Here is a 57,671-nt window from a genome sequence, read left to right as displayed (position 1 = left end):
GCGCTCACCGTAGCCCTTGGTGACGTTGTGCAGCTCGATGACCTTGTCACCCAGGCGCGGACCGGCCGGGATGTAGATCTCGTTGGTCTCGCTGCGCTTCTGGAATTCCTGCGATTGCAGCTCCTCGAAGCGCTGCAGGCGCGCCTTGGACTTGGACTGACGAGCTTTGGCGCCCTGGCGCACCCACTCCAGTTCGGCCTTCATGGCCTTGGCGTGGGAGGCTTCCTGCTTGGCTTCCTGGGCCAGGCGGTTGGCCTTGGATTCCAGCCAGCCGGAGTAGTTGCCTTCGAACGGGATGCCGTGGCCACGGTCCAGTTCGAGGATCCAGCCGGCGACGTTATCGAGGAAGTAACGGTCGTGGGTGATCGCTACCACGGTGCCCGGGAAGTCGTGGAGGAAGTGTTCCAGCCAGGCGACGGAGTCGGCGTCCAGGTGGTTGGTCGGTTCGTCGAGCAGCAGCATGTCCGGAGCGGACAGCAGCAGGCGACAGAGAGCGACGCGGCGTTTTTCACCACCGGAGAGGTGTTCGATCTTCGCGTCCCACGGCGGCAGGCGCAGCGCGTCGGCGGCGACTTCCAGCTGGCGCTCCAGGTTGTGGCCGTCGGATGCCTGGAGGATGGCTTCCAGCTTGGCCTGCTCGGCGGCCAGGGCGTCGAAGTCGGCGTCCGGCTCGGCGTAGGCGGCGTAGACTTCATCCAGGCGGGCCTGGGCCTGCTTGATCTGGCCAACGGCTTCTTCGACGATGTCGCGCACGGTGGCCTGCGGGTCGAGCTTGGGCTCCTGCGGCAGGTAGCCGACATTGATGCCCGGCATCGGGCGGGCTTCGCCTTCGATCTCGGTGTCGACGCCGGCCATGATGCGCAGCAGGGTGGATTTACCCGCGCCGTTCAGGCCGAGAACGCCGATCTTGGCGCCGGGGAAGAACGACAGGGAGATGTCCTTGAGGATTTCACGCTTGGGCGGCACGACCTTGCCGACCCGGTGCATGGTGTAGACGTATTGAGCCATGGATACCTGACTTCTGGGATGAATTGATGATCGGGATGGCCGGAACGGACGACGGCAGGTTCCGGGACGCCGGCACTTGGGGCCGGAACGGCGGCACTGCGGGCCACCGAAGGGCGCGAACGGCCGATGGACGGCCCTTCGCGCGAGACTCTGCGGGGATGTACTTTATGCCCCGAACTTTGGCCGTACATCACGCGCGCGTGCGGCAAAGCTACCGGAATGAGGCGGGAAGGGCAAACGACGCTCGTCGGCCATACTGGCACTTCGCCGCCTTTCCGGGCATCCTAGCCTGCGCCGAATTCAGCCGTATCGCCCCAGGTCCCTAAGTCCTTGTCTATTTTCCCCCGTCCCCCTACGGACGCCCTGGCCAGGCCTGGCCGCGTGGCGACCCGGACCGCCCTGGTGCTGCTGGTGCTGTTCATGCTCGGCCTGCTGGGCTGGCAGCTGCACCAGGAGTTCCGCAACCAGGAACGCTTCGAGCGCGAGCGGGTAGTGCTGCACGGCGAACAGATGGCCCAGCGAATCTCCCTGACCCTGGAGCTCAAGGCAGTGGCGGCCCAGGCCCTGCTGCAGCAGGAGCAGGGCCGCGACAACGGGGACATCCAGCCGCCGCTGATCGCCGGCCTGACCCACATCTATCCCTCTTTCCACAGCCTGGTCCGGCTCGACGTCAACGGCGCGCCGCTGCGCGACTCCGCCAGCAACTTCAAGGACGCGGCGTTCATCGAGGCCCTGCGCCAGCGCAGCCGGCAGCAGAGCTATCACTACGCCTTCAGCGAGGAAAATGGCGGCCACTTCTATGTCTGGCTGAAGGCCACCGAACCTGGCGAAGGCGACAGCGTCATCCGCCTCGACGAGAAGATTGCCCGGCGCGGCTGGGCGGCGCAGATACGCCCCGAGTCGCCGGACTGGATCCTGGTCGACGACGTCCAGCAGAAGGTCCTCGGCCGCTCCAGCGGTTTCCGTCCCGGCCCACTGTCCGCCGCCTCGCCGCTGGAGCAGGCGCAGAGCCTGGACGGCCTGGAGATCCAGAACACCGACTGGCAGCTGCGCCCGCAATTCGACGACCGGCAGATCCGCGCCACCCTGCTGCCGCGCCTGGGCGGCGAGCTGGCCCTGCTACTGGTGCTGGCCGGCATCGCCGGCGCCGCCCTGCTACGCCTGCAACGGGAACAGCAGAACCTGCGGGCGCTGACCGTGGAGTCGCAGCAGAGCCTGCGCCAGGCCGCCCAAGCCCTGGGCGCCATCGACGAACGCGTCCTGGTGACCCGCGCCGACGGTCGCCTCGCCTACCTCAACCCACAGGCCGAGCAGCTGTTCGGCATCGCCGCCGACAAGGCCGGCGAGCATCACCTGCTGGAGCTGCTGCCTGGCCTGGGCGGCCTGCTGAATGGCGCCGATACCTCGTCCGACAACGGCTCCGAACTGGTCCGCGTCAACGATACCGGCCAGGCACGCCTGTTCGCCGTCAGCCATCACTCGCTGGACGACAGCCCGCTAGCCGCGGAGCAGATCTGGGTCCTGCGCGGCAACCTGCCCCAGGGCGGGCAGGTCTGGGTGCTGCGCGACGTCACCGAGGAGCAGCAGGCGCTGCACATCCTCGAGGAGACTCGCCGGCGCTATCAGGACATCTTCGACGGCGTCGGCGTAGCGCTCTGCGTGCTTGACCTTTCGGCCCTGCGCCAGAGCCTGGTGGACCTCAACCTGCGCCGGCAGAGCGACCTGCGCGACTGGATCGCCTCGCAACCCGAACGCCTGCCCTGGCTGTTGCGCCAGGCGAAGATCACCGAGATCAACAACGTCGCCAAGCGCCTGATGCGCGTAAGCAACACCGAGCAGGCCTGGCAGGTACTGATCGGCAGTGCCGGCATGCGCCCGGACGGCGTGCGCAGCAAGGTGCTCGAAGCCGTGCTGCATGGCCAGGGCATGGTCGAACTGGAAGCCTGCATCAATACCCGGCAGGGCGAGCAGCGCCACCTGTGGCTGCAATTGCGCGTGCCGGAGATGATCCAGGACTTCCACGCGGTCACCCTGAGCCTGTCGGACATCACCAGCCGCAAGCAGGTCGAACTGTCGCTGATCGAGCGCGAGAAGTTCTGGTCCGACGCGGTGCGCGCGGTGCCCGATACCCTTTACATCCACGACATTGCCGCGCGCCGGGTGATCTTCACCAACCACAATCTCGGCTACCAGCTGGGCTACACCGGCGACGAACTTCGCGACATGGGCGAGCGCTTCTGGGAAAAGGTGCTGCACCCGGATGACGTCGAGTACTACTGGCGCGTGCGCAACCTGCAGCAGGTAGTAGGCGATGGCCTGCTGCTGGACAGCCAGCTGCGCTGGCGCCACCGCGACGGCTCCTGGCACTGGTTCGATATCCGCGAGCAGGCCCTGACTCGCGACGATGCCGGTCGCGTGGCCCGCCTGATCGGCGTGGCCAAGGACATCACCGACACCGTCGAGGCGCACAACTCCCTGCGCGAGAGCGGCCGCCGCTACCGCATGCTCGCCGAGAGCATCAGCGACGTGATCCTCTCCACCGACGCCCAGGTCCAGCTCAACTACATCAGCCCGTCGATCCAGCAGGTGTTCGGCTACAGTCCCGAATGGGTGCTGGCCAACGGCTTCCAGCAGGTCGCCGCCAACCCGGCGCAGCTGGAGCGCCTGGACGAACTACTGAACCGGGTGCAAGGTGCCATCGGCGAACCCAAGCGCCTGGCCGAGCTGCGCGAGAACGCCGAGCCGCAGCTGTTCAGCCTCGACTGCCTGCACGCCGACGGCCACAAGATTCCGGTGGAGCTGCGCATCGCCCTGATGTGGGACGACCACGGCCGCTTCGAGGGGCTGCTCGGCGTCGCCCGCGATGTCAGCCAGCAGCGCCGCGCCGAGCGCGAGATGCGCATGGCGGCGACGGTGTTCGAGCACTCCACTGCGGCGATCATGGTTACCGATCCGGCCGGCTACATCGTGCAGATCAACGACTCCTTCAGCCGCCTTACCGGCTACTCCGCCGAGGAAGTGCTGGATCAGCTGCCGCGCCTGCTCACCGCCGACCGCCAGGAAGCCAACCAGCTCAAGCATGTGCTGGAAAGCCTGCGCAAGAGCGGCAGCTGGGAAGGCGAAATCCTGCAGAAGCGCAAGAGCGGCGAGCTCTATCCGAGCTGGGTCGGCATCACCGCGGTGCATGACGAGGAAGGCGACCTGGTCAGCTTCGTCTGCTTCTTCAGCGACATCAGCGAACGCAAGGCCAGCGAGCGGCGCATCCACCGCCTGGCGTACTACGACGCCCTGACCCACCTGCCCAACCGCACGCTGTTCCAGGACCGCCTGCACACCGCCCTGCTGCAGGCCGAGCGGCACCAGCAGTGGGTCGTGCTGATGTTCCTCGACCTCGACCGCTTCAAGCCGATCAACGACTCCCTCGGCCACGCCGCGGGCGACCGCATGCTCAAGGAAGTGGCCGAGCGCCTGAGCCATTGCGTCAGCGACGACGACACCGTAGCGCGCATGGGCGGCGACGAGTTCACCCTGCTGCTGCCCGGCCAGAAGGACCGCGAGAAGGCGCTCCGGCAGGCGATCCAGGTGGCCGAGCAGATTCTGTCCAGTCTCGCCCGCCCCTTCACCCTGGAAGGCCGCGAGTTCTTCGTCACCGCCAGCATCGGCGTGGCGCTCTCGCCGCAGGACGGCGCCGAGCTCAGCCAATTGATGAAGAACGCCGACACGGCGATGTACCACGCCAAGGAAATGGGCAAGAACAACTTCCAGTTCTACCAGGCCGAGATGAACGCCCGGGCGCTGGAGCGACTGGAACTGGAAAGCGACCTGCGCCGGGCCATCGAGCAGGAAGAGTTCGTCCTCCACTACCAGCCGCAGTTCACCGGCGACGGCCGCCGCCTGACCGGCGCCGAGGCGCTGCTGCGCTGGCAGCATCCCAAGCGCGGGCTGATCCCGCCGGCGGAGTTCATCCCGGTACTGGAAGAACTCGGCCTGGTCGCCCAGGTGGGCGACTGGCTGCTGGAGCAGGCCTGCCTGCAGCTGCGCGCCTGGCACCGCGACAAGGTGCGGGTGCCGAAGATTTCCGTGAACCTCTCGGCCCGGCAGTTCGCCGACGGGCAACTGGGCGAGCGCATCGCCGGCATCCTCGAGGACACCGGTATCGCTCCGGCGTGCCTGGAGCTGGAACTGACCGAAAGCATCCTGATGAGCGACGTTTCCCAGGCGATGCAGATACTTCAGGGCCTGAAACGTCTGGGCCTGGCGATTGCGGTCGACGATTTCGGCACCGGTTACTCCTCGCTCAATTACCTCAAGCAGTTCCCCATCGACGTGCTGAAGATCGACCGCAGCTTCGTCGACGGCCTGCCCCACGGCGAACAGGACGCACAGATCGCCCGCGCCATCATCGCCATGGCCCACAGCCTGAACCTGATGGTGATCGCCGAAGGCGTGGAGAGCCACGAGCAGCTGGAGTTCCTGCGCGAGCACGGTTGCGACGAGGTGCAGGGCTTCCTCTTCGGCCGCCCGGTGCCGGCCGACCAGTTCGCCGCGCTGTTCGCCAGCAATGCGTTGTTCCTGTTGGGCTGACCGCACAACGGCGCAGCAGGCGAGCGCCCTTGCAGGATGGGTGGAGCGCAGCGATACCCATCCTGCAACGTGTTCATCCTGCACCTTCGACACGCGGCTATCCACGCCACGCGGCCGCTCGTCTCTCCCGCGACCCTGGCCTTGAACCCCGCTTGTCAGCCACATGACCGCCTTTCATGTGCCAGCACCGGCGCCTTGGGTTAGAATGCGCGCCTTTCCCCAGCACCCGATCCTTAAGAGGACCGCCATGTTCAGCCGTGATTTGACCCTCGCCCGCTACGATGCCGAACTCTTCGCCGCGATGGAGCAGGAAGCCCAGCGCCAGGAAGAGCACATCGAGCTCATCGCCTCCGAGAACTACACCAGCCCGGCGGTGATGGAAGCCCAGGGTTCGGTGCTGACCAACAAGTACGCCGAAGGCTACCCGGGCAAGCGCTACTACGGTGGTTGCGAGTACGTCGACGTCGTCGAGCAGCTGGCCATCGACCGCGCCAAGGAGCTGTTCGGCGCCGACTACGCCAACGTCCAGCCGCACGCCGGCTCCCAGGCCAACGCCGCCGTCTACCTGGCCCTGCTGTCGGCTGGTGACACCATCCTGGGCATGAGCCTGGCCCACGGTGGTCACCTGACCCACGGCGCCAGCGTTTCCTCCTCCGGCAAGCTGTACAACGCCGTGCAGTACGGCATCACCGACGCCGGCCTGATCGACTACGACGAAGTCGAGCGCCTGGCCGTCGAGCACAAGCCGAAGATGATCGTCGCCGGCTTCTCCGCCTATTCCCAGGTGCTGGACTTTGCCCGCTTCCGCGCCATCGCCGACAAGGTCGGTGCCTACCTGTTCGTCGACATGGCCCACGTGGCCGGTCTGGTCGCCGCTGGCGTCTACCCGAACCCGGTACCGTTCGCCGACGTGGTCACCACCACCACCCACAAGACCCTGCGCGGCCCGCGCGGCGGCCTGATCCTCGCTCGCAAGAACGAAGAGATCGAGAAGAAGCTGAACTCCGCCGTCTTCCCGGGCGCCCAGGGTGGCCCGCTGGAGCACGTGATCGCTGCCAAGGCCGTGTGCTTCAAGGAAGCCCTGCAGCCCGAGTTCAAGGCTTACCAGCAGCAGGTCCTGAAGAACGCCCAGACCATGGCCAGCGTGTTCATCGAACGCGGCTTCGACGTGGTTTCCGGCGGTACCCAGAACCACCTGTTCCTGTTGTCCCTGATCAAGCAGGACATCACCGGTAAGGATGCCGACGCTGCCCTGGGTCGCGCCTTCATCACCGTGAACAAGAACAGCGTGCCGAACGACCCGCGTTCCCCGTTCGTCACCTCCGGCCTGCGTATCGGCACCCCGGCCGTCACCACCCGCGGCTTCAAGGAAGCCGAGTGCCGCGAGCTGGCCGGCTGGATCTGCGACATCCTGACCAACATGGGCGACGAGTCCGTGGTGGACGGCGTGCGCGAGAAGGTCAAGGCCATCTGCGCCAAGTTCCCGGTTTACGGCGCCTAAGCCCACACCGCGAACCGCGATAAAAAAGCCCGGCAGATGCCGGGCTTTTTCATGTCTGTCGCTCACAGGACTCAGGCTGATCCTGTAGGAGCGAGCTTGCTCGCGAACAAGCTCCAGCCTGGCACCCGTGTTGTGCGCTTCGCGAGCAAGGTCGCTCCTACGAAAAACCCACTGCGCACCGGTAGCAGTAATAAAGCTTCGTAGGGCGCATAACGCGCCAGCGTTATCCGCCTCCACGCAGCCGGCGGATAACCTGTTCCAGGTTATTCGCCCTACTCAGGGATACGCCCCATAAAGGACGGGCTAGGGCTGCCCGCCCGACTTCTGCTCCGGCTGCACCGGCACATCCCGCAAGTCGTTGAGTCGCCGCACCAGCGTTTCCGCCTCCGCCTGGCTGGCAAACCCCTTGAGCATCACCTGGCCATCCGTCACCACCCGCGTCACCTTGGGTAGCAGTCGCAGCTGCCCGTCGATCACCACCGCCAGGGCCTTGCCCTGCTCTTCCTCGGTCAGCCTGGCCAGGCGCTGGCTGGCTTCGGGGGTGAAGCGCACGCGCACTGCCGGCTTGCCGTCGGCCACGCTGGCCAGTTCGGCCCGCTGCACGTCGCGCTGGGTAAGGACGGGATGGGTCTCCAGCAGCACCGCCTTGCCCTGCGGGTCAGCCAGGGTACGGGTAGTGGCCGTGGGCTTCTCGGCCAGGGCGTGGACATCAAAGGTGTGCTGCGGCGCCGACGGCGGTGCACCGGCGCAGGCGCCCAACAATGAGGCGAGGAGGATCGGAATAGAGCGTTTCATCGACTGCGAATCGGACAGAGCGGCCCGGTCGGGCCAGGGTTATGAAGGATCAGACCACCGTCAGCGCACAAGTTGCACTCCCTTGGTCGGCACCCGCGACTAAGCTTGCAGACGAACGGATGCTGGCGGTCCGGTCAGAAATTCTCCGGCTCAGGGCAAGCTGGTATTATGCGCGCCTTTTGCCGGCCACAAGAAAAGGCGCAGGGCCCACTTGGGCATGTACCTTGCTTTTCCCGGCCAGAACGATAACGGCGCGAGAGCGTCACGGGGAGCCAAACATGCTGGAAAAGCTGTTCCAACTCAAGGCGCACAACACCAATGTGCGCACCGAGATCCTGGCGGGTATCACTACCTTCCTGACCATGGCCTACATCCTTTTCGTCAACCCGAGCATCCTCGGCGAGACGGGCATGGACAAGGGCGCGATCTTCGTCGCCACCTGCCTCGCCGCCGCCATCGGCTCGGCGGTGATGGGCCTGATCGCCAACTACCCGATCGCCCTGGCTCCCGGCATGGGCCTGAACGCCTTCTTCACCTACACCGTGGTCCTGCACATGGGCCACACCTGGCAAGTGGCGCTCGGTGCGGTGTTCCTCTCCGCGTGCATGTTCTTCATTATTTCGATCTTCCGCATCCGCGAGTGGATCATCAACAGCATCCCGCTGGCCCTACGCTCGGCCATCGCCGCGGGCATCGGCCTGTTCCTCGCGCTGATCGCGCTGAAGGAGTCGGGCATCGTCGTCGCCAACCAGGCCACCCTGGTGGGCATGGGTGACCTGGCCAAGCCCGCACCGCTGCTGGCGATCCTCGGCTTCATCCTGATCGTCGCCCTGGAAGCCCGCCGCGTGACCGGCGCGGTGATGATCGGCATCCTGGTCGTCACCTTCATCTCCATCGCCATCGGCGTCTCCCAGTTCGGTGGTGTGGTATCGATGCCGCCGTCCCTGGCACCGACCTTCCTGCAACTGGACATCAAGGGCGCGCTGGATATCGGCCTGTTCAGCGTGATCTTCGCCTTCCTCTTCGTCGACCTGTTCGACAACTCCGGCACCCTGATCGGCGTAGCCAAACGCGCCGGCCTGATGGGCAAGGACGGGCACATGCCGAAGATGGGCCGCGCACTGATCGCCGACAGCTCCGCCGCCATGGTCGGCTCGCTGCTGGGTACCTCCACCACCACCAGCTACATCGAGTCGGCAGCGGGCGTTTCCGCCGGTGGTCGCACCGGCCTGACCGCCATCGTGGTCGCCGTGCTGTTCCTGCTGGCCCTGTTCTTCGCTCCGCTGGCGGGCAACGTGCCGGCCTTCGCCACCGCGCCTGCGCTGTTCTTCGTCGCCGTGCTGATGGCCTCGGGCCTGGCCGAGATCGACTGGGACGACCTGACCGTCGCCGCCCCCGTGGTAGTGACCGCCCTGGCAATGCCGCTGACCTTCTCCATCGCCAACGGCATTGCCTTCGGCTTCATCACCTGGACCGCCTGCAAGCTGCTGTCCGGCCGCTTCCGCGAACTGAACCCGGCGCTGGTGATCCTGTCCGTGCTGTTCGTGATCAAGCTGGGCTGGTTCAACGCCTGATTTTACTTTTGCGGCAGGGGTATCGCTGCGCTCCACCCATCCTACAAATGGCATCAACGTAGGATGGTGTGGAGCGCAGCGATACCCATCAAATGCCGCCGACTACACGAGTTACCCGTCCCATGAGCAGTCCGCGTTTCGATCCCTCCCACTACGACAGCCAACTGGCCGACAAGGCCGCGCGCCTGCGCGAGCTGCTGGCGCCTTTCGCTGCGCCTGAGCCGGAGGTGTTCGATTCGCCCCGCGAGCATTACCGCCTGCGCGCCGAGTTCCGCCTGTGGCGCGAAGGTGAGGCACGCCACTACGCGATGTTCGAGCAGGGCGACAAGCACACGCCGATCCTGATCGAAGCCTTCCCTATCGCCAGCCAGCGCATCAATGAGCTGATGCCGCGCCTGAAGGCCGCCTGGGCCGAGCCGACGCTGGGCTACAAGCTGTTCCAGGTGGAATTCCTTACCACCCTGGCGGGCGATGCGCTGATCACCCTCTGCTACCACCGCCCGGTGGATGCAGCCTGGCAGGTCGCTGCCGAGAAGCTGGCCGCCGAACTGGGCGTGAGCATCGTCGGCCGCTCCCGCGGCAAGCGTCTGGTGGTGGGCCGTGACTACGTGAGTGAAGAGCTGACCGTTGCCGGCCGCACCTTCCGCTACCGCCAACCGGAGGGCGCCTTCACCCAGCCTAACGGCGAGGTCTGCCAGAAGATGCTCAACTGGGCTTACGAAGCCCTGGGCCAGCGCGAGGACGACCTGCTGGAGCTGTACTGTGGCAACGGCAACTTCACCCTGCCGCTGGCCACTCGCGTGCGCAAGGTGCTGGCCACCGAGATCAGCAAGACCTCGGTGAACGCCGCCCTGGCCAACCTGGCCGACAACGCGGTGGACAATGTCACCCTGGTGCGACTCTCCGCCGAGGAGCTGACCCAGGCGCTCAACGAGGTGCGTCCGTTCCGACGCCTGGCTGACGTCGACCTGAAGTCCTACGAGTTCGGCAGCGTGTTCGTCGACCCGCCGCGTGCCGGCATGGACCCGGACACCTGCGAGCTGACCCGCCGCTTCGACAACATCCTCTATATTTCCTGCAACCCGGAGACCCTGGCACAGAACATCGCCCAGCTGCACGACACCCACCAGGTCAGCCGCTGCGCCCTGTTCGACCAGTTCCCCTACACGCACCACATGGAAGCCGGCGTGCTGCTGACCCGCCGCTGAGCCCCCGCGACCACGACGGGCCGCCCAACCTAGGGTTGGGCGGCGCCTCCGGGTTCTGCAGCTAGGCTTGCGGAACAACGACAAGAGGCACGCCCATGTCCCGCCTGATCCTTCCCCTGCTGTTCCTGCTGCTGAGTGCCTGCGCCGGCAGCGACCCCGCCGATATCAGCGTCTCACCCGCCGCCAATGGCCGGCAAAGCACCTTCTTCATCCAGGCCGTGCGCGCGCAAGGCCACCGCGAGGATCTGGAGGATCGCTTCGATCTCGCCGTACGCCGCGCGCTGGAAGCCAAGGGCTATGAATTCAAGGAAAGCTCGGGAGAGCTACGGGTGATCTATGCCGTCGGCCTGGACAGCCAGACCGGTATCGTCCAGCGACCGGTGGCGACCAGCGCGGGCGTGATGACCCAGACCCAGTTCACCGATCAGGAACAGGCGCGCCTGGCGCTGAGGATTCTCGACGAGGCTACCGGGCAGGTGCTGTACCAGGCACAAGTGGCGCGCCAGCTGCACGACCCGAAGATCACCCAGCAGGCCGTGGACGAAGGCATCGCCCGCCTGCTGAAGGATTTCCCCGCACACGTGGGGAACTGAGGATCAGCTGAAGTTCGACGGCGACTTGCGCACGAACTTGATGCTGTACTTGAAGTCGGCCTTGCGCGTGACGCTGATGGCACGGCGGGTGACGGTGTCGATGGTGATGTTCCAGTTGCCGGTGCTGGGCACCTTGATCTTGGCCGGGAACCGGTCGAAGGCGCCGCCGTGGTACGAATGGCGGCCACCGTTCTTGAAGCTGCGGAAGTTCGCATCAGTCATCAGGCGGATGTTGCAGGTCATGGAACACTCGATGACGACCAGATCGCCTTCGTTGAGGTGTTCACGTTGATGGACGAACTTCATGCTGGCTCCGCTGCTACTACCGCAAAATCAATACGATAGCACGGAGCGGGGTCGGCCCGGCAGCGCCGCTGCTTGCTGGCGACGCCACTCATCCGAACTCACAACCCCTCGAAGTCAGCCTTGCGCTCCTCGGGCTCCTGTTCTTCGCGCACCACCACCTGGCGATTGCGCGACTGCCGCTCCAGCCAATAGAGGGCGAAGATCGCCAACGCCGAGATCAGGCTGCGGTAAACCACGCCGACCAGCTGCGCGTCCCACTCCATGCCGCCTTCGGTCCAGGCGATGAGCAGGCGCGACAGGGTCAGGGTGAGCTGTACGAGGATTACCAGGATCAGCGCCGGGCGCACCAACAGGCGACGACGCAGGGCGAAGACGAGGAACAGCGCGAGAGCGAACTGGTGGCCGCCGTAGAACACGCGGGCGTCACTCACAGAAGACGGCTCCATCAGCAGCATGCCGCTGAGGTTGGCCATTTCGTAGGGGCGAATCCAGTAGAGCAGTCCCAGGCCACCCCAGACCAGAGCCTGGACCAGCAGGACGAGACGGGCGAAGAGCATCCGATTTCTCCTTGGCCATGCAGCCATTGCCGAGCGTCCATACCTGCGACCGGGAGTCGCGGACGCACCACCGATCAGCTAAAGACCCCGCGTGCCGCGGCAAGTTCGGCGGCCGCGTCATATGGGGAAACAAACGGCGGGTGGGGCCGCGGCACCCGCGGGAGTATGCTCGGTCGCGTTCGAATTTCGAGGTTCCAACCATGCGCACCCTGCTTCTGCTCACTGCCCTTGTCGCCGGCGCCGCCCAGGCCGCCGAGCCGCTGAGCATCGACGTGCACCGCGATGCCAATTGCGGCTGCTGCAAGGACTGGATCAAGCATCTGGAAAGCAACGGCTTCACCGTCAACGACCACGTCGAGGCGGACATGAGTGCAGTGAAGACCAAACTCGGCGTCCCGCACAGCATGGGCTCGTGCCACACCGGCGTGATCGACGGCAAATTCGTCGAGGGGCACGTGCCAGCGGCCGATGTGCTGAAGCTGCGTGAGCGGGCCGACCTGATCGGCGCCGCCGTACCGGGCATGCCGATGGGCTCGCCGGGCATGGAAATGGGCGACCGGCACGACGCTTACCAGGTGGTCGGGCTGACCAGGAGTGGTCAGCGCGAAGTGATCGCCGACTACCCGGCACACTGACGCCAGGGCTATCCCTCACCCCTGAGCGCTGGCGGAGGTGGGATGGGGCTTCCGGCGCGCGGGGCACTCTCCAGGTTCCCGCGCGGCAATGCTCCGCGAGCAGGATGGGGTGGGGGACTCCAAACAAAAAGGGCGACCGTTGGGTCGCCCTTTTTCATTCACGCACGCGTCATTCGGCTTTGGCCGGCAACAGCCCGTCGGCGCGGAACATCGCCTTGATACCCCGCACTGCCTGACGCAGGCGATCACGGTTCTCGATCAGGGCGAAGCGCACATGGTCATCGCCGTAGTCGCCGAAGCCGATGCCGGGCGATACGGAGACCTTGGCGTCCTTGAGCAGCTTCTTGGCGAACTCCAGCGAGCCCAGGTGCGCATAGGGCTCGGGGATCTTCGCCCAGATGTACATCGACGCCTTGGGGTTCTCCACCATCCAGCCCGCCTCATGCAATCCCTTGACCAGCACATCGCGGCGCTTCTGGTACTGGTCGGCGATGTCGCGCACGCACTGCTGGTCGCCTTCCAGCGCGGCGATGGCCGCCACCTGGAGCGGCGTGAAGGTGCCGTAGTCGTGGTAGCTCTTGATCCGCGCCAGGGCCGAGACCAGCTCCGGGTTGCCGACCATGAAGCCGATGCGCCAGCCGGCCATGTTGTAGCTCTTGGACAGGGTGAAGAACTCCACCGCGATGTCCTTGGCGCCCGGAACCTGCATGATCGACGGCGCCTTCCAGCCATCGAAAGTGATATCCGCGTAGGCCAGGTCATGCACCACCAGCACGTCGTAGCGCTTGGCGAGGTCAACCACGCGCTCGAAGAAATCCAGCTCCACGCACTGCCCGGTGGGGTTGGAGGGGAAACCGAGGATCATCATCTTCGGCTTGGGAATCGATTCGCGGATCGCCCGCTCCAGCTCGTTGAAGAAGTCGATCCCCGGCACCAGCGGCACCGAGCGCACCTGCGCGCCAGCGATTACTGCACCATAGATGTGGATCGGGTAGCTGGGGTTGGGCACGAGAATGGTGTCGCCGTGGTCCAGGGTCGCCAGCATCAGGTGCGCCAGGCCTTCCTTGGAACCGATGGTGACGATGGCCTCGGATTCCGGGTCGATCTCGACCTCGTAGCGGTCGCGGTACCAGTGCGAGATGGCGCGGCGCAGGCGCGGAATGCCACGGGAGGTGGAATAGCCGTGAGTATCTTCGCGCTGGGCGACCTGGCAGAGTTTCTCGACGATGTGCGGCGGCGTGGCCCCGTCCGGGTTGCCCATGGACAGGTCGATGATGTCCTCGCCACGGCGGCGGGCGGCCATCTTCAGTTCGGCAGTGATGTTGAAGACGTAGGGGGGCAGGCGATCGATGCGCGCAAAGCGGCGAGCTGAACGGGGTTCAGTCATGGTGTCCTCTGATGAACGTAGGCGCCCGGAACCGTCCGAGCGACGCCGGCCACTGCGGTGGCCTGGAAAGCGCGGCGCTGTGACCTGCGCTTTCTTGTCGGCGAACATATAGCTCGCTAGGCTGGCTGTCGAGTTTTTCTTTGCGCCGCTCAAGGGCGGCATCTGGAGGCCCATGTCCGCGCAACAGTACTGGCAGCTCGACGTCTTCGCCGACCAACCGCTCACCGGCAACGGCCTGGCGGTGTTCCCCGACGCCCGCGGCATACCCGCCCAGACCCTGCTGGCGCTGACCCAGGAACTGCGTCAGTTCGAGTCGATATTCCTGTTCCCCTCGGCCACGCTGGACACCTATTCGGCGCGCATCTTCACCGTCGACGAGGAACTGCCGTTTGCTGGCCACCCGGTCCTGGGAGCCGCTGCCCTGCTTCACCACCTGCACCAGCGCGGTGAGGAAGAACACTGGACGCTGGAGCTGCCGGCGAAAGCCGTGAAGGTTGCCACCCGGCGCCGGGGCACAGGGTTCCACGCAGAGATGAACCAAGGCGCCGCTGATTTCGGCACTGTGCTGGATGACGAGGCGCGCCGCTGGTTCGCCGAAGCCTTCTCGCTGAACGCCGCGGACCTGGCCGACTACCCGGCGGCCGTGGTCAGTACCGGCCTGCCCTATCTGCTGCTGCCGGTTCGCAGCGAAGCTCTGGACCGCGCGCGCCAGCGCACGGACCTGTCTGCCGAGCTGGCCAAGCTCAACGCCGCCTTCGTCTTCCTACTGGATGTGGATAATCGCGAAGGCCGCACCTGGGACGGCGCCGGAATCATCGAGGACGTCGCCACCGGCAGCGCCGCCGGCCCGGGCGCCGCCTACCTAGTGGAGCTGGGCAAGGCCCGTCGCGGCGAGCTGTTCCACCTGTCCCAGGGCCGTTTCGTCGGCCGCCCCAGCCAGCTCGACGTGCAGGTCGGGCAGGACGACGAAGTCCGCGTCGGCGGTGATGTCCAGTTGCTCGCGCGCGCCGAGCTGCTTCACCGATTCGCCTGACCACTGGATAGCTCGGCAGTACAGAGCGCAAACAGAAAACATAATCCCAGGAAGCGTCTGATCAACATTGAGGAATCGCCTTCCTCTGAAAGCGCAATCAGGTCCGGATAATCACGCTGACTATTTCGAAGCGCCCCGCGGCGCCCCTTACAGCAGATTTTCAGGATGCCCTTCATGTTGAATCTATCCAATTACCGCCGCGTCGCCGTTGTCGGCGGAGGGAGCGCCGGGTGGTTTGCCGCGCTCGAGCTCAGGAAACTCTTTCTCGATCAGGTCGAGGTTGTCCTGGTCGAGTCCGAGGCACTGGGCATCATCGGTGCAGGCGAGGGCAGCCTGCCCAATTTCAATCGCGCACTCGATCGCTATGAGATCGACCGTGCCGAGTTCATGCGCGAGACCCGTTCGACCTACAAGCTGGGGCTGACGCTGGAAGGCTGGCGTACCGGGAAAAAGGACGACATCTTCTTCCACCCTTTCTCGTTCCACAGCGATGGCGTGGACCTGAATGCCTGGATCGAGCCAAACGGCAGTTATCCACTGGCCTCCATCCTCCTCAACCAGGACCTGCAGCTTCATCACTTCCCCGATGCGTGGCGCCTCTACCGTGATGGGGCCAGCCAGCAGCAGGCCGAAGCCTATCTGCAGGAGCAGCTGAAGTTCTATGCCGTACCACCGATGGCCTTCCATTTCGACGCGCGGAAACTGGCGGAATACCTGCGTGAAGTTGCCCTCAAGCGCGGGGTGAAGAGGGTTAACGCGCGGGTAGAGTCAGTGCGCCTGAACGAGCGTCGGCATGTAACCCACCTGATTCTGGAGAATGGGGAGCTCGAGGTCGACTTCGTCATCGACGCCTCCGGCCTGCACCGCTTGATCATCGACAAGGCCCTGCACTCGCCCTGGGAGTCCTACTCCGATCACCTGCTGCTGAACCAGGCATTGCCTTTCTTCATCCCCGCACAAGGCGCGCACCCATCGCTGGTCACCCGCGCAATCGCGATGAAGAATGGCTGGATGTGGTGCATCCCGACCCAAGACCGACTTGGCGTCGGCTACGTCTACAGCAATCAGCACACCGACAAGGAAGGCGCCCTGCGCGAAGCCCAGGCGTACTGGGGGACGGAGATCGAGCCAGTCAACCACTTCGCCTTCTCAGCGGGCCACTTCAAGGAGGTATGGATCGGCAACGTCATGGCCGTCGGACTATCCTCCGGCTTTGTCGAGCCCCTGGAAGCCACGTCCATCGGCCAGACACTCGTCCAGCTTGCCCGGTTCAACCAAGTGGTCAGCGCCTGCGATGGCCTCATTCCGCAGCAGCTGATTGATCAATTCAACCGTGACATCACCCGCCACTGGGACGGCATTCGCGATTTCCTTTTCCTCCATTACGACACGCCACGCCAGGATACCGAGTTCTGGAAGGCGGCAAGCAGTGCGACGCCCCCTTCCACCTACGCAGAGCTCAAGCGGACGTTCGCTCTTCGTCCACCTCGCGACGTGGATCTCGAGCCCTATCGCGGCGGTACCTTCAGCCTTTTCGGACCTACCAGCTGGATGTCTGTGGCTGCGCCACTAGGCGTTCTGACCCGAAAGGCAACAGCTGCGGACCTGGTACCACTGTCGAAGGAGCAACGATGGAACATCGGTGAGTTCCTCGCCAAGGTAGAGCCGCTCATGACCGCGGAAGCTGCCATGTCTACCTAAGGACCAGCCCCGCGATACCGGCTCCTCCAGAACTTGCATGGAGCCGCCGAGCCACTCTGCTGTGCCGTCGCAGAGTGGCAGCGGGAATTGTCTTTGTACTTCTTGCGGCGCTCTTATCAGAAATCCACGCCCCACGCTGATTCACGCCGGAACTACCGAGCCGCGCGCGCAGAATCCCACGCCACTCAATATCGACAAGGAAACTGCTTCCAGAAGCGCACCGGAGCACATCTTGATCCGGCTGCCAGATCGGAGCCCATACCACGGCCAATGTGTATCTCTCCCAGGCAGCTCTTGAGGGTAACGCGGCACCTTGCCAAACGACTGGAGACGGCACGCAACCGCTTCGGAACGCCGAACCGGAGCGTCGCACTCCCCGCCGACGAACTTCCCTAAACCGGACAAGTTCTCCGTCCACTCGCAAGCAACTTCGGGCAGCACGACACGTACACATTGTCCCGAATTAATTCCTATAAATATCAAGAGCTTTTCATCACTTAAATTCCGGAAAGTCTTACACGCACTGTAAGCCCCCTGCTCTCTTCATTTCCGCGTCGAATACGGATGATTGCGGGATACCCGGAGTGCCGCACCGCACTCCATCCAGTAGCACTCCAGGAAGCCAATGATGTTGAATTTATCCAACTGCCGCCGAGTCGCCGTAGTGGGCGGAGGAAGCGCCGGGTGGTTCGCCGCACTCGAACTAAGGAAGCTCTTTCTCGACAAAGTGGAAGTCGTCCTGGTTGAGGCAGAATCGCTGGGCATCATTGGTGCCGGCGAAGGCAGCCTGCCTAATTTCAACCGCGCGCTGGAACATTACGGGCTCGACCGTACCGAATTCATGCGCGAAACCCACTCCACGCACAAGTTGGGACTGGCCTTGGAAGGCTGGCGCAGTGGCGCTCCAGATGACATTTTCCTGCATCAGTTTTCCTACAGCCATGACGGTGTCGACCTGACGTCATGGGTCGAGCCCAATGGCAGCTACCCCCTGGCCTCGATACTGATCAACCAGGGCTACCAGCTACAGCACTACCCGGCCACCTGGAAGATGTGGCAAGAAGGAGCCAGTCAGGCCACCGCGGAGGCCTTTCTCCAGAGTCTCCCGGCCAAGACGCCCATGGCCTACCACTTCGACGCCCGCAAGCTGGCCTCCTATCTGCGAGATATCGCGATCAAGCGAGGGGTACAGCACATCAACGCAACCGTCGAAAGTGTGCGCCTTGACGAACAAAGGCATGTCACCGCACTGGTATTGCCTGATCGCGAGATCGAAGTCGATTTCGTCATCGATGCCTCTGGTCTGCATCGACTGATCATCGGCAAGACGCTGAATGCGTCCTGGCAGTCCTATGCAGACCATTTGCTGTTGAACCGGGCCCTCCCCTTCTTTATCCCCTCACAGACGGAACACCCACCGCTGGTCACCCGCGCTATCGCCATGAAACATGGCTGGATGTGGTGTATTCCAACCCTTGAGCGCCTGGGGGTGGGTTACGTGTACTGCGACCGGTACACCGACAAGGAGGCGGCAATAAAAGAAGTCCAGGACTACTGGGGGATGGACATCGAGCCGGCCAACGACTTCGCCTTCGAGCCCGGCCACTACGACCAAGTGTGGCTGGGCAATGTCATGGCCGTCGGCCTCTCCTCCGGATTCGTCGAGCCGCTGGAGGCAACCTCCATTGGACAGACACTGGACCAGCTCGCGCGCTTCGGCGAATTGATTGTCGCCTGCGACGGCATCATTCCGCAGCAACTGATCGACCAGTTCAATCATGAGATCGGACGCTACTGGGATGGCATTCGAGACTTCCTGTTCCTGCACTATGACACCCCGCGCAACGACACCGAGTTCTGGCGTGCGGCGAGCAATGCAGCGGCCCCCAGCACATACAAAGAGCTCAAGCGAACCCTTGCCCATCGCCCGCCCCGGCTGATGGATATGGAGCAATACCAGGGTGGACCGTTCCGTATGTTCGGCGTGCCCAATTGGATGTCGGTGGCAGCTCCGCTGGGCATTTTGTCCCGCGAAGCGACGGCCTTGGATCTGCGCTCCCTGTCGCAGGAAAAGCGACAGCGCCTGGGCAGCTTCCTCGCCAAGGTGGAAAGCCGCATGAAGGCAGAGAGCGGCGCCTCCAACTAAGCCGGACGGACGCCACACTCGCCAGCACCAGAACGTTGGACGTTGCCTGTCTCGCAGGGACGTCCAACGTACTGAGCGATCGCCTGCCCGCTCACGCCACCCCTGCAATGCCTGAGATCGAGCGCAATGCCTCATTCGCCATTTCTTCTCCAACTGCTAGTCATACTGGCCGTTTCCCGCTTGTGCGGCCTGTTGTTAGGGATGCTGAAACAACCCACCGTGATCGGTGAAATGGCCGCTGGAATAGTGCTGGGGCCGATCGTGTTCGGTGCGCTGTTCCCGGCGCAGCACGCCGAGTTGTTCGAGCCCCATTCGCTTTCGGCGCTGTCCTCCCTGTCACAACTGGGGCTGGTGTTATTCATGTTTGTCGTGGGCGCCGAACTGCGCGCGCCTGATGGCGCGCGTGCCCAACTCAAGTCAGCAAGCCTGGTGGGTATTCTCAGCGTCCTGGTGCCAATGGTTCTCGGCTTTTTCGCGTCCGCCCTGCTCCATTCCTCCCTGGCCCCCGCCGGAGTAGGTTTCTGGCCCTTCGCGCTGTTCATGGCGGCAGCCATGTCGATTACCGCCTTCCCTGTCATGGCGCGCATCCTGAAAGAGCGCGGCATGACCCAGACACCCATGGGCCGCCTGTCGATGGCATCGGCGGCTATCGCTGACGTGCTTGCCTGGATCACGCTCGCCGTGGTCGTCGCACTGACCGGAATCGATGGCTCTACCGCCATCGTAAAGACGACACTCGGCCTGGTCGTTCTCGTGGCCGTCATCTTTATCCTGTTCAAGCCATTGTGCGCATGGCTGCTGCGGACCTACGTGAAGGACGGTTGCCCTGGATTGATGATGCTTTCGGTCCTGGCCGGCGGTGCGATGGGCTGCGCCGCTTTGACCCAGTGGCTGGGCGTCCACGCTGTGTTCGGCGCCTTCCTGTTCGGGGCCTGTCTGCCGCGGGATGATCGCCTGCTGAAAACGCTGGTCGAGCGCCTGGAGTTTCCTGCGCTGGTCCTGTTGATGCCCGTGTTCTTCGCGATTGCCGGACTCAGCACCACGACCGACGCATTCACCCCGACTCATATCGGAGCCCTGATACTGGTTATCCTGGTTGCAGTCGCCGGCAAGGTACTGGGTGGCGCTGCGGGAGCTCGCGCTGGCGGACTCGCCTGGCGGGACAGCTTTGCAGTTGGCTCGTTGATGAACGCCCGTGGCCTGATGGAACTGATCGTCATGAAAGTTGGGCTCGACGCAGGCCTGATCGGCCCCGAGATGTTCACCATGTTGTTGGTGATGGCAATTCTGACCACTGCCATGACCGCCCCGTTACTCAGCCTGTTCAGTGCACCCTCCCGACTTCCCTGAACATGGAGTCGACTGGAGTGCCGCAGGGCAGATCGGGCTCAGGCGAATCGCGCAGACTTGGCAGCGACCACGCGACTGAGCGATATCAGTGCATCCTGAGCTCAGTCCAACGCCTCGCCTGACGATCGGGCTGGCGGCAAACGCCTCCCAAGACAACACTCAACCCACTTATTCGATGGAGATGCCGCCATGCTTTGGCGCAAAGGACGACGCAGCGACAACGTAGTGGATGCCCGCGATGAAACCGGCGGAGGCATGGGCGGTGGCGGGGGCATGCGTATCGGTGGGCGTGGACTGAGCCTGGGCGGTGTGGCTATCGTCGTGGTGATCGGCCTGCTCTCCGGACAGGACCCGATGACCATCCTCGGCTCGCTGCTCGGTCAGATGGATGTTTCCCAGCAACAGGCACCGAGCCGTCCAGTGCAGGGCAAGCCGGCCACCGGCGCCGACCCGCAGGTGGAATTCGTCCAGTCGATCCTCGGTGATACCGAAGACACCTGGGGCGAGATCTTTGCCCGCAGCAACCAACGGTACGAGCAACCCAAACTGATCCTGTTCAACGGCGGGGTGAACTCGGCCTGCGGCTTCGCCTCCTCGGCGGTCGGCCCCTTCTATTGCCCGGGCGACCATCGGGTTTACCTCGACCTTGGTTTCTTCCGCGAGATGGAGCAGAAGTTCGCTGCCGCTGGCGACTTCGCCCAGGCCTACGTGATCGCCCACGAAGTCGGGCACCACGTGCAGAACCTGTTGGGCATCTCCGCCAAGATCAATGCGGCGCGCCAACGCGGTGCGCGCATGGAAGGCGCCAATGGCCTCTCGGTGCGCCAGGAGCTGCAGGCCGACTGCTTTGCCGGTGTCTGGGCCAACCATGCCCAGCAGCGCCTGAACTGGCTGGAGCCAGGTGACGTGGAAGAGGCACTGAATGCTGCCAACGCCATCGGCGACGACCATCTGCAACGCCAGGCGCGCGGCACGGTGATGCCCGATTCCTTCACCCACGGCTCCTCTGCGCAGCGCGTGCGCTGGTTCAAGCTCGGCTTCGAAAGCGGCTCGCCAGGCAAGTGCGATACCTTCAAGGCGCAGACGCTGTAAAGCACCGAACACTTCCGCTCACGGCTAGGTCGCTAGGTGGGAGCCACTGGCCTGATCGACATCTATGACTGGAAACTGCGGCAGAGCGCGCGCACGAACAGCATCGGATCCACGGGCTTAGGCAGGAAGTCCAGCACGTTCAGCGGTGTTTCCTGAGGGTCACCGCGAATATCCACCGGCGCGGACAGGACGATGATGGGCAGAAAGGTGCCGGTCCTGTTCAGTTCGCGGATGAACGCAAGCCCGGGGCCATCGGGCTCCAGGCCCAGGCCGCTGACCAGCAGATCAAGGACCGCCTCGTCGCGGAGAATGCGGCGCAACGCCTCCGCCGCGCTGCTGGCCGTCACGCAGCGCATTCCCGCGCCCTCCACCAACCGGCGAAGCCGGGCCAGCGCGGCCCGGTCGTCGTCCACCACCAGGATCACCGGCCTGTGCGGTACCAGGGGGGTGATATCGCGCAGCGCTTCGAGTTCGTCATCATCGAGTGAATGGCGGTTGATCATGGGCGCAATACGACCAGTAGAGGCACGATGCCATGATCTTAGATGGCAACTCGCCTTTATTCCTGCCGGACCAAGGTTGGGGCGATGTATGGGTACGCCGGCCGGGCAAAAAAAGGGCCGCAACATGTGCGGCCCCGGAAATACGCCGGCAGCGCCGACGTCGTGGGATCTCAGCCGGCCTTGGCCATACCGGCCCGGCCCAGGCGCTCGGCGATCTCGCCGAGGATGGCAGGATCATCGATGGTCGAGGGCGGCGCGTAGCTTTCGCCGTCGGCGATCTTGCGCAGCACGGCACGGAGGATCTTGCCCGAACGGGTTTTCGGCAGGCGCTTCACGACTACCGCCCGCTGGAAGCAGGCCAGTGCGCCGAGGCGCTCGCGCACCAGCGCCACCAGCTCACGCTGCAGGTTGCCCTCGGTGACCTGTGCGCCGTCCTTGAGCACCACCAGCCCTAGCGGTACATGGCCCTTGAGGTCGTCCTGCACGGCAATCACCGCGCACTCGGCGACAGCATCGTGCAGCGCCAGCAATTCCTCCATCTCGCCGGTGGACAGGCGGTGACCGGAGACGTTAATCACGTCGTCGGTGCGCCCCATGATGTAGACGAAGCCTTCCTCGTCCACGTAGCCACCGTCGCCGGTGTGGTAGTAACCGGGATAGGTCTTCAGGTAGGCCTGCAGGTAGCGCGGATGATCGTTCCAAAGCGTCTGCGCACAACCGGGGGGCAACGGCAGGGCGATGACGATGGAGCCCTGTTCGTTCGGTCCCAGCAGTCGACCTTCGTCGTCCACGACCTTCACGTCGTAGCCGGGTACCGCGCGGTTGGTGGAGCCGGCGCGCAGGTCGTGATCGCCATGGCCAGTGCAGGGCGCGGTCACCGGCCAGCCGGTCTCGGTCTGCCACCAGTGGTCGTGCACCGGTTTGCCGGTCAGCTCCTCGAGCCAGTGCTGGGTGGTGCTGTCGAGCTTCTCGCCGGCCAGGAACAGGTGCCGCAGCGAGCTCAGGTCATGGCGCTTGAGCAGCTCGCCCTGCGGGTCTTCCTTGCGGATCGCACGGATCGCCGTGGGCGCGCAGAACAGGCTGTTGACCTTGTGCTCCTCGATCACCCGCCAGTAGCTGCCGGCGTCCGGCGTGCGTACCGGTTTGCCCTCGTAGAACACCGTGGTGCAGCCGTTCATCAAGGGGCCGTAGACGATCAGCGAGTGGCCGACCACCCAGCCGACGTCGGAAACGCCCCACCAGACATCCCCCGGCTGCAGACCGAAGATGGTCGGCAGCGCATAGCTCAGCGCCACAGCGTGGCCGCCGTTGTCACGCACGATGCCCTTGGGTTTTCCCGTGGTGCCGGAGGTGTACATGATGTACAGCGGGTCGCCGCTGGCCACTTCCACCGGGTCAGCCGGCTGCGCGTGGACCAGGGTCTCGCGCCAGTCCATGTCTCGGCCGGCGCGCAGCTCGGCCATCGCCTGCGGACGCTGCAGCACCAGCACGTGCGCCGGTTGATGGGTGGCCAGTTCCAGGGCTTTGTCCACCAACGGCTTGTATTCGATGACCCGCTCGAACTCCAGCCCGCAGGAGGCGGTGAGCACCAGCTTGGGCTTAGCGTCATCGATACGCAGCGCCAGTTCGTGCGGCGCGAAGCCACCGAATACCACCGAATGCACAGCGCCCAGCCGGGCGCAGGCCAGCATCGCCATGGCCGCCTGGGGCACCATCGGCATGTAGATGATCACCCCGTCGCCTTTCTCCACGCCGAGCGCGCGCAAGGCGCCGGCCAGGCGTGCGACCTCATCGCGCAACTCCAGGTAGCTGAAGCGCTGCTGGGTCTGGGTCACAGGGGAGTCGTAGATCAGCGCGGCCTGGTGGCCGCGGCCCAGTTCGATCTGCCGATCGAGGGCGAGGTAGCAGGTGTTCAGGCGGCCATCGGCGAACCAGCGGTGGCTGCCGTCGGGCAGGGCTTGCAGGGTGTCCTGCGGCGCGCGGTACCAGGCCACGCGGCCGGCCTGCTCGGCCCAGAAGGCGGAGGGGTCCGCGATGGAACGGTCATGGGACTGCCGGTAACTCATCGTCACTGCCTCTTATTGTTGTTATCGAGGTCGAACAACGAGTATGGACGGGGATCGCGGCCCCACCATCAACCTTTGGTCGTAGTTACGCCGTCGCCCTGATAGCAGATTCGGCGCCATTGCTTTTCAGGATTTTTCAGCGAAGCGGCACATCGGCGGCCGAGGCCGTCTACCACGGGGCTGAAGGAAGAATCAGGCACCGCGCCACCGCATGTCGGCGACCACAGGTCGCACCTGCTACCGCCATATGACAGGACTACACTGAGGGTCCCTTTTCACCTGACTGCACAGGGGTGAGCACCATGAACATCCTCGTCCGTCCGTCCAGCCTCCGCAAAGACCAGCCGTGGGAAGTCTGCCTCGACCAGCAGGCGGTACGCTTCCGCAGCGAGCTTGAGGCGCGAAGTTTCGTCGCTACCCTCGAGGCGCGCCTGAAGGCGCCGCACCAGTTGCCCGAGTTGGTGCAACGCGCCAGTTGATCAGGCGGCGCGCTCGCTGATCTGCCCGCTCAGCCAGCCCAGCACCGCAGCCACCAGGCTGCAGGTGGTGATGACGACCGCCATGGGCAGCGCGGTGCCGTCGTGCAGCGCACCGACCAGCGCCGAGGCGCCGGCCGCTACGGTGAACTGCAGGCTGCCCATCAGCGCCGAGGCGCTGCCCGCGTGGCGGCCCTGGCTGGCCATCGCGCAGGCCGAGGAGTTGGGCATCAGGAAGCCCAGGCTGGCAATGGCGCCGAAGAGCGGAATCAGCAGCGGCCACAGGTGCTCGGGCCGGAACAGGGTGATCACCAGCAGCGCGGCCCCGCAACCGAAGTACACCCACACCGCCCGGCGCAGCCAGAATCCCGGCCCGCGATAGCGCAACAGCCGTGCGTTGACCTGTGCCATCAGGATGAAGCCGGCAGCATTGCTGCCGAAGATCCAGCCATAGTGCTCGGCTGGCACGCCATAGAGTTGGATGAAGATGAAGGGCGACCCGGCGATGTAGGAGAACATCCCGGCGATAGCCACCCCGCCGGTGAGTGCGTAGGTAATGAAGGAACGGTCGCGGAACAGCGCCCGGTACTGCCCCAGTGCGCCCCGCAACGGAGCGCGCGGCCCGGCCGGGATGGTCTCCGGCAACCACAGCGCGATGGCGCCGCCAGCGAGGGCGCTGAACAGCGTGAGCGTCAGGAAGATCGATTGCCAGCCGGACAGGCTGAGCAGCAATCCGCCTCCCAATGGCGCCAGGATCGGCGCCAGCCCCATCACCAGCATCAGTTGCGAGAAGGCCTTGGCGGCGGCGACCGGGTCGCACAGGTCACGCACCACCGCCCGCGAGATCACCATCCCCGCGCAGCCGCCCAGTGCCTGGACGAAGCGCGCGCCGATCAGCCATTCCAGGCTCGGCGCGACGGCGCAGGCAACGGATGCCAGGGTAAAGATGCTTACCCCCAGCAACAGCGGGATACGCCGACCAACGCGGTCGGCCAGCGGGCCGTAGAGCAATTGGCCGATGGCGAGGCCGGCGAAGTAGGCGGACAGGCTCAACTGCACATGCTCGACGTCGGTACCGAAAGCCTGCGCCAGCGTGGGGAAACTGGGCAGGTAGAAGTCGATGGCCATGGGCCCGAAGGCGCTCAGGGCGCCGAGGATCAGCAGGATGCGGAGGTTCATGGATCACCTGATCACACCGGGTCGCCGGATGGCGCTGAACAGCGCGGGCAGTTCGGTGTGGATAACGGGTTGGCGCGCACGGATGGCGCAGCGAAGCCATGCATTGTGGCGAGCGCCGGGAAATTAGCAAGCTCCCTAAGCAACTCCCGAAACAAAGGGAGGGACAGGCCCGGCTGGCGTAGCCGGACCTGTCGGCACCTCAAGCCTCGTGCGCCCCCTCTGCGGCGGGCTTGGCCTTGTTCTTGCGGCCGCTGAGCTTGTCGGCGGCCGACTCCACCAGCATGTAGAACATCGGGATGAGGAAGGTGGCCAGCAGGGTCGCGGCCAACATTCCGCCGATCACCCCGGTACCGATGGAGTGGCGGCTGGCCGAACCAGCCCCGGTGCTGATGGCCAGTGGCACGCAACCGAGGATGAACGCCAGCGAGGTCATGACGATCGGGCGGAAGCGCAGCTTGGCCGCCTCGAGTGCCGCTTCCATCGGGCCCATGCCCTGCTCTTCGCGGCACAGCACGGCGAACTCGATGATCAGGATGGCGTTCTTCGCCGCCAGGCCGATCAGGGTCACCAGGCCGACCTGGAAGTACACGTCGTTGTCCAGACCACGGATCCAGATCGCCAGGATCGCCCCGAATACCGCGAAAGGCACCGCGGTGACCACTGCCAGCGGCAGGGTCCAGCGCTCGTATTGCGCCGCCAGGATGAGGAACACCAGGATCAGGCCGAAGATGAACGCGGTACTGCCCGAGCCCTGGGTCGCCAGCTCCTGGTAGGCCGAGCCGATCCACGCCAGGGTGTATTCCTCGCCCAGTGTTTCGTTGGCCACCTCCTGCATCGCCGCCAGCGCCTGCCCGGAGCTGTAGCCCGGAGCCGGCCCGCCGAGCAGCTTGGCCGCCGGGAAGACGTTGAAGCGCGCGTAGGAGTCCGGCCCGAGGATCCGCTTCACGCTGACCAGCGTGGTCAGCGGGACCAGATCGCCGGTGGCGGAACGCACGAAGACCTGGCTCAGGTCGTCGGGCCTGCGGCGGAACTCCGGTTCGGACTCCAGCGTTACCTGCCAGGTGCGGCCGTACAGGCTGAAGTCGTTGACGTAGTAGCTGCCGAAGGTGGACTGCATGGCCGTGAACACGTCATCGATGGCCACGCCCAGCGAGCGCGCCTTGGTGCGGTCCAGGTCGATGTAGTACTGCGGCACGTTGGCGTTGAAGGTGGAGTTCACCCCGGCAAGTTCCGGTCGCTTGGAAGCGGCCGCGAGGAACTTGGTGGTGACCTCCTCCAGTTGCTCGGAGGTACCGCCGCTGCGGTCCTGGATATAGGCCTCGAAGCCGCCGGTGGTACTCATGCCGGTAATCGGCGGCGGGTTGAAGGACATCACCACGCCATCTTCCTGCCCGGCGCCCATCTTCATGAATTCACGGGTCAGGTTGCGTGCATCCAGCTCGGGCTTGTCGCGCTCCTTCCAGTCCTTCAGCGGCACGAAGGAAACCCCGGCGTTGCTGCGCGTGCCGAAGGTGAGGATGTCGAAACCGGCGAAGGTCACCACGTCCTGTACTGCCGGATGCTTCATCAGCTCCTGGGTCACCTCGCCCGTGAGCTTCTCGGTGCGCGTCAGGGAGGCCGCCGGCGGCAGGAAGTAGGCGTTGATCACGTAGCCCTGGTCTTCGTCCGGCACCAGGGAGCCCGGCACCCGGCCGAACAGGATCACCAGCAGCGCGATCATCCCGCCGAACAGCAGCAGCCCGATCACCGCGCGCTTGAGGAAGAACTGCACACCAGCACCGTAGCCGTTGGTGGCGCTCTCGAAGACCCGGTTGAACCAGCGGAATGGCGCGGCCGGTTCCTTGTGCTCGTTCTTCAGGATCAGCGCGCACAGCGCCGGCGACAGGGTCAGCGCGACGATCCCGGAAATCACCACGGACACCGCGATGGTGATCGCGAACTGCTTGTACATCTGTCCGGCCAGGCCGCCGAGGAAGCCGACCGGCACGAATACCGCACAGAGCACCAGCACGATAGCGACGATCGGACCGGTCACCTCGTTCATCGCCTTGATCGCCGCTTCCTTCGGACTGAGCTTCTCCGTGCGCATCACCCGTTCGACGTTCTCCAGCACGACGATGGCGTCGTCCACCACGATGCCGATCGCCAGCACCATGCCGAACAGCGACAGCAGGTTGATCGAGAAGCCCATCAGGTACATGCCGGCGAAGGTGCCGACCAGCGAGACCGGGATCGCCAGCACCGGGATCAGGGTCGCGCGGATGTTCTGCAGGAAGATGTACACCACCACCATCACCAGGATCAGTGCCTCGATGAAGGTGTGGATCACTTCCTCGATGGAGACCTGCACGAAGATCGTGGTGTCGTAGGGAATCTTGTAGGTAATGCCCTGAGGGAAGCGCTTGGACAGCCGCTCCATGGTGTTCTTCACCGCCTCGGCAGTGTCCAGGGCGTTGGCCCCCGGCTGCAGGTAGATACCGAAGGCGGCGTTCTGCTGGCCGTTGAGGGAGGTCATCAGGGAGTAGTCCTGCGCCCCCAACTCGACCCTCGCGACGTCCTTGAGCAGCAGGCTGGCGCCGGTCTGGTCACTACGCAGGATGACGCTCTCGAACTCCTTGGGATCGGTGAAGCGGCCCTGCGCCGTGGCCATGTAGGTGAAGTCCTGCGGCTCCTTCATCGGCTGCTGGCCGAAGCTGCCGGCGGCGAATTGCGAGTTCTGCTCGCGGATCGCATTCACCACGTCCGTCGGCGTCATGTTGTATTGCGCCAGCTTGTCCGGCCGCAGCCAGATGCGCATCGAATAGTCCTTCGAGCCGAACTGGCTGACATCGCCGACGCCGGGAATCCGCTTGAGTTCGTCGATGACGTTGATCAGCGCGTAGTTGCTGATGAAGATCGGGTCGCGGGAGTTGTCCGGCGAGAACAGGGTCACCACCTGGAGGATGTCGGAGGATTTCTTCTCCACCTTCACGCCCTGCCGGCGCACTTCCTCGGGCAGCTTGGCCAGCGCGGCCTGGACCTTGTTGTTGACGTCGATGGTCGCCTGGTCCGGATCGGTGCCGACCTCGAAGTACACAGTGAGGCTCATGGCACCGCTGCTGTCGGAGTTCGACAGCTGGTAGATCATGCCTTCGACGCCGTTGATTTCCTGTTCCAGCGGCGCGGCCACGGTCTCCGCGATCACCTGCGAGCTGGCGCCGGGATAGGCGGCGCTGACCGAGACCTGCGGCGGCACGATTTCCGGGTATTGGGCGATGGGCAGCGCACGCATGGCCGCCAGGCCCGCCAGCAGGATCACGATGGAAATCACCATCGCGAACACGGGGCGTTCGATGAAGAAGCGCGAGATCACAATGAGCGCTCCTTAAGACTGGGTCTGGGCGGGTTGCGCCGCAGGCTGCTGCGGCGGCGCTTCGCTGGCCTTGACCGGCTGGTCCGGGCGCACCTTCGGAATGCCCTCGACGATCACATGGTCGCCGTCATCCACCCCGGCATCGATGATCCAGCGGCCGTTCACGGTCTTGCTGGTGGTCACCTGGCGCACACGGGCGAAGCCATCCTTGTCCACCACATAGACGAAGGTGCCGCGTGGTCCCTGGGCGAGGGCACGCTCCGGCAGAGTGACGGCGTTGCTCTGGGTAATGCCGGTAATGCTGATCCGCACGAACTGCCCCGGAATGAGCTGGTTCTGCGGATTGGGGACGACAGCCCGGGCGTTTACCGTACCGGTGCCGGTATTGACGAAGCTGTCCGTGAAATCGACGACCCCGTCCAACGGATACTTCGTGCCATCGCCGAATTGCAGCTCGGCGGTGAGCTTTCCGCCCTTGGGCAGGATGTACTTCCCGCTCTTGACCCCGTCCTTCATGAGCGTCGCCTGGGTATCGGGATAGGCGAAATTGACGTAGACCGGGTCAAGTTGCGTGAGCTTGGTCAGCAGGCTGGAGTTCGGATCGTTGGCCGCCACCAGGCTGCCCTCGGAACGCACCTCCTTGCTCGCCATGCCGGAGATCGGCGCGGTCACCGTGGTGTAGTTGAGGTCGATCTGCTTGGCCTGGACGTTGGCCCGGGCGGCCTCCACGTCGGCCTTGGCCTGTTCGAAATCGGAGGTGTAGCGATCCAGTTCACTTTCGCTGGCGAAGCCTTTGGCCTGGAGTTCACGAATCCGCTTGAGGTCACGCTCGGTCTGGCGATAGCGCGCCTGGGTCTGCGCCAGCGAACCCTTGGCCTGGCCAAGCGCGGCCTGGTAGGGGCGCGGGTCGATGCGGAACAGCACCTGGCCCTGCTTCACCGGACGGCCCTCTTCATAGGTGCGCTGCTGGAGGATGCCGCTCACCTGGGCACGGACTTCCACTTCACGGAAGCCGGCAGTTCGCGCCGCATACTCGAACGTCAGCGGTACCGGCGCGCTCTTCGCCACTTCAATGGTCACCGCGGGAGGGGGTGGTGCCGCTGCTGCGGGCTTGTCGTCCGCCCGTACTCCGCTGGCGAACAGGACTGGCAACCCAACGACAACAAGCGCGACGGGCAAACGGCGGGCAAACGGCATGTAACCTCTCCATGGAATTGACTGACGGCGGAACTCAGAAGATCGACGATTGCACGACGTTTACCTACGCCAGTGTCTGTAAAGCACTGTTCGCGCTATAAAATCAGTAAACTGCCCGTCACTCAGTGATCCTAGCCTGTATACCAACAAGCGCCATGAGAAGAACTAAAGAAGATTCGGAACGTACACGCCAGACGATTCTTGACTCGGCTGAGGGCCTTTTTTTCGAGAAAGGCGTCTCCAATACCAGCCTGGAAGAGATCGCTCGCGCCGCCGGAGTCACCCGCGGGGCGGTGTACTGGCATTTCCAGAACAAGGCGCACCTGTTCAACGACATGCTCAATCAGGTTCGCCTGCCACCGGAGCAGCTCGCCCAGCGGCTGTCCGGTTGCGATGGCCACGACCCGATCGAGTCGCTGTTCCAGCTCAGCGTGGAGGTCGTCGAGAACCTCGCCCGCGACGAGCAGCGTCGGCGCATCCTCACCATCCTCCTGCAACGCTGCGAGTTCACCGACGAACTGCGCGATGCGGAAGAGCGCCACAATCATTTCGTCCGGCAGTTCATTGAGCTCTGCGACCAGCTGTTCAGCCGCAACGATTGCCGCGACCGCCTGATGCCGGGCGTCACGCCCAAGATTGCCTCGCGCGCGGTGCACGCGATGATCTTCGGCCTGCTCAGCGACTGGCTACGCGACCCGGAGCTGTTCGATCCGGTGCAGGAAACCCGGCAATTGTTCGATGCCGTGTTCCGCGGCCTGGTGCGCGACTGGCACCCCGCCAAGGTCTGAGGGCCGGCAGGGCGCCGGCCCGGAAGGGATGAAACGTCAGGCGGCCTCGGCCTCGTAGCCTTCCTCGCGGATCGCCGCGAGGATCGCCGGTTCATCCAGGCGGCTGGCTACGCGGACCTCGCCGGCGCCCAGGTCGACCTGCACGTCCGCCGCAGCGTCCAGCGCCTGCACCGCCTGGGTGATAGCCCTGACGCAGTGACCACAGCTCATGCCTTTGACAGTGAAGGTATGCATGGAATGTCTCCTCTGATGAATTGAAGCACTGGATGCAGTCTCGACCTTGCCACGGTGGCAAGGTCAAGCCTCTCTCGTCGACGTCGTCTTGCACTTGTCCTACGTCAGGCTCTAAGCCAAGCTGCGGAAAAAGCTGACACATCGGAGAACGCCCATGCGCCGTTCCCTTCTGCTCGCAACCGCTTTCGTCGCTGCCCTGCCCTGGCTTGCCTGTGCCGATGGCATGCCCGGCGAACCCACCACACCCGCCGCGCCCGCAGCACCCTCGGCTCCGCCACCGAGCACCCCGGGCTCCTGGCCGATACCCGACGCCCAGCCGGTGGCCTATGCCGTGCTGATCGTCAGCCGTGAACGGCTGGATACCGGCACCGCCTGCGACATTGACCTCTACGTGCAGGACGAAAAGGTCTCGCGCCTGCAGCCTGAAGGCGAAATCGCCCTCAACCTGCCACCGGGCGAAGTCTCCCTGCGCCTGCAGACAGCCAACTCCGGCCTCTGCCGCAGCGGCATCCAGCCGCTGCGCGCACAGTCTGTCCAGCTGCATGCCGGCGAAGTGCGCAAGTTCCGCATCGCCAACAGCGAAAGTGGCCTTTACCTGATGCCGGTCTCCAGCGGCAGTTGATAAAGGGGCAGTTGGAGCGCGGCCGCGGATTTGACCTGCGGCAAGATGACAGCGAACGAGGGTTGACCTTGCCCTCGTGTCAAGGTTGATGCTATCGGGGAACTTCAGGGAGAAAGCCCCATGAGCAGCGCCAACCCCATCGAACTCGACCTGCCCGTCTCCGGGATGACCTGCGCCAGCTGCGCCGGTCGGGTCGAGCGCGCCCTGCGCAAAGTGCCCGGCGTGCAGGAAGCCAGCGTCAATCTCGCCAGCGAACAGGCCCGCGTCCAGTTGGCCGCGCCCTCCAGCGACGCAACACTGCCGGCACTGGTCGCCGCGGTCGAGCAGGCCGGTTATCGGGTGCCGTCCCACAGCCTGGAACTGGCTATCGAAGGCATGACCTGCGCCAGTTGCATCGGCCGCGTCGAACGCGCGTTGAACAAGGTTCCTGGCGTGCGCTCGGCCAGCGTCAACCTGGCCAGCGAACGCGCCCACGTCGAACTGCTCGGCGCCGTGGATGCCGCCACGCTGATCACCGCCGTCGACAAGGCCGGCTACAAGGCCCGCCCGATCGAACCCGACCAGCCCGCTGTGGACCCGGCCGTGGCCCGCCTGGCGCGCGAGCGCTGGTGGCTGGCCGCCGCCATCCTGCTGTCGCTGCCGCTGGTGCTGCCGATGGTGGGCGACTGGTTCGGCCAGCACTGGATGCTCCCCGCCTGGGCGCAATTCCTCCTCGCCACACCCGTGCAGTTCCTCATTGGCGCGCGCTTCTATGTCTCGGCCTACAAGGCCGTGCGCGCCCGCAGCGGCAACATGGACCTGCTGGTCGCCCTCGGCACCAGCGCCGGCTACGGCCTGAGCCTGTACATCTGGTACGCCGCCGCCCCGGGGCAGATGCCGCACCTGTACTTCGAAGCCAGCGCCGTGGTGATCACCCTGATCCTGCTCGGCAAGTACCTGGAAAGCCGCGCCAAGCGCCAGACCGCCGCCGCTATCCGGGCGCTGGAAGCCCTGCGCCCCGAACGCGCGACCCGAGTGCGTGACGGCATGGAAGAAGACGTCGCCATCGCCGAGCTGCGCCTGGGCGACGAAGTGCTGGTACGCCCCGGTGAGCGCTTCCCGGTGGACGGCGAAGTCCTCGCCGGCCAGAGCCATGCGGATGAAGCCTTGATCACCGGCGAGAGCCTGCCGGTGCCCAAGGACATCGGCGACCCGGTCACCGGCGGCGCCATCAACGGCGAAGGCGTGTTGCGCGTGAAGACCACTGCGCTGGGCGGCGAAACCGTGCTGGCGCGGATCATCCGCCTGGTGGAGGACGCGCAGGCCGCCAAGGCGCCGATCCAGAAGCTGGTGGACAAGGTCAGCAACGTCTTCGTCCCGGTGGTGATCGGCATTGCGCTGGTCACCCTGGTCGGCTGGCTGATCGCCGGCGCCGGCTGGGAACACGCATTGATCAACGCCGTGGCCGTGCTGGTCATCGCCTGCCCCTGTGCCCTCGGCCTTGCCACACCGACCGCGATCATGGCCGGCACCGGCGTGGCGGCCAAGCACGGCATCCTGATCAAGGATGCCGAGGCCCTGGAGGTCGCCCACGCGGTGACTGCCGTGGCCTTCGACAAGACCGGCACTCTCACCTCCGGTCAGCCGCGCATCACCAATCTCGCGGCGCCAGGCGACGAAGCCGAAGCCCTGGCCCTCGCGGGCGCCCTGCAACGCGGCAGCGAGCATCCGCTGGCCAAGGCCGTGCTGGATGAGTGTGCCGAGCGTGGACTCAATCCCGCTGCTGCCGAGGCTACCCAGGCGCTCACCGGGCGCGGCATCCAGGGCCGAGTGGGAGACCGCCTGCTCGCCCTGGGCAACCGGCGGATGCTCGACGAAGCGCAGTTGCCACCCGGCGCGCTGGCCGACTCCGCCGCGCAATGGGAGGCAGAGGGCCGCACCTTGTCCTGGCTGATCGAGCGCGAGCCGCAGGCCCGCGTGATTGCTCTGTTCGCCTTCGGCGACAGCCTCAAGGAAGGCGCGAAAACCGCCATCGACGCCCTGCGCGAACGCGGTATCGACAGCCACCTGATCACCGGCGACAACCGTGGCAGCGCCAAGGTCGTGGCCGATGCCCTGGGCCTGGACGATGTGCACGCCGAAGTACTGCCCGGCGACAAGGCTGCCGTGGTCGGCGCGCTGCGCAAGGAAGGGAAAGTCGTGGCGATGGTCGGCGACGGCATCAACGACGCCCCGGCACTGGCCGCGGCGGACGTTGGCATCGCCATGGGCGGCGGCACCGACGTGGCCATGCATGCCGCCGGCATCACCCTGATGCGCGGCGACCCGCGCCTAGTCCCGGCGGCGCTGGATATCTCCCGGCGCACCTACGCGAAGATCCGCCAGAACCTGTTCTGGGCGTTCATCTACAACCTGGTAGGCATCCCGCTGGCCGCCTTCGGCCTGCTCAACCCCGTGGTCGCCGGCGCGGCGATGGCCGCCTCCAGCGTCAGCGTGGTGAGCAACGCTCTGCTGCTCAAGCGCTGGAAACCACAGGATCACCAATAAGACACGCGCCCTCGCGCTAGAAGCGGGGGCGCTCGTTCAGGAGAGTTCGGCATGAACATCGGCGAAGCGGCGAAGAAGAGCGGCCTGACCGCGAAGATGATCCGCTACTACGAATCCACCGGCCTGCTCGCCCCCGCCGGCCGCAGCGCCAGCGGCTACCGGCACTACAGCGAGCAGGACCTGCACACCCTGGCCTTCATCCGCCGCTCGCGGGACTTTGGCTTCTCCCTGGAGGAGGTCGGCCAACTGCTCGCCCTCTGGCAGGACCGCCAGCGCGCCAGCGCTGACGTGAAGGCCCTGGCCGCCCGGCACATCGATGCGCTGAACCGCAAGATCGCCGAGCTGAGCAGCCTGCGCGATACGTTGCAGGAGCTGAGCGACCACTGCCAGGGCGACCATCGCCCGGACTGCCCGATCCTCAAGGACCTGGAGTCGGGGAATTGCTGCCACTGAGGACTATTCAGGCGACGCTTGGCGATCTGTCCGACATCTAGCTCACGACACCCATTGGTAGCATAATCTGATACCAATTAACGGAGCACGGGATGAATGCCCGGCAACGCAGGACACTGGAGCTGATCTACTCCCTCCCCGTCCCGGCATCACTGGAATGGCAGAGCATCGAGTCTCTGCTGATTGCACTCGGCGCCCAGATGATCGAGGGCAATGGCTCACGGGTGCGTTTCGAACTGAACGGCATAGTCGCCACGTTCCATCGCCCGCATCCGGCCAAGGAAGCCAAGCCCTACCAGGTCCGTGATACACGCACCTTGCTCGAACAGGCAGGAATTCACCCATGACTCCCATGAAGTATCAAGGCTACGCGGCCCGCATCGAATACAGCGACGATGACGGGCTGTTCATTGGCCATGTTGCCGGGATCCGCGACGTGATCGGATTCCATGGTGAATCGGTCAGCGAGTTGCGCGTAGCGTTCGAAGAAGCGATAGATGACTATCTGGCGACCTGCGAAAAACTCAGCCGCGAACCACAGCGGCCGTTCTCCGGCAAGCTCAGCCTGCGCCTGGACCCACAACTGCACGCGCAGGTAGCGATCAAGGCTGAATTGAGCAACCAGAGCATCAATCAGTGGGTGGTGGACCGCCTCGGCGAGGCGGTCTGACGCCCTGCTACGCGTTTGCCACCGCCCGGCGGCGCCAGATCGACGCCGGCAGCACCGTCACGGCGAGGCCGATGAAGACCAGCACGCAGGCCATCCAGTCCTGGGTGGTGAGGTCTTCCCCCAGGAACAGCCAGCCCGACAACAGCCCGGACACCGGCACGGCCAGCGCGAAGGGCGTGACCTGGCTGGCCGGGTAGCGGCGCAGCAGGAAGCTCCACAGGCCGAAGCCGACGGTAGTGGCGAGAAAGGCGATGTAGAGCAGCGCACCAGCGCCGGTCCAGTTGATGTTCACGACGGCGTGCTCGATGGCCTCGGGGCCTTCGAAGATCCACGACAGCACCAGCAGGGGCAGCGGCGGGATCAGGCTCACCCAACTGATCAGGCGCAGCATGTCGCTGGCGCCGGAGCGCTTGGTGGCGATGTTGGAGAAGGCCCAGGCAAGTGCGGCGGCGATCACCAGCAGGAAGGCCACCAGGCTGTCGCCCATGGGACGCTCCAGGCCAATCAGCAGCAGGCCGCCGGCGGCCAGCGCCAGGCCGATCAGAGCGCGCGCACTGGGACGCTCGCCGAGGAAGGCAGCGGCGATCAGCACGGTGAAGAACACCTGGCTCTGCAGCACCAGCGACGACAGGCCCGCCGGCATGCCGATATGCATGCCGACGAACAGCAGGCCGAACTTGACCACGCCCAGCAGCACACCGATCTGCACGATGCGCCAGAACGGTGCCGGCAGCGGACCGCGCAGGAAGATCAGCGGCAGCGCCGCCAGGGCGAAGCGCAGGGCGCAGAACAGCAGAGGCGGGAAGTCATGCAGGCCGACCTTGATCACGACGAAGTTGACGCCCCAGATCAAGGTGACCAGCAAGGCGAGGAGGACGTGGCGAAGGGGCATGGCAGAGCGCTCGGGGTGGGATAAAGGAAAATTACCAGCCCACGCCCGAAATGTATGGATACAGTTGCGGCCTTACAGTTTTCCGACACGCCTTGTGTAGGAGCGAGCTTGCTCGCGAACAGATTCACCGGGCCAATAGGCGATAGGCGGGTTTGCGAGCAAGCTCGCTCCTACAAGGGTTCGATACGTAGTTTCGGCCAGCGCGCCGGCCAGTTCTTGGCGGCGAGGCGTGCGCGGTAGATGTCCGGCTTGCCGCGGAAGTGCTCGGTGGGCCTGACGCGCAGTTCCCAGATGTCGTCGATGCCCAGCGGCGCCAGCAATTGCAGGGATTCGCCGCTCAGCCGAACGGCCACAGCGGTGCAGACCTCTGGCCAATGGCACATGGCATCGCCGCAATCGCGGTAGGGCGAGTCGCCGTTGCGCAGATGCATCCGCGCCTGGTTACGCACAGACCAGGGAACATCCGGGCAGGCGCCCAGCAGACGACGCTCCCAGGCGTAATCCTCTTCGGGCTGCAGGCAGTCGGCAGAGAAATACAGCACATCGATATCGCTCAACGGCGTGGGTTCGCCATAGCCATGCAAGGCGTCCCACACGGCATTGCGCACGAAGCCCGCCGCAATCCAGGCGCCCGCGGGGCCGTGATCCCGCACGACGCGCAGCAAGTGCATGCGTTCAGGTTGCCCGGCGATCAGCGCGAGAAGCTCCCTCTCGCCGGGCGGTTGCATCAGGCCTGCTCCCAAGGCGGAGGCGGTGGCTCGTCGTTCTTCTGCGGGGAATCCTGGGCAGCGCGGCCAGCTTCGCGACGTTCCTGCTCGCGCATGGCGTCGGCGATTTCCCGCAGTACGGAGTCCACATCCGCCTCGTCTTCCGGGTCGTCGAAATGCCCGGTCAACTCGGTATCCGGCAGCAACTTGCCGTCCTCGTAGAGCGCCCACATTTCCTTGGCGTAGTGCGTGTACCTGAGCTCCGGGGCGAAGCGGCCGAAGTAGGCAGCCATGTTGCCGACGTCGCGCTCCAGCATGCGGAAGGCATGGTTGTTGCCGGCGGCGTCGACGGCTTGCGGCAGGTCGATGATCACCGGGCCATCCGGGCCGACCAGTACGTTGAATTCCGACAGGTCGCCGTGCACCAGGCCCGCGCAGAGCATCATGACGATCTGGCGGATGAGGAATTCGTGGAAGTCGCGGGCCAGCTCCGGCTCCATCACCACGTCGTTCAGGCGCGGCGCGGCGTCACCGTCTTCGTCGGCAACCATCTCCATCAGCAGTACGCCGTCAAGGAAGTCGTAGGGCTTGGGCACCCGTACTCCGGCGTTGGCCAGGCGGAACAGCGCAGCCACCTCGGCGTTCTGCCAAGCGTCTTCCTGCTCCTTGCGGCCGTACTTGGTGCCCTTGGCCATGGCGCGCGCCTGGCGGCTGTTGCGCACCTTGCGGCCTTCCTGGTACTCGGCGGCCTGGCGGAAGCTGCGCTTGTTGGCTTCCTTGTAGACCTTGGCGCAGCGCAGCTCTTCACCGCAGCGCACTACATAGACCGCTGCTTCCTTGCCGCTCATCAGCGGCCGCAATACTTCGTCGATCAGGCCGTCTTCGATCAACGGCTCTAGGCGTTTCGGGGTCTTCATCGGGCTTCCTGGCGTACCTCTCTGGGGCGCTGCGCTCCTTATACGGCAATCATCGACAACCGCCCAGTGCGATCAGGGTTCAGGCGGCGTCAGCTCGATACTTTCGGTCACGGCATCTTCCAGGCGCTGCAGTTCCAGCCCTCGCGCTTTGTCACTGTCGGCGTAGCGCTGGGCGATGTTGGCGAAGCCTTCGGCGACTTCGCCGAAAGCCTCCGCCACGCGCGGGTCGAACTGGCTGCCGGCGCCGGCCTTGATGCGCTCGGCCGCTTCGTCCGGGGTCAGCGAGGCGTGATAGGCATGGCGGCAAGTGAATTCGTCATAGCAATCGATCAGCGAGAGCATCCGCGCGCCCAGGGGAATCTGCTCGCCAGCCAGGCCCGCCGGGAAGCCGCTGCCATCCCAGTGCTCGTGGTGGCTGTAGGCGATTTCCTTGGCGAAACGCAGGAAATCCGCCGGGGAGCCCAGCTTGCGCTCGGCCGCCGCCAGGGCATCTCGACCAACGGTCGTGTGGCTTTCGAGAATCAACCGGTCGGCCTCTTCCAACTGGCCGGGGCTGTGCAGAATACGATCAGGCACGGCGACCTTGCCGATGTCGTGCAGCTGCGCCGAGCGCACCAGCAACTCGATGTTCTCCACCGACAGCTCGGCGGCGAACTCGCTGTGCAGGGACAACGCGCTGCCCAGCAGGCGCATGTAGTGCTCGATGCGTACCAGGTGGTTGCTGTGCGGGTTGTCGCGCAGGTCGCAGAGGGTCGCCATCGCCTCCAGGGTGGCGTCCTGGATCGCCTGCAGTTCGCGGGCGCGGCGACGCACCTCAAGTTCCAGGTACTCGCTCTTGTCACGCAGGAAATCGGAATTGGCTTTCAGGTTCAGGTGCGCGCGAATGCGCGCCAGGGTCACCGGCGGGCTGATCGGCTTGGTCAGGTAGTCCACCGCGCCCAGGTCCAGGCCCTTCTGCTCGTCGGCGGGGCTGACCATGCCGGTAAGGAAGATCACCGGGATGTCGCGGGTCAGCGGGTCGGCCTTGAGCTGGCGGCAGACTTCGTAGCCGTCCATCTCCGGCATCATGATGTCGAGCAACACCAGGTCCGGGCGCGGATCGCTCTGCATCAGGCGCAGCGCCTTCGGCCCGCTGGCGGCAACGCGCACCTGGTAGCGGTCCATCAGCAGTTCGCTCATGAGCATCAGATTGTCCGGCTGATCATCCACCACCAGGATCATCTCCTGCTCCGGCCGGTCCAGCATGCTATCCATCGCAACTCCTCGCATCGGTCAGATTCGTGACATGCCATGGGGGATCGGACCACCGCCCTGTCCGCGTGTTCCTGTCCCGCATTTCCATATCTGCCACTTCATATACGGATATCGCGCTCCCTCGCGAGATTCACCAGACTCTCCAGGGCCCGCTCGAACTCGAAGCGCCGCACGCTCGTGGCGATGCCCTCATAGCCCTCATTGAAGACGCTGCGCAGCAGGCTTGCACGTTCGCCGAGCAACCTCCCTGCGCGCGGGTCGTCGGCGGCCAGCAGGTGCGCCAGGCGCCGGCAGACCTGTTCGACCTCGGCGTCGTTGCCGCTCTCCAGCAGCGCAGGCGCCGCCGCCGCGGTCGGCAGCATGGGCACCGGCAGCGGTTCGTGCCTGATGTTCTGCAGGCTCAGGCTGACCGAGTCGTCGACCCGCCCCATGGGCAGCCGGCACCAGAACAGGCTGCCACGGTTCGGCTCGCTCTCCACGCCGACGCTACCGCCCATCGCCTCCGCCAATTTCCTGCAGATCGCCAGGCCCAGGCCGGAGCCGCCGTAACGGCGGGTGATGGAGCTGTCCGCCTGCTGGAAGGATTCGAACAGGCGCTCCTGCTGCGGCTCGGAGATGCCGATGCCGGTATCGCGGAAGGCAAAGTAGAGCTGCAGGCTGTCTTCGTCCTCGTCCTCCAGGCGGACGATCAGCACGACCTCGCCCTGCTCGGTGAACTTCAGCGCGTTGTTGCCGTAGTTCATCAGGATCTGCCGCAGGCGCAACGAATCCCCCACCACCTGGGCGGGCACCCGCGGGTCGATCTCGCAGTGCACCGCCAGGCCCTTGCTGGCGGCGCGGATGTTGAACAGGTCGAACAGCTCGCCGAGCAGACGCTCCAGGTCGAAGGGGATGTGTTCGAACTCCAGCTTGCCCGCCTCCACGCGCGACAGGTCGAGGATGTCGCTGATCAGCTCCAGCAGGTACTGGCCCGAGCCCTGGATCTTGCCCAGGTAATCCACCTGTTGCGGGTCCAGGGTGGTCTCCTGGAGCAGGTGCGCCAGGCCGATGATGATGTTCAGCGGAGTGCGGATCTCATGGCTCATGTTGGCCAGGAAGTCGCTCTTGAGCTGCGCCGCCTCTTCCGCCAGGTCACGGGCCTCGGCCAGCGCCAGCTCGGTGGACTTGCGCGCGGTGACGTCGCGGCTGACGCCGACCAGGCCGAGCAGCCGGCCGTGGTCGTCATGGAAGGCGCTGCGCAGGGTATCGAAAAGCACCCGCCGACCATCGGGATAGACCACCCAGCCTTCGCTGGCATAGGGCTCACTCTCGTTGAGCGCCTGGCGGTCGCGCTCCTGCCGGCCGGCCCCGGCCGCGCGGCTGAACATCTGCTGGTCGCTGCGCCCGACGATGTCCTCCGGCGGCCTCCCCAGGCAGTCGGCAAAGGCCTGGTTGACGCCGAGGTAGCGGCCCTGGGTGTCCTTGAACCAGATCGGATCGGGAATCGAGTTGATCAACGCCAGCAGAGTGCTGCGCTGGCGCCGCTCCTCTGCTTCGGCGCGCGCACGCTCGGCCACCTGGATCGACAGCCGGCGGTTCCACACCAGCACGAAGGTCAGCAGCGCCAGCACGCCCACAACCCAGGGCCAGGCGATCTGCAGCAGGTGCATCCAGTCGAAGACGTCCAGCGACGGCAACCAGCGCGCCTGGATCGCCTCCTGCTCATTGCGGGTGATGTTGTTCAGTGCGCGGTCCAGCAGCGGCACCAGCGGCTCCAGCTCCTTGCGCGTGGCGAAGCGCACCTGGCTGTTGCCCAGCCCGCTATCGCCGCGTACTTCCATGTTGGACAGGCCGAGCTGTTCGATCAGGAAGGTCGAGGTGATGAGGTTGCCCACATAGGCATCGGCACGCCCGATGGAGACGGCCTTGAGCGCGCTGGGCGAGTCTTCCGCCAGCACGAAGTCGATCCCCGGCACCGCCTTGGCCAGCAGCTCATGGACGGCATAGCCCTGCTCCACCGCGACCCGGCGGCCTGACAGGTCGTCCAGCGTGCGGATGGTGCTGTCGCGCCGGGCGAAGATCAGGCTGCTGGTGGTGACGTAGGGCTGGGTAAAGCTCAGGAAGCGCTGGCGCTCGTCGGTGGCCGCCATGGACGGCAACAGGTCCACCTCGCCTGCCTTCACCGCGGCCAGCACCTCTTCCCAGGTGTTGTAGAGCACCGGCTGGACCTTCATGCCCAGGCGCTCGGAGATCAGCTGCAGGTAATCGGCGCTGATGCCATGGAACTGGTCGAACTCGTCGATCACCTCGAACGGCGGCCAGCCGGCGCGGAACAGGCCGACACGGATCGGCTCGTGGGCCGTGACGAAGGCACGCTCCTCATCGGACAGCGCCAGGCTTGCTGCTCGAGCCTGGGCGCACAGCGCAACGAGCAGCAGAAGGCAGCACAGGCAGAATCGGCGCAAGGGCATGGAGGTCTCTCTGGGGATACCCTGCAAGCGTAGCCCGGCCGGCGGCAACGAGTTTGAAAACGCGATGCGGATTGCTGCTCTGCCAGGCCCGACGGAGAATCTCCCCAACGGCCATTGCCCCGGAGACAGCCATGACGACCACCCGACTTGACCCCGAGCGCTGCTGGCAGGCGGTCTGCGAGCGCGATGCGCGTTACGAGGGACGTTTCGTCTTCAGCGTGCGCTCCACCGGCGTCTACTGCCGGCCGAACTGCCCGGCACGCCGGCCATCACGGGAGAACGTGGCCTTCTATAGCGCCGCCGAGGCGGCCGAAGCTGCCGGTTTCCGCCCTTGCAAGCGCTGCTCGCCGCGTGGCCCGAGCCCGCGCGAGCAACTCGATGCGCTGGTTGCTGCGGCCTGCGAGCTGCTCGACAAGGCCGAGAAGCCCCTGACCCTGGACGAACTGGCCAGCCGCATCGGCCTCTCCGCCTCGCACCTGGCCCGCGCCTTCAAGGCCCGCACCGGCCTCACGCCCAGAGCCTGGGCGGAATCCCGCCGCGAGCAGCGCCTGGCCGCCGCGCTGCCGCAATCGCGCTCGGTGCTCGACGCCGCGCTGGAGGCCGGCTACTCCGGCACCCGAGCCCTGTACGAAAGCGCCACGCCGCTGAGCCCGGCACAACGCCGGCAGAAAGGCGCGGGTGAACGACTGCGCTATGCCATCGCGCCCTGCCCGCTCGGGCTGGTGCTGCTGGCGGCCACCGACAAGGGCGTCTGCGCCCTGCTCTTCGCCGACGACGCCAGCGAGCTGGAACGCCAGTTGGCCGAGCGCTTCGCCGCCGCCGAGCGAACCCGCGACGACACGGGGCTGGGCGACTGGCTGCGCGAGGTGATCATCCAGCTGGAAGAGCCCGAACAGGCCGCCCACCTGCCGCTGGACCTGCACGGCAGCGCCTTCCAGTTGCGCGTCTGGCGCGCCCTCACACGCATTCCCAGCGGCGAGACACGACGCTACGGCGAACTGGCGGAGCAACTGGGCACCCACCCGCGCGCCATTGCCCGCGCCTGCGCCAGCAACAACGTCGGCCTGCTGGTGCCGTGTCACCGCGTGGTCGGCGGTACCGGCGAAGGCGGCTATCGCTGGGGCCTGCCGCGCAAGCGCGAACTGCTGCGGCGCGAGGGTGGCTCAAGCGACGCCGGCGAACTCCGCCACCGAGCCGATCAGGATCAGCACCCAGAGTAGGCCGCCGAGGATCAGAAACGGCACGTTGTAGCGAGTCAGCGAGGCGTTGCCCCGGCCCAGCGGATCGCCGCTGGCCTCGTTGGCGCGGCGCTGGATGTTCGTCAGCGGAATGAGCGGCACCAGACCGAGGATGAGGAACGGCAGGCTGTAGTGGCTGAGTTCGGGAATCCGGCTGGTGAGCTTGTCGGCGACATTGGAGAGGATCAGCAGCACCACCGCCCAGGTGGCGTCGCTGCCATAGCGCCAGGCCCTGCACTGTTCCTCCGGCAGCGCTTCGTGCACGCGTCGGGCGAGGGAATGGATATAGAAGATCATGAACAGGCTGCGCAGTGGCGGGTTGATCTTGCGCGGCATGTGCGGCTTCTGGATCGACCAGTGCTTGTACATCCAGTAGAGGTTGAACAGCCCCAGCGTCGCCACATACAGCACGACCATCTTGGTGATGGAGATGACGAAGAACCGGCTGGCCTGTTCGGCGCCAGCATGCGCCTCGACCAATGGGGCTTCGGGGGCGCGGTAGGGATTTTCCATTTCCATGGCGAACATTCCGTTGAACTGAAGGCGCCATTGTGGGCCAGCGCTGGCGCCGGGGCCAAGCTGGCGCATGCGCACAGGGTCGCATCCCGTCGCACGGCTCTCGGGGACGACACCGGGCTGTGCTAACGTTGCCCGCCTCAGCCCCGCCTTCCCATGCCCATGTCCTTCTGGCCAATGATTACCCGCCTCGGCGACAGCTCCCTGCTGGCGCCGGCCGCCGTGCTCGTCTTCTGCTGGCTGCTGTATCGCCGCGAGACCGCAAAGGCCGGGCTGTGGCTGCTGCTGTTCGGATTCTCGACCGCGCTGGTGGTCGGTTCGAAGCTGGCGTTCATGGGCTGGGGAATCGGAATTCCGAACCTGAACTTCACCGGCTTCTCCGGGCACAGCATGCTGGCCGGTGCCGTGCTGCCGACGCTGGCCGCGCAGCTCTTCACCACGCGCCGCGCCGGCCTGACCGCCGCCGCGCTGGCGGCAGTGATCGCCGTGCTGGTCGGTCTCTCGCGGCTGGCGATCAACGTTCACTCGCCCTCCGAGGTCTACGCCGGCCTGGCATTGGGCCTGGGCACCAGCGCGGCCTTCCTCGCCGCCACCCGTGCGCAGTTACCGGCCTTCCATCCCGCCGCCCTGCTGCTGATCCTCGTGCTGGCTCTCGGGCAGACGGTCACTGGCGTGCGCGCTCCGACGCACCAATTGCTCGAGCGCATCGCCGCGCACCTGGCCGATCGCGACCAGCCGTTCCAGCGCGGCCAATGGGGCGGCCAGCCGGACGTCTGACCCTGTTTGTCGTTCGGTTTTCCGAACGAGGAATCCTGAAAAATCCGGATATCCGAATGACGGGGGACTTTTCGAGCACCGCCACTCTAAAAATAATTGTTTAAATTCAAATAGTTGAATAAAAAAGACAGCCTTGGCACGGAGCCTGCTCTGCTCCACCTCGAACATGCGACCGGCCTGGAGTGAGCCTCGTCGGCGCAGGACTGAATAACAAACACAACCAGTCGAGGTAGTCTCCATGCGTTTCGCACCCCGTGCGTTGGGCGTCGCCATTGTCGCGGCCCTGCTCGCCACTCCCGTCGTCGCCGAAGAACTGACCGGTACCCTGAAGAAGATCAAGGACTCCGGCACCATCGTCCTCGGCCACCGTGACGCCTCCATCCCCTTCTCCTACCTCGGCAGCGACCCGCGCCAGCCGGAAGGTTATTCCCACGACCTGCAGATCAAGGTCGTCGAAGCCCTGAAGAAAGAGCTGAACCTCCCCGAGCTGAAAGTCCGCTACAACCTGGTCACTTCCCAGACCCGTATCCCGCTGGTGCAGAACGGCACTGTGGACATCGAGTGCGGCTCCACCACCAACAACCTCGAGCGCCAGAAGCAGGTCGACTTCTCCGTCGGCATCTTCGAGGTCGGCACCCGCCTGCTGACCAAGACCAGCTCGGGCATCAACGACTTCCCGGATCTGAAGGGCAAGAACGTGGTGACCACCGCCGGCACCACCTCCGAGCGCCTGCTCAAGCAGATGAACGCCGATCAGAAGATGGGCATGAACATCATCTCGGCCAAGGACCACGGCGAATCCTTCCTGATGCTCGAGTCCGGCCGCGCTGTGGCGTTCATGATGGACGACGCGCTGCTCTACGGCGAAATGGCCAAGGCCAAGAAGCCGGACGACTGGCATGTGGTCGGCAAGCCGCAGTCCTACGAGATCTACGCGTGCATGGTTCGCAAGGGCGACGCGCCGTTCAAGAAGGTGGTCGACAAGGCCATCTCCGACACCTTCGCCTCGGGTGAGGTCAACAAGATCTACGACAAGTGGTTCATGCAGCCAATCCCGCCGAAGAACCTGAACCTCAATTTCCCGATGAGTGATGAGCTCAAGAAGCTGATCGCCAATCCGACCGACAAGTCTGCCGAGCAGATGTAACGGTCGCGCGCGGCTGCGCCCACAAGGCGTAGCCACGCGGGGGATCGGGAGCGCAAGCCATGCGCTCCCGGCCCAACTTCCAATCTGACGATGCCGGAACACCCGCTACCCGCGGGTGGCGGGCGGCCTTGCGCCCGCATCCGGCCCCGTACCGTACAAAGCCACCGTGCAAAGCAATCGAGGGGAAACCCGTCATGGATTACAACTGGGACTGGGGCGTGTTCTTCAAGTCCACCGGGATCGGCGACGAACGCTACCTGGACTGGTACATCACCGGCCTGGGCTGGACCATCGCCGTGTCGCTCGCGGCCTGGGTCGTCGCCCTGGCGCTCGGCTCGCTGCTGGGCGTGATGCGCACCCTGCCCAACCGCTGGCTGTCGGGCATCGCCACCGCCTACGTGGAGCTGTTCCGCAACGTGCCGCTGCTGGTGCAGTTGTTCATCTGGTACTTCCTGGTGCCGGACTACCTGCCGCAGCCGATCCAGGACTGGTTCAAGCTGGGCATCGCCCCGGAAACCTCGGCCTTCATCAGCGTCGTCGTGTGCCTGGGCCTGTTCACCGCCGCGCGGGTCTGCGAGCAGGTGCGCACCGGCATCCAGGCGCTGCCCAAGGGCCAGCTCGCCGCTGCCAGTGCCGTGGGCTTCCGCCTGCCGGCGATCTACCGCCACGTGCTGCTGCCGCAGGCCTTCCGGATCATCATTCCGCCGCTGACCTCGGAATTCCTCAACGTCTTCAAGAACTCCTCGGTGGCCTCGCTGATCGGCCTGATGGAGCTGCTGGCGCAGACCAAGCAGACCGCCGAATTCAGCGCCAACCTGTTCGAGGCCTTCACCCTCGCCACCGCGATCTACTTCACCCTGAACATGAGCCTGATGCTGATCATGCGCATGGTCGAGAAGAAGGTCGCCGTGCCGGGCCTGATCTCCGTGGGAGGTAAATGATGGACTTCAGCCAGATCGTCCCCGCCCTCCCCGGCCTCTGGGAAGGCATGATCACCACCCTGCAGCTGATGGCCCTGGGTGTGCTGGGCGGCGTGGTGCTGGGCACCATCCTCGCGCTGATGCGCCTGTCCAGCAGCAAGCTGCTGTCGAACATCGCCGGCTTCTACGTGAACTACTTCCGCTCGATCCCGCTGCTGCTGGTGATCACCTGGTTCTACTTCGCGGTGCCGTTCATCCTGCGCTGGACCACCGGCCAGGACACCCCCGTGGGCGCGTTCACCTCGTGCCTGGTGGCCTTCATGATGTTCGAGGCGGCGTACTACTGCGAGATCGTCCGCGCCGGCATCCAGGCCATCCCGAAAGGGCAGATCGGCGCGTCGTATGCGCTGGGCATGACCTACGGCCAGTCCATGCGCCTGATCATCCTCCCGCAGGCGTTCCGCAAGATGACCCCGCTGCTGCTGCAGCAGAGCATCATCCTGTTCCAGGACACCTCGCTGGTGTACTCGGTCGGCCTGATGGACTTCCTCAACGCCGCCCGCTCGCGTGGCGACATCATCGGCCAGCCCCATGAGTTCCTGATCTTCGCCGGTCTCGTCTACTTCGTCATCAGCTTCGCCGCGTCCCTCTGCGTGAAGCGCCTGCAGAAAAGGTTAACCGTATGATCTCCATCGATAACGTCAGCAAGTGGTACGGCGACTTCCAGGTTCTCACCGACTGCACCACCAAGGTCGCCAAGGGTGAAGTGGTGGTGGTCTGCGGGCCGTCCGGCTCGGGCAAGTCGACCCTGATCAAATGCGTCAACGCGCTGGAGCCCTTCCAGAAGGGCGATGTCACCGTCGACGGCACCTCCATCGCCAACCCCAAGACCGACCTGCCCAAGCTGCGCTCGCGAGTCGGCATGGTGTTCCAGCACTTCGAGCTGTTCCCGCACCTGACCATCACCGAAAACCTCACCATAGCCCAGCGCAAGGTGCTCGGGCGGAGCAAGGAAGAGGCGATGGACAAGGGCATGAAGCTGCTCGACCGCGTCGGCCTCAAGGCCCATGCGCACAAGCACCCCGGCCAGCTCTCCGGCGGCCAGCAGCAGCGCGTGGCGATCGCCCGCGCGCTGGCCATGGACCCGATCGTCATGCTGTTCGACGAACCGACCTCGGCGCTCGACCCGGAGATGGTCAACGAGGTGCTCGACGTGATGGTCCAACTCGCCCACGAAGGCATGACCATGATGTGCGTGACCCACGAGATGGGCTTCGCCCGCAAGGTCGCCGACCGAGTGATCTTCATGGACCGCGGACAGATCGTCGAGGACTGCCCCAAGGAGGAATTCTTCGGTGACCTGCAGAACCGCGCCGAGCGCACCCAGCAGTTCCTCGCCAAGATCCTGCCGCACTGATCCCGCTGTTGTTCTACCTGAGTGCCCCGGTTCGCCGGGGCACTCAACCTCACCGCAAGCACAAGAATAAATAAGGAAGTCCCATGCGCGTGTTCCACTTCAGCAAGCTGCCCCTGGGCGTCGCGATCCTCGCGGCGAGTTCATCGGTCTTCGCCGTCACCCTCGACGGCGGCGCGGTTGCAGCGCCCGATCAGTACGGCGCGAAAGTCGCCGCCGAGATCCTCAAGAAGGGCGGCAACGCCGTCGACGCCGCGGTCGCCACCGCCTTCACCCTCGCAGTCACCTACCCCGAAGCCGGCAACATCGGCGGCGGTGGTTTCATGACCCTGTACGTCGACGGCAAGCCGTACTTCCTCGACTACCGCGAGATCGCGCCGAAGGCCGCGACCAAGACCATGTACCTGAACGAGAAAGGCGAGGTGATCGAGAACCTCAGCCTGGTCGGCGCCAAGGCCGCCGGCGTGCCGGGTACCGTGATGGGCCTGTGGGAAGCGCACAAGCGCTTCGGCAAGCTGAAGTGGAGCGAGCTGCTGACCCCGGCCATCGGCTACGCGCAGACCGGCTTCAAGGTCGCCGACCAGCAGTACCAGTACCGCCAGGACGCTATCGCGCTGTTCAACGGCAAGACCAATTTCGGCGACTACTTCGGCACCATGAAACCGGGCGAAGTGTTCAAGCAGCCTGAACTGGCCAAGACCCTGGAGCGCATCGCCGACAAGGGCCCGGACGATTTCTACAAGGGCGAGACCGCCAAGCTGCTCATCGCGCAAATGAAGCAGGATGGCGGCCTGATCACTTCCGACGACCTGGTCGACTACAAGGCCAAGTGGCGCGAGCCGATGCGCATCGACTGGCAGGGCAACACCCTCTACACCGCGCCGCTGCCCAGCTCCGGCGGTATCGCCCTGGCCCAGCTGATCGGCATCAAGGAACAGCGCGCCGCTGACTTCAAGGGCGTGGAACTGAACTCTGCGAAGTACATCCATCTGCTCTCGGAGATCGAGAAGCGCGTATTCGCCGACCGCGCCGACTACCTCGGTGACCCGCAGTTCTCCAAGGTGCCGGTAGCCCAGCTGACCGACCCGAAATACATCGCCAAGCGCGCCGGGGAAGTAGACCCGGACGCCATCTCGGCAACCGAGAAAGTCCGCCCGGGCCTGGAGCCGCACCAGACCACGCACTTCTCCATCGTCGACAAGGACGGCAACGCCGTCAGCAACACCTACACCCTCAACTGGGACTTCGGCAGCGGCGTGGTGGTCAAGGGCGCCGGCTTCCTGCTCAACGACGAGATGGATGACTTCAGCTCCAAGCCGGGCGTGGCCAACGCCTTCGGCGTAGTGGGCAGCGACGCCAACGCCATCGAGCCGGGCAAGCGCATGCTCTCCTCCATGAGCCCGAGCATCGTCACCCGTGACGGCCACGTCAGCCTGGTGCTGGGTACGCCCGGCGGTTCGCGGATCTTCACTTCGATCTTCCAGGTGCTGAACAACGTCTACGACTTCCACCTGCCCCTGGAGAAGGCCGTGGCCGCGCAGCGTGTGCATCACCAACTGCTGCCCAAAGACACCATCTATTACGACGCGTACGCACCGCTCACCGGCAAGGTCGCCGACGAGCTCAAGGCCATGGGCTACACCCTGGAAGACCAGGGCTGGAACATGGGTGACATCCAGGCCATCCGTGTGAACGGCAAGGCCCTGGAAACCGCCTCCGATCCGCGCGGCCGCGGCGTCGGGATGGTGGTCAAACCCTAAGCCCCGGCAGACGCACCGTGTGGTACCCGAGCCAGTCCATCGCCGCCCCCCGGCGTTGGGCTGGCTCGGCCCCGACGACTGTGCTGCAATGCGCTTCCAGCCCATTGCCGCCGCCGCTCACCGTGAAGCCACGCCTCGTGCGCAACTACCTGCTGCCCTTCCTGCTGCTCCTGCTCACCCTGGGCTTCGGCTACGGCGGCTACCTGATCAGCGAAGGCGCCGGCACCCGCAGCCTGATCGAGTCCGGTGAGCGCCAGCTGGAACTGCACGCCCGTGGCGTGGAAAGCGAGATCAGCCGCTACACCTACCTGCCCAGCCTGCTGGAGCTCGAAGGCAGCGTCAGCCGCCTGCTGGTGGACCCGACACCGCTGCACCGCGACCGCGTCAATCATTACCTGGAAGGCCTCAACCGCCGCGCCGGCAGCCGTGCCGTCTACCTGCTGGACACCTCCGGCCGTGTGCTGGCCACCAGCAACTGGCAGGACGCCGACAGCTACCTGGGGGAGGACCTGTCCTTCCGCGCCTATTTCCAGGAAGCCGTACAGGGCCGCCCCGGTCGTTTCTACGGCATTGGCAGCACCACCGGCGAGCCCGGCTACTACCTCGCCCACGGACTGGTACATGGCGGCAGGATCGTCGGCGTGGCGGTGGTCAAGGTGAAGATGGAGTCCCTGGAGGAGCGCTGGGAAAGGGCCCGACTGCAGGCCTTCGTCAGCGACGAGAACGGCATCATCATCCTTTCCAGCGACCCGACCCTGCGCCTGAAGGCCGTGCGCCCGCTCAGCGATGCCGACAAGGAGCGCCTGGCCCGCAGCCTGCAGTACTACTGGTGGGCGCTCAATGAATGGCAGCCGCTGGCGCGCCGCCCGCTGGGCGAAGGCGTCGAGGAAATCAGCTTCCCGCCGGGCGAGCACGCCGACAGCCACAAGCCGCTCAGCTACCTGATGCAGACGCGCCAGCTCAGCGACACACCGTGGAACTTCACCCTGCTCACCCCGCTGGCCGACCTGCGCCGCGAGGCGATGATCCACGGCATGCTCGCTGCCGCCGGCTTCGCCCTGTTCGCCTTCCTGCTGATCGCCTGGAACGAGCGGCGCAAGGTCATCGCCACCCGCCTCGCCGCCCGCGAAGCGCTGGAGCAGGCCAACAATGCGCTGGAACGCCGCATCGCCGAGCGTACCGCCGACCTGCGCGCCAGCAACCAGCACCTGCGCGAACAGATCCGCGAGCGCCGCCAGGCCGAGGACACCTTGCGCAAGGCCCAGGACCGCCTCGTACAGGCCGGCAAGCTGGCGGTGATCGGGCAGATGTCCACCAGCATCGCCCATGAACTCAACCAGCCGCTGGCGGCACTGCGCACCCTGTCGAGCAACAGCGTGCGCTTCCTCGAACGCGGCAAGCTGGACGTCGCCAGCAGCAACCTCGAAGCCATCGCCGAGATGGTCGACCGAATGGGCCGCATCACCGCCAGCCTGCGCGCCTTCGCCCGGCGCGCCGACGATCACGGCCAGGCGACGTTGGGCAAGGCGGTGGACGCCGCCGTGATGGTGCTGCAGGGGCGGCTTTCCGAAGTGCCGGTAACCCTGCACCGCGACTACCCCGATGCGCACCTGGCCATCGACCAGACGCGCCTGGAACAGATACTGGTCAACCTGATCGCCAACGCCCTCGACGCCATGAGCGGCCAGAACGACCGCCAGCTCTGGCTGGAAGGACGCATCGAAGGTGACGATCACTACCGCCTCGTGGTGCGCGACAACGGACCCGGCATTCCGCCGGACGCCCGCGTGCACCTGTTCGAACCCTTCTTCACCACCAAGCCCGGCGAACTCGGCCTGGGCCTGGGCCTGACCCTTTCCGCCAGCCTCGCCACCGCCGCTGGCGGTTCCCTGGGCGTGGCCTACCCGGAAACCGGCGGCACCGCGTTCGAGCTGCACCTGCCGCTGTTGCCCGCCCTGGAGACACCCGCATGAGCGATCCATCCCTGCGCGTCCTGATCGTCGAGGACGACCCGCACGTACGGCTCGGCTGCCAGCAGGCACTGGCCCTGGAAGACATCGAGACCGACAGCGTGGGCAGCGCCGAGGAAGCGCTGAAGAAAGTCGGCGCCGACTTCCCCGGCATCGTCGTCAGTGACATCCGCATGCCCGGCATGGACGGCCTGCAATTGCTGGAGAAGCTCAAAGAACGCGACCCCAGCCTGCCAGTGGTGCTGATCACTGGCCATGGCGACATCGCCATGGCGGTCAAGGCCATGCGCGACGGCGCCTATGACTTCATGGAGAAGCCCTTCTCCCCGGAGAAGCTGGTCGACACCGCGCGCCGCGCGCTGGCCCAGCGCGCGCTGACCCGCGAAGTCAGCCAGCTGCGCCGCCAGCTCGCCGGCAAGCAGGCCCTGGAAAGCCGGCTGATCGGCCGCTCGCCGGCCATGCAGGCGCTGCGCGAGCTGATCGCCAACGTCGCCGACACGTCGGCCAACGTACTCATCGAAGGCGAGACCGGCACCGGCAAGGAACTGGTCGCGCGCTGCCTGCACGACTACAGCCGGCGCCAGGCCAAGCCCTTCGTCGCGCTCAACTGCGGCGGCCTGCCGGAAAGCCTGATCGACAGCGAAATCTTCGGCCACGAAGCCCACGCCTTCACCGGCGCCGGCAAGCGCCGCATCGGCAAGATCGAGCACGCCGACGGCGGCAGCCTGTTCCTCGACGAGATCGAGAGCATGCCGCTGAACCTGCAGATCAAGCTGTTGCGCGTGCTGCAGGAACAGCAGCTGGAACGCCTGGGCTCCAACGAACTGATCCGCGTGGACTGCCGGGTGATCGCCGCGACCAAGTCCGACCTCGCCGCCATGGGCCGCGAAGGCACCTTCCGCAGCGACCTCTACTACCGCCTCAACGTCATCACCCTGAACCTGCCGCCGCTGCGCGAGCGCCGCGAAGACATCCTGATGCTCTTCGAGCACTTCCTGCAGCAGTCCTCGCTGCGCTTCGACCGCCCGGCGCCGGACATCGACAATGCCACCGCCGCCACGCTGATGGCCCACGACTGGCCGGGCAACGTGCGCGAGCTGCGCAACGTCGCCGAACGCTTCGCCCTCGGCCTGCCGGTGCTGGCCGGCGGCAACCTTGGCCCGGACGCCGGCGAGCCGCGCTTCGCCGAAGCCGTGGAAGCCTTCGAGAAGAGCCTGCTGTCCACCGCCCTGGAGCGCCACGCCGGCAACCTCAGCCAGGCCGCCCACGCCCTGGGCATGGCCAAGACCACGCTGTTCGACAAGGTGAAGAAGTACGACCTGAAGGGCGAGTGAGCCGCTCGAAATTCTCTCCGTTAACAGCAGCTTTTGCCCAGTGAATCCGCGCGGGCGACTTCCCTCTCCCCCGCCCTGGCTGCGCGCCCCGCTCCGAAGGGAGAGGGAGCTATCCGTGCCGGCTGACGCCATGGATTCAATCGGCACCGGACGGTCCCCTCGCCCTTCCGGGAGAGGGCAGCCGCAAATCCTGGGCACAGGACTGACGTTATGCGGCGAGACGCTCCCATTGATCTGCGCCGCCCCGTCCCGGACACTACCCACCTTTGAAACGGCCGCACGAGCGGGAGCCACCATGTCCACCCAAGCCGAAACCCTCTGGAACCAGCTCTGCGCCGACGCCGGCGTCGACCCGCAGCAGCGCATGGCCGCGCGCCGTGCCATCCTCGCCGACGCCAAGGCGCTGGACGCCACCGTCTACCGCCCTGACGACAACGATCCTGACGCCGAAGAACTGGACATGGGCGACGCCAAGGTGCTGTTCATCGGCCCCTTCGAGGCGCCCACCGAGTGGGACGCTGCCGAGCGCGAGGAGTTCTTCGACGACGCCGACCCGGCACTGTTCTTCAGCGTCCGCATCGAATGCGAAGCCGAACCGGGCACCTCGGGCTTCTTCGTTCCGGAAGTCGGCGACTACCTGGCGGTGATGGACGCCGGCAAGATCCAGATGTACTTCCTCCACGACTGGCGCGAAGACGAAGACGGCTGCACCTGTGTCCTGATCCGCGACGACATCCAGCTCTGATCGTTGCAGGCCCTCGCTCCGCCATCCCGCTTAAGGGGTGAGGCAGAAACCACAAGCCCGTTCCTGGGAACGGGCTTGCGAGAAGGCACGGCTCGGGCGCAACGCCCGAGATGGAGTCAGCGAGTGGTCGCCAGGTCGCTGCGCTTCATCTTGCTGGTATCCAGGTGCAGCAGGCCGAAGGCGGTGCCATAGAAGATGTTGCCCTGCGCATCGACCTTGATCGGCGAATACATGCCGTTGTAGATCGGGTCGCTGCCTTCGCGGATGAACAGCACCGTCTTGCCGGTGTCGAGGTCCATGCCGATGTGATGGCGGTCGTTCCAGGACTTGCTGAAGTAGCCGTCGATGATCGCCATGTGGCCTTGGCCGGAAATCATCGGCACGACTGAAATCGACGAAACATCATTGCGCGCCCACAGCTGCTTCCAGCGGTGCTCCTGGTTGTTCCAGCGGAACGACGCGACGCCGGTCGGCCCAGGGCGCGTGGCACCGAGCAGAAGGTTCACATAGTAGGAATTCGGGTCGAGCGTCTTCTGGGTGGCGGTGCGGATGTTGTTCACGACGAACGCGTAGTCGCCATACGCCGCAACCGACTGTTCGGACTGCACCGTATCGGTACCCGGGATCTTCACCTTCAACTGGTCCGCGATGCGCGGGCTGGCGGTACCGGGCTTCTGCTTCCAGCCTGCCGGGATCTGGTCACGCCAGAACGCGACCATGCTCATGTTCTTCGCCCCGTCGGTGATCACCACGAGCTTGTCTTCGTTCGGACCGAAGCCCATCAGCGTCGGCGTCGAGCCAGTGCCGTCGGCGATCTTCGGTGCCGGCATGCGGATGCCGCGCTCGTAGCCTGCCTGCCAGGCGCCGTGCGCTTCGTCATCGTGGATCTTGCCGTCCTTGTCCACCACCAGACGGTACATCGTCGTGTTCGAGGCAACGTAGATCGCCCCGCCGTCCGCTTCCGGGCCGGTGGCGAAGCTGTTGAGGAACAGCTCGTCGTTGCCGGCCACCGCGTAGGTATCGATCACCTGGAGCGTCTCGCGATTCAGCGTGATGATCTTGCCGCCCAGCGTGTTGACCACGATGTAGCCGTTGTAGCTCATGCTCATGCCGAACATCATGTCGACCGGGAAGTTCGTACCGCGCTTCACCTTCTCGTTGTCGAACAGGCTCGGCGGGATCGCGCTGACGGTCCCCAGCTTCATCGCCGAATCCGCGCGCTTGGCATCGACCTGATCGATACGGAACACCTGGCGGCCGTTACAGCCGACGAAGGCGCCTTCGTGGGTGAGCAACGCATAGACCGAGCCATTGGCCGGCTGGTCGGCCGCGGCGGTGAGCATGCGGTTGGGCTGCGACTTCAGGTAGTCGAGCAGGCCCTGTTCGTCCTTGGCGTCGAGGAACTTCTGCACGGACTTGGCCTGCTCGACACGCTGCTCGGCGCTCACCGGCTTGTAGTTCGGCAACTTGACCGGCACATCGATGCGCGCGAGTTCGGTCAGCTTGCCGCCCTCCAGGCTCACCTTGCGCAGCGCATAGCCTGACCACCAGTAGTACACCATCTTGCCATCCACGGTGTCGGCGAAGACTGGCAGGCCGACCCCCTCGCTGGGCAGGAGCTGTACCGACTCGGGCGTGACCTCGTAGTCGCCGCGCGCCACGGGGAAGCTGATGCTGTCAGTCGCGGCATCGTTCCAGTGGGTCTGGTTGTTGTACGAGCTGGCAAGGTAGCCATTGCTGGCGGGCCAGGCCGGCACGGGCGTGGCTGCCTGGGCGAGGCTGCCACACAGGGCGAGCGCGACGGAAAATGGCAGCATGCGGAGCGAATGAATGCAGCGACGGGACATCGACAGACTCCTGCGGAAGAAAGGCGCCATGCAGGGATGGCGCAGGGAAAGCGTGTGATGAGCGCCAGACGGCGAAAGGACCACAGCCACCCTACGGTTGCCGCAAGGGAGCAGAGACCACCCGCATCAGGTGGCAAGGAGGGCGCCAGTCGCCCGGATGCGCAGGCTCAGGCCCGGCGGATGCTACCGGGCGACGTGCCTATGCAGCGCTTGAAGGCCCGGCTGAACGCAGCCTCGGACTGGTAGCCGAGGCGCTCGGCCAGCTCCGCCACCGCGATCTCGCGCTCCTGCAGCCAGCTCAGCGCCACGTGCATGCGCCAGCGGGTGACGTACTGCATGGGCGGCATGCCGACCCTCTCGGCAAAGCGTGCGGCAAAGGCGGAGCGCGACATGGCCGCCGCATCCGCCAGCGCCGGCAGGCTCCAGTCCCGCGCCGGCTCGCGGTGAATCAGGCTCAGTGCGCGGCCCAATTGGCGATCCTGCAGGGCGCCGAGCCAGCCTGACTGGGCGGCGGGGTCCTGCTCGATCCAGGCGCGAATGGCCTGGATCACCAGGATGTCGGCCAGGCGGGTGATCACCGTCTCGCCGCCGGGGCGCATGGCCCGTGCCTCGCTCTCCATCAACTGCAATGTGCTCATCAGCCAGTCGCGCTGGCTGGGCTCACGCACCTGCGCTTCCAGCACGCGTGGCAGCAGGCGTACCAGTTGCAGCGCGGCGGGATGGTCAAAGCGCACCGCGCCGCAGATCATCGCCGTTGGCTCGCCTCCTCCGCCCTGGCGCAGCACTTCATAGCGGTCGCTGGCATAGGCACGCGGCAGCTCGAACAGCCCCGCCGCCGATTCGCCCGGCGAACTCACCAGCCGATGCCCTTCGCCATGGGGTACCAGAACCAGGTCGCCCGGCGCCAGTCGGCGTGGCAAGTCGCCCGCGGCCTCCAGCCAACATTCGCCAACGGTGAGCACATGGAACATCAGGCACTGCGGCATGGCCGGCAGGTCCAGCCCCCACGGCGCGGTGAACTCCGAGCGGCAGTAGAAGGTGCCGCTCATGCGCAGGAAATGCAGGGCCTCGCCCAGGGGATCGGTGGAGGCCCAGGCGTCGGTGAGGTCCGGAGTGGCGGCAGGAGCTGTCATGGTCTTGAGGCTGATCCGGTGCCGCGACGACGTCCAGCACTTCTGGACGAATGAGCATGACACAGCGACTTTCCGGCATTAACCGTCCAGGCATTCAGACAGACACTTCACTCCAGGCCAACGAACCCACGGCGGGCGCCGCGGGACGGCCAAAGCGAGGACACTGCCATGATCACCGTAATGGGAGCCACCGGCCGCACCGGTTCGAGAATCTGCCAGACCCTGCTGGATGCCGGCGTGCCCGTCCGCGCCCTCGGCCGCAGCGCCGAGCGACTGGCGCCACTGGCCGCCGCCGGGGCCCGGGTTGCCGTAGGCGAGCCGCATGACGCCGCCTTCCTCACCGAAGCCTTCCGCGGCGCCGACGCGGTCTACACCCTGCTCGCCTACGGGCCCGACACCGAGGACTACCGCAACCAGCAGGCCGCCCAGGGGGAAGCGATACTCCAGGCCATTCGCGCCAGCGCTGTACGCCGGGTGGTATTCCTCAGCAGTGTGGGCGCCGAGGTGGCCTCCGGCACCGGACCGATCATCAGCATGCACGATCAGGAGCAGCGCCTGCGCCAGCTGCCCCCGGGGGTGAATGTACTGATGCTGCGCTCCGGCGCGATGTTCGAGAACCTGTACGGCGCGCTGGAGATCGTCCGCGCGTACGACTGCTACAGCGATGCGGTGGCAGCGGATGTGCCAGTTCCGATGGTCGCCACGCGAGATGTCGCCGATGCCGCCAGCCATGCCTTGCTGGACCGTAGCTGGCAGGGCGTGCTGACCCGCGAGGTGCTCGGCCAGCGCGATATCAGTTATGCCGAGGCGACCCGCCTGCTGGGCGCAGCCATCGGCCGCCCGGAGCTGCCCTACGTGGCGGTGTCGCCGCAGGAACTGAGCGGCGCCTTGCAGGAGGCCGGCTACTCCGCCAGCGTCGCCGCCTGCTACGCCGAACTGGGCGAGGCGATCAGCAGCGGACGGGTACGGGCGCAGGAAGCGCGCTCTCCGACCAATACCACGGCAACACGCTTCGAGGACTTCGCCCAAGCCTGGGCCGAAGCCTACCGGGCCTTGCCCTGAGGCGATGCCTTCGGTCAGAGCAACATAATTTCCTACAAATATCTCGGAAGAC

At 65.4% G+C, this 57,671-nt stretch carries 47 protein-coding genes and 1 pseudogene (1 of these 48 running past the window's edge); 29 read left to right on the top strand and 19 right to left on the bottom strand.

What is annotated here, in order from left to right; genetic code table 11:
- Positions 1-1,008: the 5' portion of an energy-dependent translational throttle protein EttA gene (ettA, locus tag RS899_RS00790; protein WP_054908406.1), read on the bottom strand. The gene continues 657 nt to the left of window position 1, outside the view; 1,008 of the gene's 1,665 nt are visible here — the first part of the coding sequence; it begins with the start codon at positions 1,006-1,008; its stop codon lies beyond the left edge, outside the window.
- A gap of 420 nt (positions 1,009-1,428) precedes the next feature.
- On the opposite strand from ettA, the gene RS899_RS00785 reads away from it, so the two are divergent.
- Both RS899_RS00785 and glyA read left to right on the top strand, forming a co-directional pair.
- Positions 1,429-5,592, top strand: coding sequence for an EAL domain-containing protein (locus RS899_RS00785; RefSeq protein WP_315810388.1), 4,164 nt, complete (start codon positions 1,429-1,431; stop codon positions 5,590-5,592).
- Between the two features lie 247 nt (positions 5,593-5,839).
- Positions 5,840-7,093, top strand: a complete 1,254-nt coding sequence (gene glyA / locus RS899_RS00780) for a serine hydroxymethyltransferase (protein WP_024763060.1) — start codon at positions 5,840-5,842, stop codon at positions 7,091-7,093.
- 303 nt (positions 7,094-7,396) lie between these two features.
- On the opposite strand, the gene RS899_RS00775 is transcribed toward glyA, so the two are convergent.
- The gene (locus RS899_RS00775; protein WP_169941927.1) at positions 7,397-7,888 is read right to left on the bottom strand and encodes a SecDF P1 head subdomain-containing protein; all 492 of its coding nucleotides are present in this window, start codon (positions 7,886-7,888) and stop codon (positions 7,397-7,399) included.
- Between the two features lie 278 nt (positions 7,889-8,166).
- Between RS899_RS00775 and RS899_RS00770 the strand changes: the two genes are divergently transcribed.
- From RS899_RS00770 to RS899_RS00760, 3 genes are all read left to right on the top strand, one after another.
- Positions 8,167-9,462: an NCS2 family permease gene (locus RS899_RS00770; RefSeq protein ID WP_054908404.1), complete on the top strand. Its 1,296-nt coding sequence runs from the start codon at positions 8,167-8,169 to the stop codon at positions 9,460-9,462.
- A gap of 122 nt (positions 9,463-9,584) precedes the next feature.
- A complete protein-coding gene (trmA, locus tag RS899_RS00765; protein ID WP_315808853.1) occupies positions 9,585-10,670 on the top strand; it encodes a tRNA (uridine(54)-C5)-methyltransferase TrmA in 1,086 nt (361 codons plus the stop codon).
- Positions 10,671-10,765: 95 nt separating this feature from the next.
- Complete coding sequence (locus tag RS899_RS00760; protein ID WP_315808852.1) at positions 10,766-11,263, top strand: DUF4136 domain-containing protein; 498 nt, start codon at positions 10,766-10,768, stop codon at positions 11,261-11,263.
- A gap of 3 nt (positions 11,264-11,266) precedes the next feature.
- Here the strand turns inward: RS899_RS00760 and RS899_RS00755 are convergent, their stop codons facing one another.
- Entirely contained in the window at positions 11,267-11,569 is a 303-nt protein-coding gene (locus RS899_RS00755; RefSeq protein WP_024763056.1) for a DUF1883 domain-containing protein, read from the bottom strand.
- A gap of 98 nt (positions 11,570-11,667) precedes the next feature.
- On the bottom strand, positions 11,668-12,126 hold the full coding sequence (locus RS899_RS00750; protein ID WP_315808851.1) for a DUF4345 family protein: 459 nt from the start codon (positions 12,124-12,126) through the stop codon (positions 11,668-11,670).
- Positions 12,127-12,309: 183 nt separating this feature from the next.
- On the opposite strand from RS899_RS00750, the pseudogene RS899_RS00745 reads away from it, so the two are divergent.
- Positions 12,310-12,761: pseudogene (locus tag RS899_RS00745) on the top strand (DUF411 domain-containing protein).
- 169 nt (positions 12,762-12,930) lie between these two features.
- Here the strand turns inward: RS899_RS00745 and alaC are convergent.
- Positions 12,931-14,148: an alanine transaminase gene (gene alaC / locus RS899_RS00740; RefSeq protein WP_315808850.1), complete on the bottom strand. Its 1,218-nt coding sequence runs from the start codon at positions 14,146-14,148 to the stop codon at positions 12,931-12,933.
- A gap of 172 nt (positions 14,149-14,320) precedes the next feature.
- Here alaC and RS899_RS00735 point away from each other — a divergent pair, with 172 nt between their 5' ends.
- The 5 genes from RS899_RS00735 (at position 14,321) to ypfJ (ending at position 21,470) form a co-directional block, all read left to right on the top strand.
- Positions 14,321-15,181 carry a PhzF family phenazine biosynthesis protein gene (locus RS899_RS00735; protein WP_315808849.1) on the top strand — a complete coding sequence of 287 codons (861 nt, stop codon included), beginning with the start codon at positions 14,321-14,323 and terminating at the stop codon, positions 15,179-15,181.
- A gap of 174 nt (positions 15,182-15,355) precedes the next feature.
- Positions 15,356-16,882, top strand: coding sequence for a tryptophan halogenase family protein (locus RS899_RS00730; protein WP_315808848.1), 1,527 nt, complete (start codon positions 15,356-15,358; stop codon positions 16,880-16,882).
- A 625-nt stretch (positions 16,883-17,507) separates the two neighbouring features.
- Positions 17,508-19,028 (top strand): tryptophan halogenase family protein, encoded by a 1,521-nt coding sequence (locus tag RS899_RS00725; RefSeq protein ID WP_082450621.1) that lies wholly within the window; start codon positions 17,508-17,510, stop codon positions 19,026-19,028.
- 201 nt (positions 19,029-19,229) lie between these two features.
- Entirely contained in the window at positions 19,230-20,378 is a 1,149-nt protein-coding gene (locus RS899_RS00720) for a cation:proton antiporter (protein WP_315808847.1), read from the top strand.
- Between the two features lie 189 nt (positions 20,379-20,567).
- A complete protein-coding gene (ypfJ, locus tag RS899_RS00715; protein ID WP_233300003.1) occupies positions 20,568-21,470 on the top strand; it encodes a KPN_02809 family neutral zinc metallopeptidase in 903 nt (300 codons plus the stop codon).
- A gap of 62 nt (positions 21,471-21,532) precedes the next feature.
- Here ypfJ and RS899_RS00710 read toward each other — a convergent pair whose 3' ends face one another.
- On the bottom strand, positions 21,533-21,973 hold the full coding sequence (locus tag RS899_RS00710; RefSeq protein WP_233300002.1) for a response regulator: 441 nt from the start codon (positions 21,971-21,973) through the stop codon (positions 21,533-21,535).
- A 170-nt stretch (positions 21,974-22,143) separates the two neighbouring features.
- Complete coding sequence (locus RS899_RS00705; protein ID WP_315808846.1) at positions 22,144-24,039, bottom strand: propionyl-CoA synthetase; 1,896 nt, start codon at positions 24,037-24,039, stop codon at positions 22,144-22,146.
- A gap of 302 nt (positions 24,040-24,341) precedes the next feature.
- Here RS899_RS00705 and RS899_RS00700 point away from each other — a divergent pair, with 302 nt between their 5' ends.
- Positions 24,342-24,518: a hypothetical protein gene (locus RS899_RS00700; RefSeq protein WP_089285816.1), complete on the top strand. Its 177-nt coding sequence runs from the start codon at positions 24,342-24,344 to the stop codon at positions 24,516-24,518.
- On the opposite strand, the gene RS899_RS00695 is transcribed toward RS899_RS00700, so the two are convergent.
- The 3 genes from RS899_RS00695 to RS899_RS00685 all read right to left on the bottom strand — a co-directional run bounded on the left by RS899_RS00695 (position 24,519) and on the right by RS899_RS00685 (position 30,243).
- Entirely contained in the window at positions 24,519-25,694 is a 1,176-nt protein-coding gene (locus RS899_RS00695) for a multidrug effflux MFS transporter (protein ID WP_054908391.1), read from the bottom strand.
- 199 nt (positions 25,695-25,893) lie between these two features.
- Positions 25,894-29,046 carry an efflux RND transporter permease subunit gene (locus tag RS899_RS00690; RefSeq protein ID WP_054908390.1) on the bottom strand — a complete coding sequence of 1,051 codons (3,153 nt, stop codon included), beginning with the start codon at positions 29,044-29,046 and terminating at the stop codon, positions 25,894-25,896.
- 12 nt (positions 29,047-29,058) lie between these two features.
- Positions 29,059-30,243, bottom strand: a complete 1,185-nt coding sequence (locus RS899_RS00685) for an efflux RND transporter periplasmic adaptor subunit (protein WP_054908389.1) — start codon at positions 30,241-30,243, stop codon at positions 29,059-29,061.
- Positions 30,244-30,398: 155 nt separating this feature from the next.
- Between RS899_RS00685 and RS899_RS00680 the strand changes: the two genes are divergently transcribed.
- On the top strand, positions 30,399-31,031 hold the full coding sequence (locus RS899_RS00680) for a TetR family transcriptional regulator (RefSeq protein ID WP_054908388.1): 633 nt from the start codon (positions 30,399-30,401) through the stop codon (positions 31,029-31,031).
- Between the two features lie 36 nt (positions 31,032-31,067).
- Here the strand turns inward: RS899_RS00680 and RS899_RS00675 are convergent, their stop codons facing one another.
- Positions 31,068-31,265 (bottom strand): heavy-metal-associated domain-containing protein, encoded by a 198-nt coding sequence (locus RS899_RS00675; RefSeq protein ID WP_045217143.1) that lies wholly within the window; start codon positions 31,263-31,265, stop codon positions 31,068-31,070.
- A gap of 154 nt (positions 31,266-31,419) precedes the next feature.
- Here RS899_RS00675 and RS899_RS00670 point away from each other — a divergent pair, with 154 nt between their 5' ends.
- The 5 genes from RS899_RS00670 (at position 31,420) to RS899_RS00650 (ending at position 35,536) form a co-directional block, all read left to right on the top strand.
- On the top strand, positions 31,420-31,887 hold the full coding sequence (locus tag RS899_RS00670; protein ID WP_315808845.1) for a hypothetical protein: 468 nt from the start codon (positions 31,420-31,422) through the stop codon (positions 31,885-31,887).
- Between the two features lie 120 nt (positions 31,888-32,007).
- Positions 32,008-34,413, top strand: coding sequence for a heavy metal translocating P-type ATPase (locus RS899_RS00665; protein WP_315808844.1), 2,406 nt, complete (start codon positions 32,008-32,010; stop codon positions 34,411-34,413).
- 51 nt (positions 34,414-34,464) lie between these two features.
- Positions 34,465-34,866, top strand: coding sequence for a Cu(I)-responsive transcriptional regulator (cueR, locus tag RS899_RS00660; protein WP_054908384.1), 402 nt, complete (start codon positions 34,465-34,467; stop codon positions 34,864-34,866).
- 92 nt (positions 34,867-34,958) lie between these two features.
- Positions 34,959-35,213, top strand: coding sequence for a type II toxin-antitoxin system HicA family toxin (locus RS899_RS00655; RefSeq protein WP_315808843.1), 255 nt, complete (start codon positions 34,959-34,961; stop codon positions 35,211-35,213).
- Positions 35,210-35,536: a type II toxin-antitoxin system HicB family antitoxin gene (locus tag RS899_RS00650; protein ID WP_315808842.1), complete on the top strand. Its 327-nt coding sequence runs from the start codon at positions 35,210-35,212 to the stop codon at positions 35,534-35,536. The genes RS899_RS00655 and RS899_RS00650 overlap by 4 nt, the downstream gene beginning before the upstream one ends.
- Before the next feature lie 7 nt (positions 35,537-35,543).
- Here RS899_RS00650 and RS899_RS00645 read toward each other — a convergent pair whose 3' ends face one another.
- The 5 genes from RS899_RS00645 to RS899_RS00625 all read right to left on the bottom strand — a co-directional run bounded on the left by RS899_RS00645 (position 35,544) and on the right by RS899_RS00625 (position 41,756).
- Complete coding sequence (locus tag RS899_RS00645; RefSeq protein WP_315808841.1) at positions 35,544-36,428, bottom strand: EamA family transporter; 885 nt, start codon at positions 36,426-36,428, stop codon at positions 35,544-35,546.
- A 170-nt stretch (positions 36,429-36,598) separates the two neighbouring features.
- Complete coding sequence (locus RS899_RS00640) at positions 36,599-37,156, bottom strand: nucleotidyltransferase family protein (RefSeq protein ID WP_315808840.1); 558 nt, start codon at positions 37,154-37,156, stop codon at positions 36,599-36,601.
- The gene (locus tag RS899_RS00635; protein WP_054908379.1) at positions 37,156-38,052 is read right to left on the bottom strand and encodes a PA4780 family RIO1-like protein kinase; all 897 of its coding nucleotides are present in this window, start codon (positions 38,050-38,052) and stop codon (positions 37,156-37,158) included. The genes RS899_RS00640 and RS899_RS00635 overlap by 1 nt, the downstream gene beginning before the upstream one ends.
- Before the next feature lie 72 nt (positions 38,053-38,124).
- Positions 38,125-39,306: a two-component system response regulator gene (locus RS899_RS00630; protein ID WP_315808839.1), complete on the bottom strand. Its 1,182-nt coding sequence runs from the start codon at positions 39,304-39,306 to the stop codon at positions 38,125-38,127.
- A gap of 98 nt (positions 39,307-39,404) precedes the next feature.
- On the bottom strand, positions 39,405-41,756 hold the full coding sequence (locus RS899_RS00625) for an ATP-binding protein (RefSeq protein WP_315808838.1): 2,352 nt from the start codon (positions 41,754-41,756) through the stop codon (positions 39,405-39,407).
- Positions 41,757-41,887: 131 nt separating this feature from the next.
- Between RS899_RS00625 and ada the strand changes: the two genes are divergently transcribed.
- On the top strand, positions 41,888-42,976 hold the full coding sequence (ada, locus tag RS899_RS00620) for a bifunctional DNA-binding transcriptional regulator/O6-methylguanine-DNA methyltransferase Ada (RefSeq protein ID WP_315808837.1): 1,089 nt from the start codon (positions 41,888-41,890) through the stop codon (positions 42,974-42,976).
- On the opposite strand, the gene RS899_RS00615 is transcribed toward ada, so the two are convergent.
- Positions 42,920-43,513, bottom strand: coding sequence for a hypothetical protein (locus RS899_RS00615; protein WP_315808836.1), 594 nt, complete (start codon positions 43,511-43,513; stop codon positions 42,920-42,922). The genes ada and RS899_RS00615 overlap by 57 nt on opposite strands.
- Before the next feature lie 174 nt (positions 43,514-43,687).
- Between RS899_RS00615 and RS899_RS00610 the strand changes: the two genes are divergently transcribed.
- From RS899_RS00610 to RS899_RS00570, 9 genes are all read left to right on the top strand, one after another.
- The gene (locus RS899_RS00610) at positions 43,688-44,287 is read left to right on the top strand and encodes a phosphatase PAP2 family protein (RefSeq protein WP_315808835.1); all 600 of its coding nucleotides are present in this window, start codon (positions 43,688-43,690) and stop codon (positions 44,285-44,287) included.
- Between the two features lie 238 nt (positions 44,288-44,525).
- Complete coding sequence (locus tag RS899_RS00605; protein ID WP_054908371.1) at positions 44,526-45,434, top strand: glutamate/aspartate ABC transporter substrate-binding protein; 909 nt, start codon at positions 44,526-44,528, stop codon at positions 45,432-45,434.
- A 194-nt stretch (positions 45,435-45,628) separates the two neighbouring features.
- On the top strand, positions 45,629-46,375 hold the full coding sequence (locus RS899_RS00600) for an amino acid ABC transporter permease (protein WP_315808834.1): 747 nt from the start codon (positions 45,629-45,631) through the stop codon (positions 46,373-46,375).
- On the top strand, positions 46,372-47,040 hold the full coding sequence (locus tag RS899_RS00595) for an ABC transporter permease subunit (protein ID WP_315808833.1): 669 nt from the start codon (positions 46,372-46,374) through the stop codon (positions 47,038-47,040). The genes RS899_RS00600 and RS899_RS00595 overlap by 4 nt, the downstream gene beginning before the upstream one ends.
- On the top strand, positions 47,037-47,771 hold the full coding sequence (locus RS899_RS00590; protein WP_054908369.1) for an amino acid ABC transporter ATP-binding protein: 735 nt from the start codon (positions 47,037-47,039) through the stop codon (positions 47,769-47,771). The genes RS899_RS00595 and RS899_RS00590 overlap by 4 nt, the downstream gene beginning before the upstream one ends.
- A gap of 83 nt (positions 47,772-47,854) precedes the next feature.
- Positions 47,855-49,528, top strand: coding sequence for a gamma-glutamyltransferase (gene ggt, locus RS899_RS00585; protein ID WP_315808832.1), 1,674 nt, complete (start codon positions 47,855-47,857; stop codon positions 49,526-49,528).
- Between the two features lie 80 nt (positions 49,529-49,608).
- Positions 49,609-51,501, top strand: a complete 1,893-nt coding sequence (locus RS899_RS00580; RefSeq protein WP_139093039.1) for a sensor histidine kinase — start codon at positions 49,609-49,611, stop codon at positions 51,499-51,501.
- Complete coding sequence (locus RS899_RS00575) at positions 51,498-52,832, top strand: sigma-54 dependent transcriptional regulator (protein WP_315808831.1); 1,335 nt, start codon at positions 51,498-51,500, stop codon at positions 52,830-52,832. The genes RS899_RS00580 and RS899_RS00575 overlap by 4 nt, the downstream gene beginning before the upstream one ends.
- Positions 52,833-53,127: 295 nt before the next feature.
- Complete coding sequence (locus RS899_RS00570; protein ID WP_054908366.1) at positions 53,128-53,577, top strand: hypothetical protein; 450 nt, start codon at positions 53,128-53,130, stop codon at positions 53,575-53,577.
- Positions 53,578-53,693: 116 nt separating this feature from the next.
- Here RS899_RS00570 and RS899_RS00565 read toward each other — a convergent pair whose 3' ends face one another.
- Both RS899_RS00565 and RS899_RS00560 read right to left on the bottom strand, forming a co-directional pair.
- Positions 53,694-55,424, bottom strand: a complete 1,731-nt coding sequence (locus RS899_RS00565) for a hypothetical protein (protein ID WP_315808830.1) — start codon at positions 55,422-55,424, stop codon at positions 53,694-53,696.
- Positions 55,425-55,591: 167 nt separating this feature from the next.
- Positions 55,592-56,557 carry an AraC family transcriptional regulator gene (locus RS899_RS00560; protein WP_054908365.1) on the bottom strand — a complete coding sequence of 322 codons (966 nt, stop codon included), beginning with the start codon at positions 56,555-56,557 and terminating at the stop codon, positions 55,592-55,594.
- A gap of 168 nt (positions 56,558-56,725) precedes the next feature.
- Here RS899_RS00560 and RS899_RS00555 point away from each other — a divergent pair, with 168 nt between their 5' ends.
- The gene (locus RS899_RS00555) at positions 56,726-57,619 is read left to right on the top strand and encodes an NAD(P)H-binding protein (RefSeq protein ID WP_315808829.1); all 894 of its coding nucleotides are present in this window, start codon (positions 56,726-56,728) and stop codon (positions 57,617-57,619) included.
- Positions 57,620-57,671: the final 52 nt, after the last annotated feature.

This window comes from Pseudomonas sp. C9-3, assembly GCF_032392015.1.
GTDB lineage: Bacteria > Pseudomonadota > Gammaproteobacteria > Pseudomonadales > Pseudomonadaceae > Pseudomonas > Pseudomonas nitroreducens.
This window is presented reverse-complemented; position numbering and strand designations above follow the sequence as displayed.

Coding starts and splice junctions, on each gene's coding strand:
- RS899_RS00655 (WP_315808843.1), top strand. CDS start 34,959: ATGAATGCCCGGCAACGCAGGACACTGGAGCTGATCTACTCCCTCCCC.
- RS899_RS00775 (WP_169941927.1), bottom strand. CDS start 7,888: ATGAAACGCTCTATTCCGATCCTCCTCGCCTCATTGTTGGGCGCCTGC.
- RS899_RS00615 (WP_315808836.1), bottom strand. CDS start 43,513: ATGGAAATGGAAAATCCCTACCGCGCCCCCGAAGCCCCATTGGTCGAG.
- RS899_RS00730 (WP_315808848.1), top strand. CDS start 15,356: ATGTTGAATCTATCCAATTACCGCCGCGTCGCCGTTGTCGGCGGAGGG.
- RS899_RS00650 (WP_315808842.1), top strand. CDS start 35,210: ATGACTCCCATGAAGTATCAAGGCTACGCGGCCCGCATCGAATACAGC.
- RS899_RS00675 (WP_045217143.1), bottom strand. CDS start 31,265: ATGCATACCTTCACTGTCAAAGGCATGAGCTGTGGTCACTGCGTCAGG.
- trmA (WP_315808853.1), top strand. CDS start 9,585: ATGAGCAGTCCGCGTTTCGATCCCTCCCACTACGACAGCCAACTGGCC.
- ggt (WP_315808832.1), top strand. CDS start 47,855: ATGCGCGTGTTCCACTTCAGCAAGCTGCCCCTGGGCGTCGCGATCCTC.
- RS899_RS00560 (WP_054908365.1), bottom strand. CDS start 56,557: ATGACAGCTCCTGCCGCCACTCCGGACCTCACCGACGCCTGGGCCTCC.
- RS899_RS00785 (WP_315810388.1), top strand. CDS start 1,429: ATGCTCGGCCTGCTGGGCTGGCAGCTGCACCAGGAGTTCCGCAACCAG.
- RS899_RS00635 (WP_054908379.1), bottom strand. CDS start 38,052: ATGAAGACCCCGAAACGCCTAGAGCCGTTGATCGAAGACGGCCTGATC.
- RS899_RS00755 (WP_024763056.1), bottom strand. CDS start 11,569: ATGAAGTTCGTCCATCAACGTGAACACCTCAACGAAGGCGATCTGGTC.
- glyA (WP_024763060.1), top strand. CDS start 5,840: ATGTTCAGCCGTGATTTGACCCTCGCCCGCTACGATGCCGAACTCTTC.
- RS899_RS00665 (WP_315808844.1), top strand. CDS start 32,008: ATGAGCAGCGCCAACCCCATCGAACTCGACCTGCCCGTCTCCGGGATG.
- RS899_RS00640 (WP_315808840.1), bottom strand. CDS start 37,156: ATGCAACCGCCCGGCGAGAGGGAGCTTCTCGCGCTGATCGCCGGGCAA.
- RS899_RS00595 (WP_315808833.1), top strand. CDS start 46,372: ATGATGGACTTCAGCCAGATCGTCCCCGCCCTCCCCGGCCTCTGGGAA.
- RS899_RS00700 (WP_089285816.1), top strand. CDS start 24,342: ATGAACATCCTCGTCCGTCCGTCCAGCCTCCGCAAAGACCAGCCGTGG.
- RS899_RS00565 (WP_315808830.1), bottom strand. CDS start 55,424: ATGTCCCGTCGCTGCATTCATTCGCTCCGCATGCTGCCATTTTCCGTC.
- RS899_RS00735 (WP_315808849.1), top strand. CDS start 14,321: ATGTCCGCGCAACAGTACTGGCAGCTCGACGTCTTCGCCGACCAACCG.
- RS899_RS00750 (WP_315808851.1), bottom strand. CDS start 12,126: ATGCTCTTCGCCCGTCTCGTCCTGCTGGTCCAGGCTCTGGTCTGGGGT.
- RS899_RS00645 (WP_315808841.1), bottom strand. CDS start 36,428: ATGCCCCTTCGCCACGTCCTCCTCGCCTTGCTGGTCACCTTGATCTGG.
- RS899_RS00770 (WP_054908404.1), top strand. CDS start 8,167: ATGCTGGAAAAGCTGTTCCAACTCAAGGCGCACAACACCAATGTGCGC.
- RS899_RS00725 (WP_082450621.1), top strand. CDS start 17,508: ATGATGTTGAATTTATCCAACTGCCGCCGAGTCGCCGTAGTGGGCGGA.
- RS899_RS00695 (WP_054908391.1), bottom strand. CDS start 25,694: ATGAACCTCCGCATCCTGCTGATCCTCGGCGCCCTGAGCGCCTTCGGG.
- RS899_RS00570 (WP_054908366.1), top strand. CDS start 53,128: ATGTCCACCCAAGCCGAAACCCTCTGGAACCAGCTCTGCGCCGACGCC.
- RS899_RS00630 (WP_315808839.1), bottom strand. CDS start 39,306: ATGGATAGCATGCTGGACCGGCCGGAGCAGGAGATGATCCTGGTGGTG.
- RS899_RS00680 (WP_054908388.1), top strand. CDS start 30,399: ATGAGAAGAACTAAAGAAGATTCGGAACGTACACGCCAGACGATTCTT.
- RS899_RS00625 (WP_315808838.1), bottom strand. CDS start 41,756: ATGCCCTTGCGCCGATTCTGCCTGTGCTGCCTTCTGCTGCTCGTTGCG.
- RS899_RS00605 (WP_054908371.1), top strand. CDS start 44,526: ATGCGTTTCGCACCCCGTGCGTTGGGCGTCGCCATTGTCGCGGCCCTG.
- ada (WP_315808837.1), top strand. CDS start 41,888: ATGACGACCACCCGACTTGACCCCGAGCGCTGCTGGCAGGCGGTCTGC.
- RS899_RS00600 (WP_315808834.1), top strand. CDS start 45,629: ATGGATTACAACTGGGACTGGGGCGTGTTCTTCAAGTCCACCGGGATC.
- cueR (WP_054908384.1), top strand. CDS start 34,465: ATGAACATCGGCGAAGCGGCGAAGAAGAGCGGCCTGACCGCGAAGATG.
- alaC (WP_315808850.1), bottom strand. CDS start 14,148: ATGACTGAACCCCGTTCAGCTCGCCGCTTTGCGCGCATCGATCGCCTG.
- RS899_RS00575 (WP_315808831.1), top strand. CDS start 51,498: ATGAGCGATCCATCCCTGCGCGTCCTGATCGTCGAGGACGACCCGCAC.
- RS899_RS00670 (WP_315808845.1), top strand. CDS start 31,420: ATGCGCCGTTCCCTTCTGCTCGCAACCGCTTTCGTCGCTGCCCTGCCC.
- RS899_RS00685 (WP_054908389.1), bottom strand. CDS start 30,243: ATGCCGTTTGCCCGCCGTTTGCCCGTCGCGCTTGTTGTCGTTGGGTTG.
- RS899_RS00555 (WP_315808829.1), top strand. CDS start 56,726: ATGATCACCGTAATGGGAGCCACCGGCCGCACCGGTTCGAGAATCTGC.
- RS899_RS00610 (WP_315808835.1), top strand. CDS start 43,688: ATGATTACCCGCCTCGGCGACAGCTCCCTGCTGGCGCCGGCCGCCGTG.
- RS899_RS00720 (WP_315808847.1), top strand. CDS start 19,230: ATGCTGAAACAACCCACCGTGATCGGTGAAATGGCCGCTGGAATAGTG.
- RS899_RS00705 (WP_315808846.1), bottom strand. CDS start 24,039: ATGAGTTACCGGCAGTCCCATGACCGTTCCATCGCGGACCCCTCCGCC.
- RS899_RS00590 (WP_054908369.1), top strand. CDS start 47,037: ATGATCTCCATCGATAACGTCAGCAAGTGGTACGGCGACTTCCAGGTT.
- RS899_RS00710 (WP_233300002.1), bottom strand. CDS start 21,973: ATGATCAACCGCCATTCACTCGATGATGACGAACTCGAAGCGCTGCGC.
- ypfJ (WP_233300003.1), top strand. CDS start 20,568: ATGCTTTGGCGCAAAGGACGACGCAGCGACAACGTAGTGGATGCCCGC.
- RS899_RS00760 (WP_315808852.1), top strand. CDS start 10,766: ATGTCCCGCCTGATCCTTCCCCTGCTGTTCCTGCTGCTGAGTGCCTGC.